At 71.5% G+C, this 56,556-nt stretch carries 50 protein-coding genes (2 of these 50 only partly in view); 34 read left to right on the top strand and 16 right to left on the bottom strand.

The window, feature by feature from the left end; genetic code table 11:
- On the bottom strand, positions 1-556 hold the 5' portion of the coding sequence (locus D9599_RS04285; protein ID WP_198379992.1) for an alpha/beta fold hydrolase. The gene continues 266 nt to the left of window position 1, outside the view; only the first 556 of its 822 coding nucleotides appear in the window; the start codon lies at positions 554-556; its stop codon lies off the left edge, out of view.
- 281 nt (positions 557-837) lie between these two features.
- Between D9599_RS04285 and D9599_RS04280 the strand changes: the two genes are divergently transcribed.
- Positions 838-1,932, top strand: a complete 1,095-nt coding sequence (locus D9599_RS04280; RefSeq protein WP_198379991.1) for an alkene reductase — start codon at positions 838-840, stop codon at positions 1,930-1,932.
- Between the two features lie 218 nt (positions 1,933-2,150).
- Here the strand turns inward: D9599_RS04280 and D9599_RS04275 are convergent, their stop codons facing one another.
- A complete protein-coding gene (locus D9599_RS04275; RefSeq protein WP_198379990.1) occupies positions 2,151-3,335 on the bottom strand; it encodes a Bcr/CflA family efflux MFS transporter in 1,185 nt (394 codons plus the stop codon).
- Between the two features lie 229 nt (positions 3,336-3,564).
- On the opposite strand from D9599_RS04275, the gene D9599_RS04270 reads away from it, so the two are divergent.
- From D9599_RS04270 to D9599_RS04250, 5 genes are all read left to right on the top strand, one after another.
- Positions 3,565-4,128 carry a nucleotide exchange factor GrpE gene (locus D9599_RS04270; protein WP_198379989.1) on the top strand — a complete coding sequence of 188 codons (564 nt, stop codon included), beginning with the start codon at positions 3,565-3,567 and terminating at the stop codon, positions 4,126-4,128.
- 193 nt (positions 4,129-4,321) lie between these two features.
- Positions 4,322-6,283: a molecular chaperone DnaK gene (gene dnaK / locus D9599_RS04265; protein ID WP_198379988.1), complete on the top strand. Its 1,962-nt coding sequence runs from the start codon at positions 4,322-4,324 to the stop codon at positions 6,281-6,283.
- A 122-nt stretch (positions 6,284-6,405) separates the two neighbouring features.
- Positions 6,406-7,551, top strand: a complete 1,146-nt coding sequence (gene dnaJ, locus D9599_RS04260) for a molecular chaperone DnaJ (RefSeq protein WP_198379987.1) — start codon at positions 6,406-6,408, stop codon at positions 7,549-7,551.
- 238 nt (positions 7,552-7,789) lie between these two features.
- Entirely contained in the window at positions 7,790-9,253 is a 1,464-nt protein-coding gene (locus tag D9599_RS04255) for an FAD-binding oxidoreductase (RefSeq protein ID WP_198379986.1), read from the top strand.
- A 36-nt stretch (positions 9,254-9,289) separates the two neighbouring features.
- Complete coding sequence (locus D9599_RS04250; protein WP_198379985.1) at positions 9,290-10,267, top strand: tripartite tricarboxylate transporter substrate binding protein; 978 nt, start codon at positions 9,290-9,292, stop codon at positions 10,265-10,267.
- Positions 10,268-10,310: 43 nt separating this feature from the next.
- On the opposite strand, the gene gshB is transcribed toward D9599_RS04250, so the two are convergent.
- On the bottom strand, positions 10,311-11,258 hold the full coding sequence (gene gshB / locus D9599_RS04245; protein WP_198379984.1) for a glutathione synthase: 948 nt from the start codon (positions 11,256-11,258) through the stop codon (positions 10,311-10,313).
- Positions 11,259-11,367: 109 nt separating this feature from the next.
- Between gshB and D9599_RS04240 the strand changes: the two genes are divergently transcribed.
- The 3 genes from D9599_RS04240 (at position 11,368) to dnaQ (ending at position 13,866) form a co-directional block, all read left to right on the top strand.
- A complete protein-coding gene (locus tag D9599_RS04240; protein ID WP_198379983.1) occupies positions 11,368-12,228 on the top strand; it encodes a shikimate dehydrogenase in 861 nt (286 codons plus the stop codon).
- 10 nt (positions 12,229-12,238) lie between these two features.
- Positions 12,239-12,835 (top strand): dephospho-CoA kinase, encoded by a 597-nt coding sequence (gene coaE, locus D9599_RS04235; protein ID WP_198379982.1) that lies wholly within the window; start codon positions 12,239-12,241, stop codon positions 12,833-12,835.
- A gap of 341 nt (positions 12,836-13,176) precedes the next feature.
- Positions 13,177-13,866, top strand: a complete 690-nt coding sequence (gene dnaQ / locus D9599_RS04230; protein ID WP_198379981.1) for a DNA polymerase III subunit epsilon — start codon at positions 13,177-13,179, stop codon at positions 13,864-13,866.
- 213 nt (positions 13,867-14,079) lie between these two features.
- Here the strand turns inward: dnaQ and D9599_RS04225 are convergent, their stop codons facing one another.
- Both D9599_RS04225 and D9599_RS04220 read right to left on the bottom strand, forming a co-directional pair.
- Entirely contained in the window at positions 14,080-14,697 is a 618-nt protein-coding gene (locus D9599_RS04225) for a Maf family nucleotide pyrophosphatase (protein ID WP_198379980.1), read from the bottom strand.
- Positions 14,694-15,569 carry a pyruvate, water dikinase regulatory protein gene (locus tag D9599_RS04220; RefSeq protein ID WP_198379979.1) on the bottom strand — a complete coding sequence of 292 codons (876 nt, stop codon included), beginning with the start codon at positions 15,567-15,569 and terminating at the stop codon, positions 14,694-14,696. Before D9599_RS04220 ends, D9599_RS04225 begins: the two co-directional genes overlap by 4 nt.
- Positions 15,570-15,903: 334 nt before the next feature.
- On the opposite strand from D9599_RS04220, the gene hemE reads away from it, so the two are divergent.
- From hemE to D9599_RS04190, 6 genes are all read left to right on the top strand, one after another.
- Positions 15,904-16,953: a uroporphyrinogen decarboxylase gene (hemE, locus tag D9599_RS04215; protein WP_198379978.1), complete on the top strand. Its 1,050-nt coding sequence runs from the start codon at positions 15,904-15,906 to the stop codon at positions 16,951-16,953.
- Positions 16,954-17,295: 342 nt separating this feature from the next.
- Positions 17,296-18,084 carry an SDR family oxidoreductase gene (locus D9599_RS04210; protein ID WP_198379977.1) on the top strand — a complete coding sequence of 263 codons (789 nt, stop codon included), beginning with the start codon at positions 17,296-17,298 and terminating at the stop codon, positions 18,082-18,084.
- A 10-nt stretch (positions 18,085-18,094) separates the two neighbouring features.
- On the top strand, positions 18,095-18,892 hold the full coding sequence (locus tag D9599_RS04205; protein WP_198379976.1) for an alpha/beta fold hydrolase: 798 nt from the start codon (positions 18,095-18,097) through the stop codon (positions 18,890-18,892).
- Complete coding sequence (locus tag D9599_RS04200) at positions 18,889-19,299, top strand: GFA family protein (RefSeq protein ID WP_198379975.1); 411 nt, start codon at positions 18,889-18,891, stop codon at positions 19,297-19,299. Before D9599_RS04205 ends, D9599_RS04200 begins: the two co-directional genes overlap by 4 nt.
- Positions 19,300-19,592: 293 nt before the next feature.
- Positions 19,593-20,498 (top strand): oxygenase MpaB family protein, encoded by a 906-nt coding sequence (locus D9599_RS04195; protein WP_198379974.1) that lies wholly within the window; start codon positions 19,593-19,595, stop codon positions 20,496-20,498.
- A 101-nt stretch (positions 20,499-20,599) separates the two neighbouring features.
- The gene (locus D9599_RS04190) at positions 20,600-21,361 is read left to right on the top strand and encodes a serine protease (protein WP_198379973.1); all 762 of its coding nucleotides are present in this window, start codon (positions 20,600-20,602) and stop codon (positions 21,359-21,361) included.
- A gap of 218 nt (positions 21,362-21,579) precedes the next feature.
- On the opposite strand, the gene D9599_RS04185 is transcribed toward D9599_RS04190, so the two are convergent.
- The gene (locus D9599_RS04185) at positions 21,580-23,193 is read right to left on the bottom strand and encodes a hypothetical protein (RefSeq protein ID WP_198379972.1); all 1,614 of its coding nucleotides are present in this window, start codon (positions 23,191-23,193) and stop codon (positions 21,580-21,582) included.
- A 629-nt stretch (positions 23,194-23,822) separates the two neighbouring features.
- Here D9599_RS04185 and D9599_RS32210 point away from each other — a divergent pair.
- From D9599_RS32210 to D9599_RS04170, 3 genes are read left to right on the top strand one after another with little or no spacing between them, the layout of a single operon-like run.
- A complete protein-coding gene (locus D9599_RS32210; RefSeq protein ID WP_198379971.1) occupies positions 23,823-24,947 on the top strand; it encodes a glycosyltransferase in 1,125 nt (374 codons plus the stop codon).
- Positions 24,940-26,091, top strand: a complete 1,152-nt coding sequence (gene glf / locus D9599_RS04175) for a UDP-galactopyranose mutase (protein ID WP_198379970.1) — start codon at positions 24,940-24,942, stop codon at positions 26,089-26,091. Before D9599_RS32210 ends, glf begins: the two co-directional genes overlap by 8 nt.
- A gap of 7 nt (positions 26,092-26,098) precedes the next feature.
- Positions 26,099-27,385: a beta-glucosidase gene (locus D9599_RS04170; protein ID WP_198379969.1), complete on the top strand. Its 1,287-nt coding sequence runs from the start codon at positions 26,099-26,101 to the stop codon at positions 27,383-27,385.
- Between the two features lie 212 nt (positions 27,386-27,597).
- Here the strand turns inward: D9599_RS04170 and D9599_RS04165 are convergent, their stop codons facing one another.
- Positions 27,598-28,569, bottom strand: coding sequence for a tripartite tricarboxylate transporter substrate binding protein (locus D9599_RS04165; RefSeq protein WP_198379968.1), 972 nt, complete (start codon positions 28,567-28,569; stop codon positions 27,598-27,600).
- Positions 28,570-28,756: 187 nt separating this feature from the next.
- Here D9599_RS04165 and D9599_RS04160 point away from each other — a divergent pair, with 187 nt between their 5' ends.
- The 4 genes from D9599_RS04160 (at position 28,757) to hemJ (ending at position 32,339) form a co-directional block, all read left to right on the top strand.
- The gene (locus D9599_RS04160) at positions 28,757-29,779 is read left to right on the top strand and encodes an alpha/beta fold hydrolase (protein ID WP_198379967.1); all 1,023 of its coding nucleotides are present in this window, start codon (positions 28,757-28,759) and stop codon (positions 29,777-29,779) included.
- A gap of 282 nt (positions 29,780-30,061) precedes the next feature.
- Positions 30,062-31,213 (top strand): ferrochelatase, encoded by a 1,152-nt coding sequence (gene hemH / locus D9599_RS04155; RefSeq protein WP_198379966.1) that lies wholly within the window; start codon positions 30,062-30,064, stop codon positions 31,211-31,213.
- Positions 31,210-31,890, top strand: coding sequence for an HAD family phosphatase (locus D9599_RS04150; RefSeq protein ID WP_198379965.1), 681 nt, complete (start codon positions 31,210-31,212; stop codon positions 31,888-31,890). Before hemH ends, D9599_RS04150 begins: the two co-directional genes overlap by 4 nt.
- Entirely contained in the window at positions 31,887-32,339 is a 453-nt protein-coding gene (hemJ, locus tag D9599_RS04145; protein WP_198379964.1) for a protoporphyrinogen oxidase HemJ, read from the top strand. The genes D9599_RS04150 and hemJ overlap by 4 nt, the downstream gene beginning before the upstream one ends.
- A 216-nt stretch (positions 32,340-32,555) precedes the next feature.
- On the opposite strand, the gene D9599_RS04140 is transcribed toward hemJ, so the two are convergent.
- Positions 32,556-34,823: a CDC48 family AAA ATPase gene (locus D9599_RS04140; protein WP_198379963.1), complete on the bottom strand. Its 2,268-nt coding sequence runs from the start codon at positions 34,821-34,823 to the stop codon at positions 32,556-32,558.
- A gap of 270 nt (positions 34,824-35,093) precedes the next feature.
- Between D9599_RS04140 and D9599_RS04135 the strand changes: the two genes are divergently transcribed.
- A complete protein-coding gene (locus D9599_RS04135) occupies positions 35,094-35,348 on the top strand; it encodes a hypothetical protein (RefSeq protein WP_198379962.1) in 255 nt (84 codons plus the stop codon).
- A gap of 237 nt (positions 35,349-35,585) precedes the next feature.
- Here D9599_RS04135 and D9599_RS32405 read toward each other — a convergent pair whose 3' ends face one another.
- Complete coding sequence (locus D9599_RS32405; RefSeq protein ID WP_198379961.1) at positions 35,586-36,329, bottom strand: lytic transglycosylase domain-containing protein; 744 nt, start codon at positions 36,327-36,329, stop codon at positions 35,586-35,588.
- A gap of 160 nt (positions 36,330-36,489) precedes the next feature.
- Here D9599_RS32405 and D9599_RS04125 point away from each other — a divergent pair, with 160 nt between their 5' ends.
- Positions 36,490-37,062, top strand: a complete 573-nt coding sequence (locus D9599_RS04125; protein ID WP_198379960.1) for an NUDIX domain-containing protein — start codon at positions 36,490-36,492, stop codon at positions 37,060-37,062.
- Positions 37,063-37,286: 224 nt separating this feature from the next.
- On the top strand, positions 37,287-38,561 hold the full coding sequence (gene rho, locus D9599_RS04120) for a transcription termination factor Rho (protein ID WP_043832557.1): 1,275 nt from the start codon (positions 37,287-37,289) through the stop codon (positions 38,559-38,561).
- A 326-nt stretch (positions 38,562-38,887) separates the two neighbouring features.
- Here rho and D9599_RS04115 read toward each other — a convergent pair whose 3' ends face one another.
- Positions 38,888-39,154 carry a hypothetical protein gene (locus D9599_RS04115; protein ID WP_198379959.1) on the bottom strand — a complete coding sequence of 89 codons (267 nt, stop codon included), beginning with the start codon at positions 39,152-39,154 and terminating at the stop codon, positions 38,888-38,890.
- Between the two features lie 132 nt (positions 39,155-39,286).
- Between D9599_RS04115 and D9599_RS04110 the strand changes: the two genes are divergently transcribed.
- Complete coding sequence (locus D9599_RS04110; RefSeq protein ID WP_232480124.1) at positions 39,287-40,021, top strand: N-acetyltransferase; 735 nt, start codon at positions 39,287-39,289, stop codon at positions 40,019-40,021.
- Between the two features lie 60 nt (positions 40,022-40,081).
- Here D9599_RS04110 and D9599_RS04105 read toward each other — a convergent pair whose 3' ends face one another.
- On the bottom strand, positions 40,082-41,056 hold the full coding sequence (locus tag D9599_RS04105; RefSeq protein WP_198379957.1) for a quinone oxidoreductase: 975 nt from the start codon (positions 41,054-41,056) through the stop codon (positions 40,082-40,084).
- Between the two features lie 26 nt (positions 41,057-41,082).
- Positions 41,083-41,595 carry a methylated-DNA--[protein]-cysteine S-methyltransferase gene (locus D9599_RS04100; protein WP_198379956.1) on the bottom strand — a complete coding sequence of 171 codons (513 nt, stop codon included), beginning with the start codon at positions 41,593-41,595 and terminating at the stop codon, positions 41,083-41,085.
- Between the two features lie 194 nt (positions 41,596-41,789).
- Here D9599_RS04100 and D9599_RS04095 point away from each other — a divergent pair, with 194 nt between their 5' ends.
- From D9599_RS04095 to D9599_RS04070, 6 genes are read left to right on the top strand one after another with little or no spacing between them, the layout of a single operon-like run.
- Positions 41,790-42,137, top strand: a complete 348-nt coding sequence (locus D9599_RS04095; protein ID WP_198380145.1) for a ferredoxin — start codon at positions 41,790-41,792, stop codon at positions 42,135-42,137.
- 8 nt (positions 42,138-42,145) lie between these two features.
- Entirely contained in the window at positions 42,146-43,444 is a 1,299-nt protein-coding gene (gene mnmE / locus D9599_RS04090; protein WP_309228531.1) for a tRNA uridine-5-carboxymethylaminomethyl(34) synthesis GTPase MnmE, read from the top strand.
- Between the two features lie 45 nt (positions 43,445-43,489).
- Positions 43,490-45,358: a tRNA uridine-5-carboxymethylaminomethyl(34) synthesis enzyme MnmG gene (gene mnmG / locus D9599_RS04085; protein WP_198379955.1), complete on the top strand. Its 1,869-nt coding sequence runs from the start codon at positions 43,490-43,492 to the stop codon at positions 45,356-45,358.
- On the top strand, positions 45,358-45,960 hold the full coding sequence (gene rsmG, locus D9599_RS04080; RefSeq protein ID WP_198379954.1) for a 16S rRNA (guanine(527)-N(7))-methyltransferase RsmG: 603 nt from the start codon (positions 45,358-45,360) through the stop codon (positions 45,958-45,960). The genes mnmG and rsmG overlap by 1 nt, the downstream gene beginning before the upstream one ends.
- A complete protein-coding gene (locus D9599_RS04075) occupies positions 45,947-46,783 on the top strand; it encodes a ParA family protein (RefSeq protein WP_198379953.1) in 837 nt (278 codons plus the stop codon). Before rsmG ends, D9599_RS04075 begins: the two co-directional genes overlap by 14 nt.
- Positions 46,780-47,622: a ParB/RepB/Spo0J family partition protein gene (locus tag D9599_RS04070; RefSeq protein WP_198379952.1), complete on the top strand. Its 843-nt coding sequence runs from the start codon at positions 46,780-46,782 to the stop codon at positions 47,620-47,622. The genes D9599_RS04075 and D9599_RS04070 overlap by 4 nt, the downstream gene beginning before the upstream one ends.
- Positions 47,623-47,817: 195 nt before the next feature.
- On the opposite strand, the gene D9599_RS04065 is transcribed toward D9599_RS04070, so the two are convergent.
- The 4 genes from D9599_RS04065 to D9599_RS04050 form a co-directional block, all read right to left on the bottom strand.
- Positions 47,818-51,468, bottom strand: a complete 3,651-nt coding sequence (locus D9599_RS04065; RefSeq protein WP_198379951.1) for a hydantoinase B/oxoprolinase family protein — start codon at positions 51,466-51,468, stop codon at positions 47,818-47,820.
- A gap of 99 nt (positions 51,469-51,567) precedes the next feature.
- A complete protein-coding gene (gene hydA, locus D9599_RS04060) occupies positions 51,568-52,956 on the bottom strand; it encodes a dihydropyrimidinase (protein ID WP_198379950.1) in 1,389 nt (462 codons plus the stop codon).
- Between the two features lie 80 nt (positions 52,957-53,036).
- Positions 53,037-53,816, bottom strand: a complete 780-nt coding sequence (locus tag D9599_RS04055; RefSeq protein ID WP_198379949.1) for a PEP-CTERM sorting domain-containing protein — start codon at positions 53,814-53,816, stop codon at positions 53,037-53,039.
- Positions 53,817-53,982: 166 nt separating this feature from the next.
- Positions 53,983-54,663, bottom strand: coding sequence for an ATP-binding protein (locus tag D9599_RS04050; protein ID WP_198379948.1), 681 nt, complete (start codon positions 54,661-54,663; stop codon positions 53,983-53,985).
- 136 nt (positions 54,664-54,799) lie between these two features.
- On the opposite strand from D9599_RS04050, the gene D9599_RS04045 reads away from it, so the two are divergent.
- Positions 54,800-55,681 carry a DUF6502 family protein gene (locus D9599_RS04045; protein WP_232480123.1) on the top strand — a complete coding sequence of 294 codons (882 nt, stop codon included), beginning with the start codon at positions 54,800-54,802 and terminating at the stop codon, positions 55,679-55,681.
- A protein-coding gene (locus tag D9599_RS04040; RefSeq protein ID WP_198379947.1) for a DUF5666 domain-containing protein crosses the window boundary here: on the top strand, positions 55,678-56,556 show its 5' portion. The gene runs 327 nt beyond the window's last position; only the first 879 of its 1,206 coding nucleotides appear in the window; its start codon is at positions 55,678-55,680; the stop codon falls past the right edge of the window. The genes D9599_RS04045 and D9599_RS04040 overlap by 4 nt, the downstream gene beginning before the upstream one ends.

Here is a 56,556-nt window from a genome sequence, read left to right as displayed (position 1 = left end):
GCGCGAGGCCGAGCGCCCATTGCTGGATCTCGTTCGTGACGGTGAAGTTCAGCATTCCCGCGCCGAAGAAGGCCTTGCCGAAGGTGGCGAGAAAGTGCGGGCGGTCCGCGAGCAGGCCCGCGACGATGCCGTCGAACACTTCCCGCGGCACGCCCTCCTCGTGGCCGGGGGACTTGAGCAGGTAAGGCGTGACGGCGCTGACGAGCACGGCCTTGGCCACGCGGGTGCTGCCGTGGCGGGCGAGGTAGCGCGCGACCTCGCCGCCGCCCATGGAGAAGCCGACGAGGGTGGCGCCCTGGAGGTCGAGCTCATCCATCAGCGCGGCCAGGTCGTCGGACAGGGTGTCGTAGTCGTAGCCGGAATAGGGCTTGGCGCTCTCGCCGAAGCCGCGGCGGTCATAGGCGATGACGCGGTAGCCCTGCGCCGCGAGGAACATTGCCTGGTATTCCCACATGGCGCCGCTGAGCGGCCAGCCGTGGATGAGGACCACGGGCTTGCCGCTGCCCCAGTCGGTGTAGTGGATCGCGACGTCGTCGCGCGTCTTCACGAAGGGCATCGGCTTCTCCGGAGGGTATGGCCGGAGCGGAACGGTCCCTCTGGCGGGTTGGTTGCTGCCAGGCCTGCCCGCGCTGCCCGACTAGAAACGCGCGCCGGAAGCCATGCCTATGCCTCCGCGTTTGCTGCACTGCACATGGCAGCCATGCGGCCGCCTGCCCCCAATCCCGGCGCCGAGGCACCAGATGCCCCGTCGAGCGCCGCGCTCCGTGGCGAAGCCGACCCGTGGGCCCAAGCGGCCCACACCCTGCAACCAGCTCCCCGACCATTCAAGGAACGAGCATGACCAAGCCCGCCGAGAGCCCCCTTTTCACCCCCACCAGGATCGGCGCCATCGAGCTGGCCAACCGCGTGGCCATGGCGCCGCTGACCCGCAGCCGCGCCGTCGCGGGCGACGTGCCCCGGCCCTCCGCCGCCACCTATTACGCGCAGCGAGCGAGCGCGGGGCTGATCATCTCCGAGGCGACGCAGATCTCCCAGCAGGGCAAGGGCTACGCCTTCACGCCGGGCATCCATTCCGAGGCGCAGCTGGCCGGCTGGCGGCCGGTGACGGAGGCGGTGCACAAGGCGGGCGGCCGGATCGTCGCGCAGCTCTGGCATGTTGGGCGCATCTCCCACCCCGACCTGCAGCCGGGCAACGCCCTGCCCGTCGCGCCCTCCGCGATCACGCCCAAGGGCCAGGCCTTCACCGAGACGGGCTTCAAGCCGCATGTCGAGCCGCGCGCGCTGGAGGCCGGTGAGCTTCCGGGCATCGTCGCCGACTACGTGCGCGCCGCGCGCAACGCGCTGGCCGCCGGCTTCGACGGCGTGGAGATCCACGCGGCCAACGGCTACCTCCTCGACCAATTCCTGCGGAACGGCAGCAACAAGCGCACCGACCGCTACGGCGGCAGCATCGAGAACCGCGCGCGCCTGACGCTGGAAGTGACGCAGGCGGTGGTGGACGCGATCGGCGCGGACCGCACGGGCATCCGCCTCTCCCCCGTGACGCCCGCCAACGACGCGAGCGACAGCGACCCCGCGCCGCTGTTCCGGCACGTCGTGGAGGCGCTGGCGGGCTTCAACCTCGCCTACCTCCACATGATCGAGGGGGCGACGGGCGGGCCGCGCGACGTGGTGCCCGGCTTCGACTTCATGGCGCTGAAGCGCGCCTTCCGCGGGCCCTACATGGCGAATAACGGCTACGACTTCGCCCTCGCCGACGCGGCCATCCGCGAGGGGCGCGCGGACCTCGTCGCCTTCGGGCGGCCCTTCATCGCCAACCCGGATCTCGTGCAGCGCATGAAGACCGGCGCGGCCCTCGCGACGCCGGACAAGGCGACCTTCTATGGCGGGGACGAGCACGGGTACACGGATTACCCGGCGCTGGCGGCTTGAGGGCGGGCCAGCGCTTGTGGCCCCCGGGGGAGAGAAAGAATTCTCTCTCCCGGACCCCCTCTCATCTTTTTCTTTCTGTTGGAAATACTGGGTAGTCGGTGCGCCTCGGGTCGTGGACCCGAGGCGACTGCACGCACAGGAAGGGCGGACAGATGAGGGTCCAGGGGCCTCAGGCCCTTGGCGGGTGAGGTGCCGGAGAGGGCGGAGCCCTCTCTGGCTCACTCCACCGGCCGTCCCCTCGCCGAGAGGGCAACGCGGAAGGCCACCTGCCCGACCAGCGCCGCCCCGGCCATGACGAGGGCTGCCGAGAGGGCGTGTTGCTGCCCAAGGCCGGCGAGGGCGGAGCAGACCGCGCCCACGCTCATCTGCACGAAGCCGTAGAGGCCCGAGGCGGAGCCGACGACGCGCGGGTTCACGCCGATGGCCTGCCCGAGGGCGGAGGGCCCGCCGACGCCCGTGCAGATGGTGAAGGCGAACATGCAGCCCATGGCCCAGCCGACCGTGAGGCCGCCCGAGAGCACCACGGCGAGGAGCAGCAGGGCCGAGGCGAGGCTGGCGGCGCCGGACCAGCGTAGCACGCCGTCGAGCGAGGCGCGGCCGATGACGCGGCTGGCCAGCGCGTTGCCGAGGGAGATGCCGACGACGAGGATGGCGAGGTAGATGCCCACCTCGTGCTCCGGGCGGCCGAGGTCGCGGAAGATGAAGGGCGCGGCGCTGAAGAAGGCGTAGGCCGCGGTGGTCATGCAGCCGCCGAGCAGGGCATAGCCGAGGAAGACGGGCGAGACCGCCAGGCGCGCGTAGTCCCGCATGATGGTGGCGGCCGCGATGCCGGTGGAGCGGCCGGTCTCCGGCAGGAGGCGCCAGGTGAAGGCGAGGTTGGCGAGGCCGAGCGCGCAGAGCAGCAGCAGCACCACGCGCCAGCCGGCGGTGGCCGCGACAGCCGCGCCGACGAGGGGGGCGAGGCCGGGGCCGGCGGTGACCATCAGGTTCAGGAGCGCGAGGCGGCGCGCGGCCTCTTTTGCGGCGGAGGTGTCGCGCACGATGGCGCGTGCCAGGACCACGCCGGAGCAGCCGCCGAGCGCCTGGAAGAGCCGCGCGACGACGAGGGTGCCGGCATCGGGCGCGAGGCCCGCCAGCAACCCCGCCACCGTGTAGAGGCCGAGGCCCGCCATCAGCACGGGGCGGCGGCCGAAGCGGTCCGCCAGCGGGCCGTAGAAGGGCTGGCCGAGCGCGAGGCCGAGCACGTAGAGGCTGACGGTGAGCTGCATGGCGCCGGCGGAGCCGCCCAGCGCCTCGGCCGCCTGGGGAAGGGCGGGGACGAAGATGTACATCCCGACCGTGCCGCTGAAGGTGATGGAGGCGAGGAGCCAGAGGGGCACCCGGACAGGTAAGGCCTCGCTCACGCGGGGTCGCCGTGCCGGGCGGCGATGGAGTGGGGCAGGGCCGGGCGGGGGCCGGATGGGGCGAGGGGTGGCAAGGCGCCGGAAAAGCTACGCCTCGGGTTGGTGCGCCGCAACACGCCTTGGGCCACCGGCTTGTCCCGCAGCCCACCGGCCCCTAGGTGATGCGCCGATACGCGCCGCCCCGAGGGCGCCCCCGCGCAGCCCCCGAGGGGCCAGGAAAGAACAGGTAATGAGCGATACCCCGACCGACGCGAAGCCGAACGAGAACGACGCCACGAGCCCGGTCAACGGTGCCGAAGGGGCCGTGCCGAACGGTGCCTCCCCCGATGCCCCGGACCTCGCGGCCGAGCTGAACGCCATGCGCGACAAGTGGCTGCGCGCCGAGGCCGAGATGCAGAACCTGCGCAACCGCCACAAGCGCGAGCTGGAGGACGCGCGGAATTACGCCGTGACGAAGTTCGCGCGCGACGTGGCGGACGCGGCCGAGAACCTCCGCCGCGGCCTCGACGCCCTGCCGGCGGCGAGCGAGGGCGAGGACGGACCCATCGCCAAGCTGCGCGGCGGCTTCGAAGGGGTGGAGCGCGCCTTCATCGCCATGCTGGAGCGCCACGGGGTGAAGGCCGAGGACCCCAAGGGCAAGCCCTTCGACCCCGAGCTGCACCAGGCGATGGCCGAGCAGCCCGCGCCCGAGGGCGTGGAGCCCGGCACCGTCATCACGGCATGGACGCCGGCCTGGACGATCAACGGGCGGCTTCTGAAGCCGGCCATGGTGGTGGTGGCGGGGAAGGGCTGAGCCTAGAGGGAAGAAGTTCCTTCCCTCGTTCTGATTCACCTAAGGCAGGGTCTTGTCCCGCGCCCCGCCCCTGAATACATCCGGGGCCGAGCGGGACAGCCCCGCCCACCCCATCCGATTTGAGACAATGGGGCCGCGCACGGTGCCTCGAAGCATGGGCCGTGCCCCGGCCGCCGCGAAGGAGAAGTGACGGATGAGCAAGGTCATCGGTATCGACCTCGGCACCACCAATTCCTGCGTCGCCATCATGGAAGGCGGCGAGACGAAGGTTATCGAGAACGCGGAGGGCACGCGCACCACCCCCTCCATGGTCGCCTTCGCGAAGAACGGCGAGCGCCTCGTCGGCCAGTCCGCCAAGCGCCAAGCCGTGACGAACCCGACCGACACGCTCTACGCCGTCAAGCGCCTCATCGGCCGCCGCTTCGACGATCCGATGGTGCAGAAGGACATCTCCCTCGTCCCCTACAAGATCGCGCGCGCCGACAATGGCGATGCCTGGGTCGATGCGGGCGGGCAGAAGCAGGCGCCGCAGCAGATCAGCGCCTATGTCCTCGGCAAGATGAAGGAGACGGCCGAGGCCTATCTCGGCGACAAGGTGACGCAGGCCGTCATCACCGTCCCCGCCTATTTCAACGACGCCCAGCGCCAGGCCACGAAGGAGGCGGGCAAGATCGCCGGCCTCGAGGTGCTGCGCATCATCAACGAGCCGACGGCCGCGGCGCTGGCCTACGGCCTCGACAAGAAGAACCACGGCACGATTGCCGTGTATGACCTTGGCGGCGGCACCTTCGACGTGTCGGTGCTCGAGATCGGTGACGGTGTCTTCGAGGTGAAGTCCACCAACGGCGACACCTTCCTCGGCGGCGAGGACTTCGACCAGCGCGTCATTGACTACCTCGCGGACGAGTTCCGGCGCGAGAACGGCATCGACCTGCGCGGCGACAAGCTGGCCCTCCAGCGCCTGAAGGAGGCGGCGGAGAAGGCGAAGATCGAGCTGTCTTCCTCCAAGCAGACCGAGATCAACCTGCCCTTCATCACCGCCGACGCGAGCGGGCCGAAGCACCTCGTGCTGCAGCTGACGCGCGCGAAGCTGGAGGCGCTGGTCGACGACCTCATCCAGCGCACGCTTGAGCCCTGCCGGAACGCGCTGAAGGATGCCGGCGTGACCGCCGGCGAGATCGACGAGGTGATCCTGGTCGGCGGCATGACGCGCATGCCGAAGGTCATCGAGGCCGTGAAGAACTTCTTCGGCAAGGAGCCGGCCCGCAACGTCAACCCGGACGAGGTCGTCGCCATCGGCGCCGCCATCCAGGGCGCGGTGCTGAAGGGCGAGGTGAAGGACGTCCTGCTGCTCGACGTCACGCCGCTGTCGCTGGGCATCGAGACGCTGGGCGGCGTGTTCACCCGGCTGATCGACCGCAACACCACCATTCCCACGAAGAAGTCCCAGACCTTCTCCACCGCCGACGACAACCAGACGGCGGTGACCATCAAGGTCTTCCAGGGCGAGCGTGAGATGGCGGCGGACAACAAGCTGCTGGGCAACTTCGACCTGCAGGGCATTCCGCCCGCGCCGCGCGGCGTGCCGCAGATCGAGGTGACCTTCGACATCGACGCGAACGGCATCGTCTCCGTCCAGGCGAAGGACAAGGCGACGGGCAAGGAGCAGCAGATCAAGATCCAGGCCCGCTCCGGCCTGTCGGACGCCGATATCGAGCGGATGGTGCGCGACGCCGAGGCGAATGCCGAGGCCGACAAGCAGCGCCGCGCGACCGTCGAGGCGAAGAACAACCTCGAGGCCCTCGTCCATTCCACCGACAAGGCCCTGAAGGACAACGGCGACAAGCTCGCTGATGCCGACAAGGGCGAGGTCGAGGCCGCCCTCTCCGCCGCGCGCTCCGCGCTGGAGGGGACCGACCCGGAGGCGATGAAGACCGCGGGCGAGCGCCTCTCGGCCGCGTCGATGAAGATCGGCGAGGCCGTCTACAAGGCGCAGTCCGAGACCGAGGCGGCCGCCGCCGCCGAGGGGACCAGCGGGCCGAGCAACGCCAACCCGAACGGGCCCGGTGCTTCCGGCCCCGGCGGCCCCAACCCCGGCAAGGTGGTGGACGCCGAGTTCGAGGACGTCGATCCCAGCAAGAAGAAGCAGGGCTGACCGGCCCCGCGGCAACAGAGGGCGCCCGGCATCGCGACACGCGGGCCGGGCGCTTCTTTTTTGTGGCACCCGCCCCAACGCAACCCTACAGGGCCTAGCGAGAGCCCCGCACGGGAACAGAAATGGCCAAGCGTGATTACTACGAGGTGCTGGGCGTCGCCCGGGACGTGAACGAGGACGGTCTGAAGAAGGCCTTCCGCAAGCTCGCCATGCAGCACCACCCCGACCGCAACCCCGGCGACAAGGCAGCCGAGGCGAAGTTCAAGGAAGCCAACGAGGCCTACGACGTCCTCAAGGACGCCGAGAAGCGCGCCGCCTACGACCGCTACGGCCATGCCGCCTTCGAGGGCGGCGGCGGTGGCGGCGGCGGCCCCTTCGGTGGAGGCTTCGCCGGCGGCGGGTTCGAGGACATCTTCGAGCAGATGTTCGGCAACCTGAACGGCCGCGCCGGCCGGGGGCAGCAGAACAGCGGCCGCGGCTCCGACCTCCGCACCGAGGTGACGATCGGGCTGGAGGAGGCCTTCGCGGGCACCAAGACCACCATCCGCGTCCCCTCCTCCGTCACCTGCGACAACTGCGCGGGCACGGGCGCCGAGGGCGGCAAGGCGCAGACCGACACCTGCGGCACCTGCAAGGGCGCGGGCAAGGTGCGGGCGCAATCCGGCTTCTTCCTGGTGGAGCGCAGCTGCCCCACCTGCGGCGGCACGGGCCGCATCATCAAGAATCCCTGCAAGGTCTGCCAGGGCGCCGGGCGGGTGGAGCGCGAGCGCAACCTCAGCGTCACCATCCCCGCGGGCGTCGAGGAGGGCACGCGCATCCGCCTGGCCGGCGAGGGCGAGGCCGGGCTGCGCGGCGCACCGCCGGGCGACCTCTACGTCGATATCGGCATCCGCCCCCACCCGATCTTCCAGCGGGAGGGGAACAACATCTTCATCCGCGTGCCGCTCCGCATGACGCAGGCCGCCCTGGGCGGCGCTGTGGAGGTGCCGAGCATCGATGGCGGGCGCGCGCGCGTCTCCATCCCCTCCGGCACCCAGGCGGGGGACCAGTTCCGCCTGCGCGGGAAGGGCTTCTCGATCCTGCGCAGCGCGGCGCGGGGGGACATGTACGTGCAGGTTTCCGTCGAGACGCCGCAGAACCTGACGGCGAAGCAGCGCGAGCTGCTGGAGCAGTTCGAGGCGGAGGCGACCTCGGACAGCCGGACGAGCCCGGAGAGCGAGGGATTCTTCTCCCGCGTGAAGGAGTTCTGGGACGGGCTGGGGCGGTAGGGCTCCGCGAGCTCGCGCGGGGGGAGAAGAGGTTCTCCTCCCCGCCTTGCCTCGCCCTGGTTTCGGTTCGGCGCCGAAGGTGCTCTCCGGTGCGGACGGCGGCGCGAACGCCCTCGACATTTCCGTGCCGGATGATCATTAACCCGCCCCGAACGCGTCCTTCCCGCTGCGGCCGGAAGGATGCCGTGAGCAGCAGGATGCAGGCTTCCGGGCCCGCAGGATGGAGCCCGCCGACGCCATGAGCCTGACCGCCACGGGAAGTGCCACGCCGGCCGGGGAGGCCGGGCTGGTGGACGAGCTGGCCGCGCTGCTCGGCCGCCAGTACGTGACGGCGGCGGACGAGGACCAGGAACCCTATGTGGTGGACTGGCGCGGCCGCTACCACGGGCGAGCCGCGGCGGTGGTGAAGCCGGCCAGCACGGCCGAGGTCGCCGACGTGGTGCGCCTCTGCGCCCGCCACGGCGTCGCCGTCGTGCCGCAGGGCGGGAACACCGGCATGTGCGGGGCCGCGACGCCCGACGCCTCCGGGCGCAGTGTGGTGCTGCGGCTGGACCGGCTGAACCGGATCCGCGCCCTCTCCGCCCTCGCAAACTCGGTCACGGTGGAGGCCGGCTGCATCCTGCAGACGATCCAGGAGGCGGCCGAGGGCGTGGACCGGCTCTTCCCCCTCTCGCTCGGCGCGGAGGGGAGCTGCCAGATTGGCGGCAATATCGCCACCAACGCCGGCGGCACGGCCGTGCTGCGCTACGGCAACACGCGGGAGCTGGTGCTGGGGCTGGAGGTGGTGCTGCCGGACGGCACGGTGCTGAACCGGCTGCAGGGCCTGCGCAAGAACTCCTCCGGCTACGACCTGAAGCAGCTTTTCATCGGGGCGGAGGGAACGCTCGGCATCATCACGGCTGCCTCGCTCAAGCTGTTCCCCCGCCCGCGCGTCTCGGCGCTGGCCATGGTGGCCCTGCCGGAGATCGAGGCGGCGCTGACCCTGATGGGCCGGCTGCGCGGCACGGTGGGCGACCGGCTTGCGAGCCTGGAAGCCATGTCGCGCGGGCAGATCGCCGTCATCGCCGAGCACGTGCCGGACGTGGCCATTCCCTTCCCGCTCGACGCCCCCTGGTACCTGCTGATCGAGCTGACGGACACGCTGGCCGGCACGGACCTCCGCACCCCGCTGGAGGAGGCGCTGGGCGCCGCTCTTGAGGAGGGGCTGGTGGTGGATGCCGTCCTCGCCGAGAGCAGCGCCCAGGCCGCGGCGCTGTGGAAGATCCGCCATTCCGTCTCCGAGGGGAGCAAGCGCGCGGGCTATGTCGTGAGCCATGACAGCGTGGTGCCGCTGGAGAACCAGGCGCTCTTCGCCCGCAACGTGGAGCGGCGCATCGCCGAGGTCGCGCCGGAGGCGCGCATCGTGATGCACGGCCATATCGGCGACGGCAACATCCACGTCCTCGCCATCCTGGACGCCCGGCAGTTCCCGGATACGACCGCCGCCGCGCCGATGGTGGCGCGGATCAACGCGGTGGTGGATGACGAGACCGCCGCGCTGGGCGGCGTCATCAGCGCCGAGCACGGCATCGGCCTGAGCAACCGCGGCCGGCTGGGGCGCGTGACCGATCCCGGCGAGATCGCGCTCATGCGCGGCGTCAAGGCGCTTCTCGATCCCGGTGGAATCATGAACCCCGGCAAGGTCCTTCCTCCCGAGGCCTGATCTCCGCTCCCTAACGACACCTCCAGAGGAAACGCCGTGAACCGCCGCCTGCTGCTCGGAACCGCCCTCGGCTCCGCCGTCCTGCCCTCCGTCCTCCGTGCGCAGGGAGGCAACTGGCCCCTGCGGCCCGTCCGCATGATCGTGCCCTATCCGCCGGGCGGCGCGACCGACGTGATCGCGCGCATCTACGCTGATCACATGGGGCAGACGCTGGGCCAGCCGGTCGTCATCGAGAACCGCCCGGGTGCCAGCGGGAACATCGGCATCGACGCCGTGGCGAAGGCGGCGCCGGACGGCTACACGATCGGCGCCGGCACGGTGTCCAACTTCTCGATCAACCAGTACCTCTACAAGTCCGTGCCCTACGACATCGAGCGCGACCTGCGGCCGATCGCGCTCGGCTGGGAGTTCCCGAACATCGCGGTGGTGGCGCCGAACAAGGTGCCGTCGACGACGCTGCAGGAGTTCATCGCCTGGGCGAAGTCCCGGCGCGGGGGCATCACCTACGGCTCCACCGGCGTCGGCACCACCACGCACCTGTCCTCCGCGATGCTGTTCTCCCGCCTGGGGATCGAGGCGGTGCACGTGCCCTATCGCGGCGCGTCGCAGATCCAGCCGGCGCTGCTGAGCGGGGACATCGATTTTGCGATCGACGGCGTCGCCTCCTACCAGGCGCTGGTGGAGGCCGGGCAGATCCGCGCCCTGGCCGTCACCAGCGCCGAGCGCTGGCCCACCCTGCCCGCCATCCCCACCATGGCCGAGGCGGGGATCGAGAACTTCGTCGTCACCGTCTGGGGCGGCTTCGTCGCCCCGGCCGCGACGCCCGACAGCGTGGTGGAGCGGCTGAACGCCGCGCTCAAGGCAACGGTGGACGACGCCGCGCAGCGGGAGCGCTTCGCCCGCGTGGGCGCCAAGCCGGTCTGGACCACCGCCGCCGACGCCACCGCCCGCGCCGCGCGCGAGCGGCCAATGTGGCGCGAGACGATCGAGAAGTCCGGCGCCTCCGCCGACTGAGCCGCGCTCCGGCGCCAGGTTCCCCGGGCGCCGGAGAGGCGCGTCAGCGCTTCGCCTCGATGCAGTCCCAGATCGCGCGTTCCAGGTGCACGCCGTCGAAGCGCGCGATTTCCTGCAGGCCGGTCGGTGAGGTGACGTTGATCTCGGTGAGGTAGCCGCCGATCACGTCGATGCCGACGAAGATCATGCCGCGCGCCTTCAGCTCCGGGCCGATGGCGGCGCAGATCTCGCGCTCGCGGTCGGTGAGCGTCGTTTGCACGGCCTTCCCGCCGACATGCATGTTCGAGCGCGCCTCGCCCTCCGCGGGCACGCGGTTGATGGCGCCCATGGCCTCGCCGTCCACGAGGATGATGCGCTTGTCGCCCTGGCGGACGGCGGGCACGTATTTCTGGATGACCAGCGGCTCGCGCGAGCGCTCGGTGAACATCTCGATCAGCGAGTTGAGGTTGGAATCGTCGGGTTTCATGTGAAACACCCCGGCGCCGCCGTTGCCGAAGAGAGGCTTCACGATGATGTCGCCGTGCTTCTCGCGGAAGCGCGCGATGAGGCGGCGGTCGGCCGTCACCAGGGTTTCCGGCATGAGGTCCGGGAAATGGGTGACGAAGAGCTTCTCGGGCGCGTTCCGCACGCTGGCGGGGTCGTTCACCACCAGCACCTTCGGGTGGATGTGCTCGAGGATGTGGGTGGCGGTGATGTAGGCCATGTCGAAGGGCGGGTCCTGGCGCATCAGCACCACGTCGGCGTCGCGGCCGAGGTCGAGCTCCACCTCCGGGCCGAAGGTGAAGTGGTTGCCCTTCTCCCGCCGGACCTCGACCGGGTGCGCCCAGGCGGTCACGCGGCCGCCGGCCAGCGCGAGGTCGCGCACGTGGTAGTGCCAGAGGGCGTGGCCGCGCGCCTGCGCCTCCAGCATGAGGGCGAAGGTGCTGTCGCCCTCGATCCCGATGCTCTCCATCGGGTCCATCTGCACCGCCACCCGCAGGGTCTTGGCCATGGGTCCTGTTCCTCGATCGCTTGGGGCGCCTTGGTCGCATCCCGCGCGCGAGGGCGCCAGAGGGGGGGACCGCCCTGACAGCGCGCGGCGCGCCCGCTATGTCAGGGGGATGGAGCCCCTTCGCACCCTCACCGGCAAGACGCGGCTGGCCGGCATCCTCGGCCATCCCGTGTCGCATTCGCGCTCGCCGCGGCTGCACGGCTTCTGGCTGGCCCGCCACGGGATCGACGGGGCCTATGTGCCCCTGCCGGTGGAGCCCGCCCGCTTCGAGGCGGCGTTGCGCGCCCTGCCGGCGCTCGGCTTCGCCGGCGCCAACGTCACCCTGCCGCACAAGGGCACGGCCATGGCGGTCTGCGACGTGCTGGAGGAGGACGCGCGGCGGATCGGGGCGGTGAACACCCTGGTGTTCCGCGAGGACGGGCGCATCGAGGGCTGGAACACCGACGGCTGGGGCTTCCTGCAGAATCTGCGGGAGGCAGCGCCAGGCTGGCGGGCAGAGGCCGGGCCGGCGGTGATCCTCGGCGCCGGGGGCGGGGCGCGGGCGGTGGCGCATACCCTGCTCTCCGCCAGCTGCCCTCGACTGACATTGGTCAACCGCGGCCGCGCCCGCGCGGAGGCTCTGGCGCGCGAGCTTTCGGAGCACGGCGCGGTGGTCGAGGTGGCGGACCAGCCGCCGCTGGAGGACGCGGCGCTGCTGGTGAACACGACGAGCCAGGGAATGCAGGGCCAGCCGCCGCTGGTGCTGGACCTCTCGCCCCTGCCGGCGGGCGCGGTGGTGGCGGACCTCGTCTACGTGCCGCTGGAAACGCCGCTTCTCGCCGCCGCCCGGGCGCGCGGGCTGGTGGCGGTGGACGGGCTGGGAATGCTGCTGCACCAGGGCCGCCGCGGCTTCGAAGCCTGGTTCGGCACCATGCCCTCGGTAGACGCCGAGTTGCGCGACTTCGTCGCCTCGGACATCCCGCGCACATGAAGACCGGCACATGAAAATCTGGGCGCTGACCGGCGGCATCGGCATGGGCAAGTCCACCGCCACCGCCACGCTGCGGCGCCATCGCATCCCCGTCTTCGACGCGGACGCCGCCGTGCACCGGCTGCAAGGTCCGGGTGGGGCCGCCGTGCGCCCCATCGGCGCCGCCTTTCCCGGCACCACCCGCCCCACGCCGCGCGGCCCGATGGTAGACCGCGAGGCGCTGCGCCGCGTGGTGCTGAGCGACCCCGCGGCGCTGCGGCGGCTGGAGGCGATCGTCCACCCGCTGGTGCGCCGCGAGGAGCATCGCTTCCTCGCCCGCGCGCGTCGCCGCGGGGTGCGCCTGGCCGTGCTCGACGTGCCGCTGCTCTTCGAGACGGGCGGCGAGCGGCGGGCCGATGCCGTGATCGTCGTCACCGCGCCGCCGGCCATCCAGCGCGCCCGCGTGCTCCGCCGCCGCGGCATGACGGAGGAGCGGCTGCGCGCCATCCTCGCCCGTCAGGTGCCGGACAGCCTCCGCCGTCGCCGGGCCGACCACCTCATCCAGACCGGGCTCTCGCGCCACCACGCGCAGCGGAGCATGCGGCGGCTGCTGGCGGATCAAGGCTGAGGAGCAAGCGCCCGGCAGTGGCCAGCCATGCGCCGGCGCCATTGGCCCAGCGGCCCCTCCATCACCATCTCCCTGTCACCCTCTGCTGAGGGAAAACAAGGGATTAAGATAGTGCTTACGACCATGTTCCTCATCGTCCTGGCCGGCCTGACGGCGGCCAATGTCGCGGCGCGGGTGGCCCTGGACCACGCCCCGATCCGCGTTCCCGTGACCGGCCGCGACTGATCCGACCGGCCTCCCGCCTGCCCAGGGTTCCCCAGGGGAGCCCTGACGGGCGGAGCTGCGGCGGCGGCCGGGAGAAGCCCCTTCGGCCGCCGCCCCAACTCCCCTAAACTCCGCCCATGACCCGCGCCCTCATCCTCGACACCGAGACCACCGGCCTCGACCCCGCCACCGGCGACCGCGTGCTGGAAGTGGCGGCGATCGAGGTCGTGAACCTCATGCCCACCGGCCGCTCCTTCCACCGCCTCATCAACCCCGAGCGCGACGTGCCGCCGGAGGCGACGAAGGTGCACAGCTTTACCGCCGCCATGCTGGCCGACAAGCCGCTCTTCGCCGAGATCCTGCCGGAACTCCTCGACTTCCTCGGCGACGATCCCATCATCGCGCACAACGCGCCCTTCGACTTCAACTTCCTCGACCACGAATTCGACCGCTGCAACACGCCGCGCATCGACCGCAGCCGCATGGTCGATACGCTGGTCATGGCGAAGAAGCGCTTTCCCGGCCTGCCCAACTCGCTCGACGCCCTCTGCCGCCGCTTCGGGATCGACCTCTCGGCGCGCACGACCCACAACGCGCTGCTCGACGTGCAGCTCCTCGGCCAGGTCTACCTGGAACTGATGGGCGGCAAGCAGCCAGGCCTGGAACTGGCGACCAGCATCGGCGCCCGCTCCGGCCTCATCGCCACCAGCGGACCCACCATCCGGACCCCGCGGCCCATCACGCCGAGCGCCGAAGAACTGGAACGGCACGCGGCTTTCGTCGCGAAGCTGAAAGAGCCGGTCTGGGCGACGATCGAGGAGGGTTAGCGCTGTTGGCCCCGGAGAGGGCTCCGCCCTCTCCGGACCTCACCCGCCAGGAGCCTGAGGTCCCTGGACCCCCATTTGGCTGTCGCGGAACCTTCCTCAACAGTCAGTCGGCTCGGGTCACTGACCCGAGGCGCACCGGCCGCCCAGTATTTTCAACAGAAAGAAGAAGATGAGTGGGGGTCTGGGGGAGAGAATTCCTTCTCTCCCCCAGGGTCACCCGCGCAGAACCCCGTGCTGCCGCAGGAAGCCCAGCAGGGCCAGGAGCGGCAGCCCGAGGATCGCCGCGTGCTCGCCTTCCACGCGGTCGAAGAGGTGCACGCCCGGTCCTTCCAGGCGGTAAGCGCCCACGCTTTCCGCCACGCGATCGCCCTCCAGCGAGAGGTAGGCGTCCAGGAAGGCATCGGAGAAGGGGCGCATGGTCAGGCGCGGGGTGGCGACGTGGTGCCAGATGCGTTCGCCGCCGCGCCAGCACAGGACGGCGGTGACGAGCTGGTGGGTTCCGCCGCGCAGGGCCTGGAGATGGGCGCGGGCGCCGGCGGGGTTCTCGGGCTTGTCGAACCAGCGGTCGCCGAGGGTGAGGATCTGGTCGCAGCCGATGACAAGAGCATCCGGCCGGCGGGCGGCGATGCGCCGGGCCTTGGCCTCGGCCAGCATCAGGGCGGCGTCGGCGGCGGGGAAGCCCTCGGCCTTCGCGCTCTCCTTGATGGAGGCCTCGTCCACGGCGGCGGCGACCGCCTCGAAGCGGAGGCCGGCGGCGTCCAGCAGGGCGCGGCGGGCGGAGGAGGCGCTGGCGAGGACCAGCGCGGGGCTTTCGGCCTGAAGGGCACTCATCGGGCAGGCGGCCCCTGGTTGGCGCCGTGCGGCGTGCCGGGGGGCGCGGTGCGCGCGTGCCAGGCCTCCATGAGCTGGAGGACGGTCGCGGCGGTTTCCTCGATGCTGCGGCGGGTCACGTCGATCACCGGCCAGCCGCGGGCGGTGCAGAGGCGGCGGGCGGCGAGAATCTCGGCCTTCACCGCCTCGGGGTCCACGTAGTCCGTCGCGTCCTGCCGCACGCCGCCGGTGCCGATGAGCTTCAGCCGGTGGCGGCGGATTTCCAGCAGCGCGTTCACCTCGATCGTCAGGCCGATGACGGGGCAGGGCGGGTTGTTCAGCTCCACCGGCAGGGGGGCGCCGGGCACGATGGGCACGTTGGCCGCCTTGATGCCGCGGTTGGCGAGATAGAAGCAGGTGGGCGTCTTGCTGCTGCGGGAGACGCCGACGAGGCAGGCATCGGCCTCCGCGATGCCGGCGGTGCCCTGGCCGTCGTCATGCGCGAGGACGTAGTGCATGGCGTCGATGCGGCGGAAGTAGTCGGCGTCCAGCACGTGCTGGGCGGCGCGCTTCTCCTTCGCGGCCTCGCCGATCTCGCGCTGCAGGAGGTCCAGCGTCTGGTCGAGCACCGAGAGGCTGGTGACGCCGAGGCGGTTGCAGAACTCCTCCAGGCTGTGGCGCAACGACTTGTCGGCCAGCGTGAAGCAGACCGGCCCCGGCTCCGCCTGGATGCCTTCCAGCACCTGCTCGAGCTGAAAGCGGGAGCGCACGAGGAACCAGCGGTGCTGGATTACATGCGGGTCCTCGAAGCGCGCGAGGGTCGCGCGCGACATCGAGTTGAGGGTTTCCCCCGTGCTGTCGGAGACGAGGTGGAGGTTGATCGTGCGGGGCATGTCGGCGGCAACCTAGCCCAAGCCCGGCCCTGCTGGGGAGGACGCGACTCACGAGGGTGAGTCCTGGGGATGAATTCCCGCCTCCCGGAGCGCGCCATGAGTCACGGGGGCGGTGAGTCACGACTCACGCCACCCGGGATGGAATCGCGCCATAAGGGGCGGAGTCATGCGGAGCGAGTCACCGACTCGCCTCCGATTGCCGAGTCGCCGCGCCTTCCAGCCTGTGGAAAACCCTCGGGATGAAATGCGCTGCCCGCTGCGTCCACAGGACTCACAGGCATCAACCCCTCACCTCATCCTTTCTAAGAATCCTAATTAGAGAGAAAGAGGGGCCATGGACCCGTCGGATAAGCCCTTCCTGAGAGCACTGAGCGGCGAGGCCGTCTGGCCGCCGCCGATCTGGCTGATGCGCCAGGCCGGGCGCTACCTGCCCGAGTACCGCGCGACGAAGGAGAAGGCGGGCGGCTTCCTCGAGCTCTGCCTCAACCCGGAGCTCTCGGCCGAGGTCACCTTCCAGCCGCTGCGCCGTTTCCCGATGGACGCGGCGATCCTCTTCACGGACCTGCCGATGCTGCCCTGGGCCATGGGGCAGGGCCTGCGCTACGGCCAGGGCGGCGATGACGGGGTGGGGCCCATCCTGGAGCCCGTGCGCGACGCCGCCGGACTCGCCGCCCTTCGCCCGCAGGACGCCGCCCGCCGCGCGGCCCCGATCATGGAGACGGTCTCCCGCATCCGCGCGGGGCTGGAGCGGGACCACACGGGCACCGCCCTGATCGGCTTCGCGGGCGCGCCCTGGACGGTCGCCTGCTACATGATCGACGGCCGCGGCGGCCACGGCTTCCCCGTCGCGCGCGGGATGGCGGAGGACGACCCCGCCTTCCTCGAATCACTCTTCGAGATCCTCGTCGAGGCGGCCGAGCACTACCTCGTCGCCCAGGCCGAGGCCGGGGCGGAGGCGCTGATGCTCTTCGACTCCTGGGCCGGCCTCCTCCCGCCCGATGGCTTCGAGCGCTGGGTGCTGGACCCCACCATCGTCCTCACCGCACGCCTTCGCGCCCGGCTGGGGCCCGATTTCCCGCTGATCGGCTTCCCCCGCCTTGCCGGCCCCGGCATCCCCGCCTACGCCGCCCGCGCGGGCGTCAACGCGGTCGGGCTGGACGAGACGGTGGACCTCACCGGCCCGCTGCCGGAGGGCGTCACCCTCCAGGGCAACCTCGACTCCCGCACCCTCGTCGCCGGCGGGGAGGCGCTGCAGGAGGCCACGGCCCATATCCTCGACGCGATGCGCGGGCGGCCCTTCGTGTTCAACCTCGGGCACGGGATCACGCCGGATACGCCGATCGAGCATGTGGCGGCGCTGGTGGAACGGGTGCATCGGGGATAGGGCCGGCGCTGGTGGCCCCAGGAAGAGGAAGAAGGAATTCTTCCTCTCCCCGGACCCCTCACCATCATCTTTTTCTTCGAATTTGAGTGGCTTCGCGGCCGGTGCGCCTCGGGTCGTGGACCCGAGGCGACTGCACGCGCAGGAAAGGCGCCTGGGAGGACCCGGCCTTTGGTCATCGTATCCGCGACAGCCAGATGGGGATCCAAGGGCCTCAGGCCCTTGGCGGGTGAGGTCTGGAGAGGGCAGCGCCCTCTCCGGGAGCCGCCCGCGCCGACAGCCCCCTGATTGACACCCGCGCCCCCGCCGGGAAGCCTCCCGCCCCGTAAGGAAGAGGAAGCGCCCATGGATCTCGCCCTGCGCGGCCGCCGTGCCGTCGTGACCGGCGGTTCCCTCGGCATCGGCCGGGCCATCGCGCGGGAACTGGCGGCGGAGGGCGTGGCCGTCGCCATCGTGGCGCGCGACGCGGTGCGGCTGGAGGCGGCGGCGCGCGAGCTTTCGGCGGAGACGGGGGGAACCGTCATCCCCCTCCCCGCCGACCTCTCGGCCGCGGAAGGCGCGGAGACGGCGATGGAGGCCGCCAGGAACGCCCTCGGCGGCGTCGATATCCTCGTGAACAACGCGGGCGCGACGCCGATGGGGCGCATCGGCGACACGGCGGACGCCACCTGGGCGAAGTCGATCAACCTCAAGCTCATGGGCTATGCCCGCTGCGCGCGGGCGCTCACGCCGGCGATGCGCGAACGGCGCTGGGGGCGGGTGATCAACATTATCGGCCGTTCCGGGCACCAGCCGCGGGCGAACTACATCGTCGGCAGCTCGGTCAACGCCTCGCTGCTCGCCTTCACGCACGCGCTGGCGCAGGAATGCGCACCGGACAACGTGCTGGTGACGGGCGTGAACCCCGGGCCCATCCAGACCCCCCGCTGGGACGCGCTGACGACCCAGGGCGCCGCCGATACCGGCCGCAGCGCGGAGGCGGAGAACCGCGCGGCGGTGGAGAGCACCGCCCTCGGCCGCCTCGGCACGCCGGAGGAGGTGGCGGGGCTGGTCGCCTTCCTCTGCTCGGACCGCGCGGGCTACATCACGGGAACGATGATCGACGTGGATGGCGGCGGCACGCGCTGCATCTGAGGACTCCAGCATGCCCGAATTCGAGAGCGCCCCCGGCGTCACCCTCCACTACACGGTGGACGACTTCACCGATCCCTGGACACCGGCGCCCACTGTCATTCTCCTCCACGGCCTCGCCGAGAGCGGGGAGGCCTTCCGCGCCTTTGTGCCCTATCTCGCCCGCCGGCACCGTGTGGTGCGGCTCGACAACCGCGGCTACGGCCGCTCCCCCGCCCTGCCCGCCGATCATCCCTGGCGCTTCGACAGCCTGGTGGAGGACGTGGTCGCGCTGATCCGCCACCTCGGCATCGAGCGCGCGCATCTCGTCGGTGGGAAGATCGGCGGCACCATCGCGCTGGCCACCGCCGCGCGGCACCCGGAAGTGGTGGGGCGGCTGGCCGTGCTCGGTGGGCCGGCCTCGCTGACCAACATGATCACCCGCACCCCTGCCTGGCGCGCCCAGATCGCGGCCGAGGGCGTGCGCCCCTGGGTGCGCGGCTCGAACGCCGGCCGCATGGGCACGCGCATGAGCCCCGCCCAGCTCGGGTGGTGGGAGGACCTGATGTCCGGCACCGCCGCCTCCACGCTGGAGGGCTTCCTGCAAATGGTCCCAAACGTGGACGTGACGGCGGAGGTCGGGCGCATCCAGGCGCCGGCCCTCGTGGTCACCACCACCGGCAGCGGTCTTGGCTCGGCCGACGAGGTGCGGGCCTGGCAGAGCCGCATCCCGGACTCCCGCCTCGTGGTGCTGGAGAACGACTCCTACCACGTCGCCGCCTCCGACCCCGACGAAACGGCGGCGCTGGTGCGCGACTTCCTGGCGGAATGAGCGGCGCCCTCACGGGCCGCTGCCTCTGCGGCGCCGTGCGCTTTAGCCTCGCCGCGCCGCCCCTCGCCGCCCGCGCCTGCTGGTGCCGTACCTGCCAGTACCTCTCCTCCGGCAACGCCTCCGTCGGCGCCATCTTTCGCCGCACCGACCTCACCCTCACCGGCGAGACGGCCGAGTTCACCAGCGCGGCCGACAGCGGCACGCCCGTTCGCCGCCGCTTCTGCCCCCGCTGCGGCACACCCCTCTTCGCCGAGGCGCCGAACGCGCCGGACCTCCTCCTCGTGCGAGCGGGGGCGCTGGACGATCCGGAACTGGCCCGGCCGGAGAGCACCATCTGGACCGGCTCCGCGCCCGCCTGGGGGCTGATCGACCCGGGGCTGCCGCGCTGCGAGGGGCAGCCTTCCTGATCGGGCGTCGCTGGTGACTCCGGGGAGAGGAAGAAGGAATTCTTCCTCTCCCCGGACCCCTCACCATCATCTTCTTCTTCGAGTTTGGGAGGCTTTGCGGCCGGTGCGCCTCGGGTCGTGGACCCGAGGCGACAGAACGATCAGGAAGGTTCCGCGACAGCCAGGCGGGGGTCCAGGGGCCTCAGGCCCTTGGCGGGTGAGGTTTGGAGAGGGCAGGGCCCTCTCCAAGGCCACCAGCGCATCCGGAAGCCTGCGCCAATACCCCGGTCGCCCCATATCCAGGCGGCCAACCCATGCTCCTGACCCTCCCCCGCCCCTTGCAGCACTGGATCGAGGCGACCGCCGCCGCCCTCCTCCACCCGCCCGGCGCCCCGCCGATCGATTTCGCCGCCCCGCCCGGCGAGCCGGCGCTGGCGGCGGCGGATTCCGTCGCCTGGCGGGTCTTCAAGAACCCGGTCGCGCTCTTCGTCGGTGGCGTCGCGGCGGTCATCCTTGAGCTGGCCGAACCGCGCGTCCGAACCGGCGTCTGGGAGCACACGGGCTTTCGCGAGGACCCGCTCGGCCGCCTCCAGCGCACCGGGCTTGCCGCCATGGTCACCGTCTACGGCCCGCGGGGCGTAGCGGAGCGGATGATCGCCCGCATCGTCCGCGCCCATGAGGCGGTGCGGGGCCACACGCCCTCGGGCGATCCCTACCACGCCAACGACCCGGAACTGCTGCGCTGGGTGCAGGCCACCGCCGCCTTCGGCTTCGGCGAGGCCTATAGCCGCTACGTCCGCCCGCTCTCCGGCGAGGAGTTCGACCAACTGCTGGCCGAAGGGGCCCCGGCGGCGGATCTCTACGGTGCGGAGGGCGTGCCGACCTCGCGCGCCGCTCTGGACGAGTTGTTCGACGCCACGAGGCCGCGCCTCGAGCCCTCCCCCATCCTCGTGGAGTTCCTGCGGATCATGCGCCGCGCCCCGGTCCTGCCGGCGCCGCTGCGGCCGATGCAGGGCCTGCTGGTTCGCGCCGCCGTGGACCTTCTCCCCCAACCCGACCGCCGCCGCCTCTCCCTGCTCGCCGAAGGCCTCCGCCCTTGGGAGAGGCCACTCCTCCGCGCCATGGGGCGTCTCGCGGACCGGCTGGTGCTGCGGAACGGCCCCGGGGCCCGCGCCTGCCTCCGTCTCGGCCTGCCCGTGGATTACCTCTACCGCCGCTGATCCGTTGCCAAGAAGGGACGGCGGCAACATCTCCTGGGGCAGCCCGCCCGCTCCGGGCCCCATGGCGGGGCGCGGCGGCGGCACCGGAACCCAGCCTGCCCATGACGCGACCCTCCGCCTCTCTCGCGCCCGCCCTTCTCCTGGCCGCTGCCCTCTCCGCCTGCGCCGCGCCCCTGCCGGGTATCGGACCCGGCTCGAAGCGGGAGGCCGTGGACGTGACCGCCGCGCCCTGGCGCTCCCTCGGCCTGGTGGAGACGGCGGCGGGCGGGCGCTGCACCGGCGCGCTCGTCAGCCCCAACACCGTCCTCACCGCCGCGCACTGCCTCATCGACCCGCGCACCACCCAGCCTGTCCCGGCCGGTGCGGTGCGCTTCACCCTCGCCGCCTCCCCTACGGGCGGCACCGGACAGGCGCGGGCCCTCCAAGCCGTCATCGGGCCCAACTTCTCCGTCGCGCCCGGACCACGCCCCGACCCGAAGGCGCCGCCCGATTCCGATTGGGCCATCCTGCTGCTGGACCAGCCCATCGCCGCTCCCTCCCTCGCTCTCTCGCTGGAGGCCGGCTACCTTCTGCCGGGCACCGCCCTCGCCTTCGGCGGCTACCAGGCGGACCGCGAGCAGGAGATGGTGGCCGACGCCGCCTGCGCCGTGGCCGGCTACGCCCGCGACCCCGCGGGGCACGTCATGCTCCACCACTCCTGCGCGGGCACGGTCGGCGCCAGTGGCGGCCCCCTCCTCGCGCGGCTGCCCAACGGCGGCTGGGTGGTGGCAGGGATCGGGTCGCTTGCGGAAGGCGGCGTCACCGGGGGATGGGCTGTGCCGACCGCCTCGATCGCGCGGGTGGCGCTGAGCAACCGGCGCTGACGATCCGCGGGAGGAAGAAGGAATTCTCCCGCCCCCGGACCCCCCTCCATCATCTTTTTCTTCAAGTCGGGATGCTGGGCGGCCGGTGCGCCTTGGGTCGTGGACCCAAGGCGACGACACGCACAGGAAGGCTCCGCGACAGCCAGACAGAAAAAGATGAGGGAGGGTCCAGGGAGGGAGAATTCCTTCTCCCTCCCTCGAGTCACGGGGGCCGCCCGCTAAGGACCCCCGCCCGGCCAGCAAGGCGGCGAAACGCCCGGCGCCGGCACGTGGCGAGGGACCGGTTCGCGCATCCAGGCCTGGAGGTTGGGTTCCGGCCAGGGCGCGATGTAGTGGGCCCAGTCCGTCGAGGCCTCGAAGACCGATTGCCGCGCGGCCTCGGGGAAGGAGCAGTGGGTGCTCGCCGCCCAGGGCCGGTGGGTGACGAGAAGGCTGCCCTCCATCGCCGAGCCCGCGGTGCCGAGCACGACGCAGGCCAGTAGCACCCGCCGTGCCCATTGCCGGCGACGGTCCGGCGCGGGCGCCAGCAGGGCGGTGCCGGCCACCACCGCGAGCACCGCCAGCGGCACCATGCCGCCTCGCGCCGTCATCTCGTTGCCCGGCCCGAAGACATAGCCCGGCAGCACGCAGAGGATGGCGGTGGAGAAGCCCAGCAGGCGGCTGCGGAGAAGGAAGGCGGCCGGCACCGCCCAGCACAGCACCTCCACCACGAGGAACAGCGCCCAGACGCCGAGGGCGCGCGCCGGGGGATGGACCGTGAGCAGGAAGCCGTGCGGCACCGCCGACGACCCCGCGATGAGGTAGAGGCAGACCGGCACCGCGAGGGCGAGCGCCACGAGGTTCGGCAGGGCGGGGACGGCCGGGAGCACCGCGCGCCAGCCCTGGCGCAGCGCCATGAAGCCGCCGAGCAGCGCGGCGCCCACGGCCGAGACCGGGCTCCAGAAGGCCGCGCCCACGACCAACGGCCCGAGGCCGCGCAGGAAGGCCGGGTTCGACCCGTGGCGCAGCAGCAGCAGCGCCGGCAGCCAGGCCGGCAGCGCGTGGTTCGGCACCCAGAGCAGCGCGGTGACATGGCCGGAATACTGGAAGAAGCGCGGCCACCACTCGCCGCCCCGGCCCCAGCTGCCGAAGATCCCGGCGCCGAAGGTCCCGTCGAGATACATGTTCGGCAGGATGTCGAGGCCGCCGAAGACGATGAAAAGGCCCGCGAGGAGGGCGAAGGCCCCCCGCCGCCCCGGCGCGACCCGCTGCGCGACCGAGCGCAGCAGCATCAGCAGCAGGCCGAGCCCGAGGCCGGTCCAGGCCCAGAGCGCCGCCTCCGCCGCGCGCAGCCCCGCCAGGCGCCCGAGCAGCCCGGCCGGCATGTAGTAGCCGAGCGGCGCGCGCAGCAGCCAGCTCTCGCCGTTCTCCGCGTGCTGGTGGACCACGGGCCAGGGACTGGTGGAGAGATCGTGCAGCACCGCGTCCCGGATCTGCCAGTCGGCGGCGCTGTAGACGAGGTGGTGCGCCCCGCTCGCCCCCGCCCAGAGAAGGCCGAGCGCGAGCAGCAGCAGCGTCCGCCCCGCGGGCAGGGGCCACCCGCCCCGCCAGCCCGGCAGGCGCGCGATCGCCAGCAGCCCCGCCACAACGGCGGCGGCACCGAGCCACGGCACGGCCCAGCCGCCGAGGAACACGAAGCTCGGCACGAGCATGTAGATCGTGACCGCGAGCGAGAGCCCGTCCGGCGCGGCCTTGCCAAGCAGTGCGTCGAGGTCCGGCCGGGCCGCGCCGCCGCGACCCTGTGCCGGGAACTCTTCGGTGGCGGGCGCCGCGGGCGAGGCCGAAGGGGGCACCCTGCGCGCGCCATCGCCTGTCAGCTGGCCGCCTTCCATACGCGGGATATCGCACGCGCCGCAGCGTGGAACCAGCCGCGGCGGCACCTCACGCGGCGCGTGCCAGAACGGTGAAAGCGGCACCCGCACCGTCTCTCACGCGAACTTGCGCGGGGCACCGCCGAAGGGAAAGCGGATGCCAACGCGGTCGCGTAACATAGGTTAGCCGAAATGCAAGGCGCTGCCGATAAGCACGGCAAATGCTCTGTCACAAACACGCTCAACGCGAAGCGCAAGATCTCTGCGCAACGCGTGAAGGTCTTACGCGCGGTTTCCCGCGCAGCCCTCGCGCACTCTCGTGTTCGTCATCGGCCATGGCGGCGCGTGCCACAGTTTTGCCAAGCGCAACCGCTTTATTCACTGCCATCGAGGCACGAAAGGCCGATAACGCGACGCGTGCTGCATCGCAGCGCCGCGAGGCGCGTTAAGCCGTCACCCCGACGGATAACCGATCGACTGAGCCGGGGCTGCGGGCATGCCGAAAGGCGGGCCCAACCCCGTAAAGAGGAAGGACCCACCCCATTTCCGTCGCTCCCGCCGGCGCGCAAGCGCCTCTGCTTCTCTGCCTCTCGCATCTCCGCTGGGACTTCGTGTTCCAGCGCCCGCAGCACCTCCTCTCGCGCGCGGCGAAGTCGCATCGCGTGGTTTTCTTCGAGGAACCGATCCGCAAGCCGGCCGCGCCCGACCTGCCGCGCCTCGAACGCCACATGACGCCGTCCGGCGTCGAGGTCGCGGTGCCGATCCTGCCCGACAACATGGACGAGGCCGCGAGCGACGACGCGCAGCGCGCGCTGCTGGACGGCCTGCTCGCCGGCGCGCGCCCTGACATCGCCTGGTACTACACGCCGATGTCGCTCGGCTTCACGACGCACCTGAACCCGGTCGTGACCGTCTATGACTGCATGGACGAGCTCTCGGCCTTCCGCGGCGCCTCGCCGCAGCTCACGCTGCGCGAGCGGCGGCTGCTGCGCCAGGCGGATGTCGTCTTCACCGGCGGCCGCTCGCTCTACGAGGCGAAGCTCGGCCTGCACCCGCGCGTGCACCTCTTCGCCTCGGGCGTCGATTCTGCGCATTTTGCGAAGTCGCGCGAGCTGCGCGCCTCCGGCGCGGCCGAGCCTGCTGATCAGGCGAACATCCCGCACCCGCGCATCGGCTGGTTCGGCGTGGTGGACGAGCGCATGGACCTCGGGCTGCTCGACGCCGTCGCGGCGCTGCGCCCCGACTGGTCCTTCGTGATGATCGGCCCCGTGGTGAAGATCGACCCCGCGAGCCGCCCGACGCGCCCCAACATCCACTGGCTGGGCGGGCGCAAGATGGACGAGCTTCCCGCCTATCTCGCGGGCTGGGACTGCGGCTTCATGAACTTCGCGCTCAACGAGAGCACGCGCTTCATCTCGCCGACCAAGACGCCCGAATACCTCGCCGCCGGCGTGCCGGTGGTCTCCACGCCCATCAAGGACGTGGTGCGCTCCTGGGGTGCGGAAGGCCTCGTCGAGATCGCATCCAACGCCGAAGAGGCGGTTGCCGCGATCGAGACGGCCATGTCGCGCCCGCGCGAATCCTGGCTGCCCAAGGCCGACCAACTCCTCGCCCAGGGTTCCTGGGACTCCATCTGGTCCAGCATGCACGAACTTCTCCGCCAGGCCGCGGCGACGAAGGTTGCCGGCGACGGATCTCTCAATTCCCGCGCGGTCGCGAGCCCGAACCATGTTTGATTGGCTGATCGTCGGTGCCGGCTTCGCCGGCGCCACCCTTGCTGAGCGCATCGCCACCGTGCGCGGCGAGCGCGTGCTCGTCGTCGACCGTCGCGACCACATCGCGGGCAACGCCTATGACGAGCAGGACGCCGCCGGCATCCTGATGCACCGCTACGGCCCGCACATCTTCCACACGAACTCGGACGCGGTGTTCTCGCACCTGTCGCGCTTCACCAAGTGGCGCGCCTACGAGCACCGCGTTCTCGCGAAGCTGGCCGACGGCAAGCTCGTTCCCATGCCGATCAACCGCACGACGGTGAACCGCATGAACGACCTCTCCCTCACGACGGAGGACGAGGTCGAGGCCTTCTTCAACGAGCGCGCCGAGGCCGTGCCGGAGATCCGCTCCTCGGAGGACGTGGTCGTCTCCCGCGTGGGGCGCGAGCTCTACGAGACCTTCTTCCGCGGCTACACCCGCAAGCAGTGGGGCCTCGACCCGTCGGAGCTCGACAAGTCCGTCACCTCCCGCGTGCCGACGCGCGCGAACACGGACGACCGCTACTTCACCGACACGCACCAGTTCATGCCGCTCGATGGCTACACCGCCATGTTCAAGCGCATGCTGGACCATCCGAACATCACCGTCCTCACCGGCACCGACTATCGCGACATCAAGGGCAAGGTGCCCTTCCGGCGCATGGTCTGGACCGGCCCGGTGGACGAGTATTTCGACTTCCGCTTCGGCAAGCTCCCCTACCGCAGCCTCACCTTCAAGCACGAGACGCTGGACCAGGAGTGGTACCAGCCGGTCGGCACGGTGAACTACCCGGGCGAGGAGGTGCCCTACACGCGCATCTCCGAGTACAAGCACCTCACCGGCCAGGTGAACGGCAAGACCACCATCACCACCGAGTTCCCCTCGGCCGAGGGCGACCCCTACTACCCCGTGCCGCGGCCGGAGAACGCCGAACTCTACAAGCGCTACGAGGCGCTGGCGGACGCGACCGAGGACGTGTGGTTCGTCGGGCGCCTCGCGACCTACCGCTACTACAACATGGACCAGGTCGTGGCGCAGGCGCTGGCCACCTTCCGCCGCATCGAGACGAGCGTGCCGCAGCGTTCGGCCAATGACGCGACGGGCCTCGTCGCGACGGGGGCCTGAGCAGGGAATGGCGGATTCTCGATCGCCCAACTCCCGCGTCTCGCCGAGCTTCTCGCCCAGCTTCTTCATGGGCGGATTCGAGTGCTCGACGCACCGGCGGGACGACGGCAAGCGCCTCGACCTCATCGCCTCCACCCGCCATGACCTCCTGGCGGAAGTGGACTACGAGGCGCTGGCCGCGCACGGCATCCGCGGCGCGCGGGACGGCGCCCGCTGGCACCTGATCGAGCGCATCCCCGGCCATTACGACTGGTCGCCGGTGCTGCCGCTCATCCGGGCCGCGAAGAAGGCCGGCGTGCGCGTGGCCTGGGATGTCTGCCACTACGGGCATCCCGACCATGTCAGCCCGATGGAGAACGGCTTCGCCGAGGCGCTCGCGCGCTTCGCCGCGGCCTTCGCCCGCCTGCTGCTGGAGGAGGAGGGCGAGCCCCCGATCCTCTGCCCCGTGAACGAGATCTCCTTCTGGGCCTGGGCCGCCGGGGATGTCGGCTACTTCAATCCCGGCCGCCGCAACTGGGGCGGCGAGATGAAGGCTCGCCTCGTCGCCGCCTCCATCGCCGCCGGCCGGGCGGCGCGTGAGGCCGTTCCCGGCACGCGCCTGATTGCCGTGGACCCGATCATCAACGTCCTCGCCGAGGAGAACGACCCCGACAGCGACGCCGCGGATCACCACGAATCCCAGTGGCACGCCTGGGAGGGCCTGCTCGGCCGGGCCATGCCGGAACTCGGCGGCACGCCGGACGGCTTCGACTTCATGGGCGTGAACTACTACTGGAACAACCAGTTCGTGCGCGAGGGCGACCGCGGCTACACCGTCAAGATCGACGACCCGCGCCACCGTCCGCTGCGCGACCTGCTGGTGGATGCCTATGCCCGCGTGAAGCGGCCGATGATCATGGCGGAGACGAGCATCGAGGGCAGCCCGCGCGCCCCCTGGCTCCGCTACGTCTGCGACGAGGTGCGCGCCGCCATGCGCGCGGGCGTGCCGATCGGCGGCATCTGCCTCTACCCCGTCGTCTCGCATCTCGGCTGGGACAACGACCGCTACTGCCCCAACGGCCTGTTCGAGATGCATCCCGTCCGCGGCCGCCGCCCGGTGGACGCGCCGCTCGCCAAGGAACTCGCGCGCCAGACGGCCCTCTTCGAGGCCTTCCTGCGCGGCGAGGACGTGCCCGAGGAACCCGACGCCGCCGCTGCCTTCTCCGCGGCCTGGGAACACTCCGAAACCGTCCGCCTCTCGGCGGGCGCGGAAGAGGAGCGCGTGTCGCATGAGGTGGGCGCGGGCGAGCACTGATCGGGGCGCTGGAGAGGGCTCTTCCCTCTCCAGACCTCATCCGCCAGGAGCCTGAGGCCCCTGGACCCGCATCTGACGCCCTTCCTGAACGTGCAGTCGCCTCGGGTCATCGACCCGAGGCGCACCGGCTGTCCAATATTCCAAGCAGATAGAAAAATGAGTGGGGGTCCGGGGGAGAGAATTCTCTCCCCCCCGGGGTCCACAAGCGCGCCCTATCCCGCCTGAGCCCCCGAAGCCTGGATTACTCGCGTCCAGGTCGCGCGCTCCTGCGCCATAAATCTCCCGAAAGCGTCCCCAGCCAGCGCGCCCGGCTCCGCCCCCGTGGCCGCCAGCTTCGCGCGCAGCCCAGCGTCGGAAAGCGCCTCCGTCACCAGCCCTTCCACCCGCGCGCGGAGGGCGGCCGGCATGGCCGCCGGTCCGGCCAGCCCGAACCAAGCCTCCGCCGCGAAGCCGGCCAACCCGGCTTCGGCGAGTGTCGGCACCTCCGGCAGGGCGGCGGCCCGGCGCGCACCCGCGACAGCCAGCGCCTTCACCCGCCCGTCGCGCACCTGCGGCAGCACGGCCGGCAGGTTGTCGAACATCATGCCGATCTGCCCACCAACGAGGTCCGTCATGGCCGGCGCCGCGCCGCGATAGGGCACGTGGACGATGTCGATCCCGGCCATGCTGCGGAACAACTCCCCCGCCAAGTGGTTCGTGCTGCCGTTGCCCGAGGAGCCGAAGGCAATCCGCCCCGGCTGCGCCTTGGCCAGCGCGATCAGCCCGGCCACGTCCCGCACGGGCGTTTCCGGCCCCACCATCAGCACGATTGGCACCGTTGCGACCAGGGCCAGCGGCGCGAAGTCGCGCTCCGCGACATAGGGCATGGAGGGAAAGAGGGCGTTGTTGATCGTCAGCGGCCCCGGCGCGGTCAGCAGCAGGGTGGTTCCGTCCGGCGCCGCCTTGGCCACGCTATCGGCGCCCACGTTGCCGCCCGCGCCCGAGCGGTTCTCGACCACCCAGGGCTGGCCCGTGCGCTCGCGCAGCACCTCGCAGAGCAGCCGCGCCACGATGTCGTTCGAGCCGCCGGGCGGGAAGGGCACCACCACCCGCACCGGCCGGTCCGGCCAGCCGGGCTGCGCCGCCGCCCCCTTCGCGGCGCCCGCCGCCAGGGCCATCGCCAGAACACCGCGCCGTCCGCTCATGCACGCCTCCCCATGATTCTTTGCGGCGAGACTGCCGCCACGCCCGCCGGGGAGGCAAGCGCGCGGCGGCCGCGTGCGGGACAGCGCGCAAGCTTGCTGCCGGGCAGCGCGCAAGCTTGCTGCCGAGCGAACGACGTTGCGTAACAGGCATGGACGGCATCCCCTGCCGCGCCCACATCCTCCGCCAATGCCTACCGGTCCCCTCCTGCGCGGCCGCGTCTCGCGCCGGGCGCTCCTCGCCCTGCCGCTTGCCGCCTGCACGCCCCAGGTCATCCCCGCCGGCCCGCCCCTGGCCGAGCCCGCGCTGGCCGAGGACGCGCTGACCATGGAGGACGGTGCGCGCCTGCCGCTGCGCGCCTGGCTGCCCGCCGCCCCGCCGCGCGCCGTCCTGCTCTGCCTGCACGGCTTCAACGACAGCCGGAACTTCATGAGCGAGCCCGCCGCCGCGCTGAACGCCGCCGGCCTCGCCGTCTACGCCTATGACCAGCGTGGCTTCGGGGGGGCGCCGCACCGCGGCGTCTGGCCCGGCGCGGACACGCTCGCCGCCGATGCCGCCACCGCCGCCCGCCTCCTCAAGGCCCGCCATCCCGGCATCCCGCTCATCCTCCTCGGCGAGAGCATGGGCGGGGCCGTCCTCCTCCTCGCGGCCACCAGGCCCAGCCCGCCGCCGGCCGCGGGCTACGTCCTCCTCGCCCCCGCCGTCTGGGGGCGCGTGACCATGCCGGGGATCATCACGGGCCTGCTGGACGTCCTGACCCACCTCGTGCCCCGCGTCGCGGTCGCCTCGGGCGTGCCGGGCATCGTCCCCACCGACAACATGACCGCCCTCCGCCGCATGGCGCGCGACCCGCTGACCATTCGCGAGACCCGCGTGGACACCACCTCCGGCCTCATCGACCTCATGGACGACGCCCTGGCCGCCGCCCCCCGCCTCGGCCCCGCCATGCCGCCCGTCCTGCTCGTCTACGGCGGCCGGGACCAGCTCGTGCCCCCCGTCGCCACCCGCGCGCTGCTGGACCGCATCCCCGCCGACGCCCCCGCCCGCGTGGCCTACTACGCGGCCATCCACCACATGCCACTCCGCGACCTCGGCGCCGGCGCGGTCATCGGCGACATCCTTGCCTGGATCGACAACCCCGCGGCGCCGCTTCCCTCGGGGGCGGACCGGACAGGGCTTGCCTGGAGGACCGCGCCTCTTCCGGCCTGGTAGGGCCAGAGAGGGCACTGCCCTCTCCGGACCTCACCCGCCAGGAGCCTGAGGCCCCTGGACCCCCGTCTGGCTGTCGCGACACCTTCCTGAACATGTCGTGGCCTCGGGTCCAAGACCCGAGGCGCACCGACGACCGAGTGTCTCCAGCAAATAGAAAAAAGATGAGTAGGGGTCCGGGGGAGAGAATTCTTTCTCTTCCCCGGAGGCCGCAAGCGCCAGCCCACCCCGCAAAAGCGCCCCCGCCCCTTGACCCCGCCCCCCGCGGTGGCATGTGGCGGCATCATGAGCATCACCGCCCCTGTCGCGCCCGCCCCGACCGTTCCTCCACCGGCGGCCGGCCGGCGAAAGGTCGCCGTGGTGCTGTTCAACCTCGGTGGGCCAGACAGCCCGGAGGCGGTGCGCCCCTTCCTGACGAACCTCTTCACCGATCCCGCGATCCTGCGCTTTCCCGCGATCTTCCGGATCCCGCTCGGCCGCCTGATCGCTGCCCGCCGCACGAAGGCCGCGAGCGAGAACTACGCGATCCTCGGCGGCAAGTCCCCGCTGCGGGAGTTGACAGAAGAGCAGGCCGCAGCACTCGAGGCCTCGCTGCGCGGCGCGGGGATGGAGGCGCGCTGCTTCGTCGCGATGCGCTACTGGCATCCCTTCACCGAGGCCGCGCTGCGCGACGTCATGGCCTGGTCGCCGGACGAGGTGGTGCTGGTGCCGCTCTATCCGCAGTTCAGCACGACAACGACGGGCAGCAGCCTGAGCGTCTGGCATAGCGCGGCCAAGCGCGCTGGCTTCATCACGCCCACCACCACCCTATGCTGCTGGCACTCCGACGAGGGCTTCGCCGAGGCCACCGCCGCCATTATCCGCCGTTCCTGGGACGAGGCCCGCGCGGCGGTGCCGGAGGGCACGCGGCTCCGCCTTCTCTTCAGCGCCCATGGCCTCCCGGAGACAATCGTGAAGCAGGGCGACCCCTACCAGTGGCAGGTGGAGCGCTCGGTTGCCGCCGTCATGGCCGCGCTGGACGATCCCTCCATCGAGCACGGCCTCTGCTACCAGTCCCGCGTCACCCCGCAGAAGTGGCTCGGCCCAAGCGCGGAGACCGCGATCGAGGAGGCCGGCAAGGAAGGCGTGGCCCTTCTCGTCTGCCCCATCGCCTTCGTCTCGGAGCATTCGGAAACCCTCGTGGAACTCGACGTGGAATATCGCGAACTCGCGCACAAGGTCGGCGTGCCCGCCTATTTCCGCGTGCCCGCGCAGAACAGCGACGCCGGCTTCATCGCCTCCCTCGCGGCCCTCGTCCGCCGCACGCGCGACGAAAGCCGCGGCTCGCGCGACGCCGCGGGCGGCAAGCTCTGCTCCTTCGCCGGCGGGCGGCAATGCCCGAAGCAGCACAAGGGCTGTCCCCACACCGCCGCCCAGCCGCTGCGGGTGGAGGCATGAGCGCCGCCCTCCGCCCCGCCGCGGTCCTCTTCGACTGCGACGGCGTGCTCGCCGACAGCGAGGCCGTGGCCAACGGCGCCATCGCCGACGACCTGACCGAGCGCGGCTGGCCCATGACCATGGAGGAGGCCAAGGCCCTCTTCATGGGAACCGCCCTGCCCGACATCCGCACCCGCATCGAAGGCCACTTCAACGCCCCCCTGGCGCCGGACTGGGAGGAGAGCGTGGTGGGCCGCATCGTCGCCCGCTACGCCACCGGCGACCTCTCGCCCATCCGCGGCGCCCAGGCCGCCGTGGAGGCGGTGGCGGCCGCCGGCATCCGCATGGCCGTCGCCTCCAATTCCGGCCGGGCCGAACTCCGCAGCAAGGCCGCCATCCTTCCCTTCTTCCACCACTTCGAGGGCCGCCTCCTCTGCTTCGAGGACGTGGCGCGCCCCAAGCCCTGGCCCGACCTCTACCTCGCCGCCGCCAAGCTCGTCGGCGCCGACCCGCGGGACTGCGTGGTGGTGGAGGACAGCATCGCCGGCGCCCGCGCGGGCCTGGCCGCCGGCTGCCGCGTGCTCGGCTTCGCGCAGGAAACCCCGGAAGCCGGCCTCCGCGCCGCGGGCGTGACCGAAGTCTTCCACGACCACGCCGAACTCCCGGCGCTGCTGGGCATCGGCAGGGTGGCCGCGTGACCATCCCCTGGCTCGCGGGCCTCTATCCCTGGACTAAGGCGCTGCACCTCATCGCCGTCTTCGCCTGGATGGCCGGGATGTTCTACCTGCCCCGCCTCTACGTCTATCACTCCACCGTCCCCGTTGGCGGAGAGGCCTCGGAGATGCTGAAGGTGATGGAACGCCGCCTGCTGCGCGCCATCATCAACCCCGCCATGGCGGCCGCCTGGCTGCTCGGCATCACCCTCGTTCTCACGCCCGGCATCGTCGATTGGCACGCCGGCTGGTGGCACGGAAAGATGGCCGGCTTCCTCGGCATGAGCGCCTTCCACGGCACCCTGGCCGCCGCTCGCAAGGGCTTTGCCCGCGACGAACGACCGAAGACGGAACGCTACTGGCGCATCGCCAACGAGGTGCCGACGCTGCTGCTGATCCTCATCGTGATCATGGTGATCGTGAAGCCCTTCTAGGGCCGGTTCTTTGGAGAGGGCGCCGACCTCTCCAGACCTCTCCCGCCAGGAGCCTGAGGCCCCTGGACCCCCATCTGTAAGCCCTTCCTGAACGTGCCGTCGCCTCGGGTCCACGACCCGAGGCGCACCGACCGCCCAGCACTCCCAACTCGAAGAAAAAGATGAGTGGGGGCCTGGGGGAGAGAATTCATTCTCTCCCCCAAAGTCATCTGCGCCTCACTCAGACCCGAGCGCAAACCCGATCCGCCGCCGCTCCGTCGGCCCTTGCTGCTTCAGCCCCTTCCGGAGTTCCTCGTACTCGCGTTCCATCTCCGGCGTGACGGAAGCGCGCCCCTCGCCGAGCGCCTTCTCGAACTCCGCCTGCCCGATCACCTGCGTCTCGAGGTTCTGCCGGAGGGCCAGCAGCCCCGCACGGCGCACGATGTCGCCGAGGTCCGCGCCGGTGTGGCCCTGAGTGCGGCGGGCGACTTCCTCGAGGTTCACGTCGTCCCCCAGCGGCATCTCTTTCGTCTGGATGCGCAGGATATTCAGCCGCCCCGCCTCGTCCGGCACCGGCACGTAGACCAGCTCGTCGAAGCGTCCGGGGCGGAGCAGCGCAGGGTCGAGGAGGTTCGGGCGGTTCGTCGCGCCGATGACGACGACGCTCTGCAGCTCCTCCAGCCCGTCCATCTCGGCGAGGATGGTGTTCACCACGCGCTCCGTCACCGCGGGTTCGCCAAGGCCGCCGCCGCGCGCGGGCACGAGGCTGTCGATCTCGTCGATGAAGATGACGGTCGGCGCCACCTGCCGCGCGCGGGCGAACAGGCGGCTCACCTGCTGCTCGGATTCGCCGTACCACTTCGAGAGAAGGTCGGAGGACTTCGTCGCGATGAAGTTCGCGTTCGCCTCCCGCGCCACCGCCTTCGCCATCAGGGTCTTGCCCGTGCCGGGCGGGCCGAACAGAAGAAAGCCCTTGGCGGGGCGGATGCCCAGGCGCCGGAAGGCCTCGGGATGCTTCAGCGGCAGCTCGATGCCCTCGCGAAGCTGCTCGCGCGCCGCCTGCACGCCGCCGATATCCTCCCAGGTGACGTTGGGCACCTGGATCATGATCTCGCGCAGCGCGGAGGGCTGGATGCGCTTCATCGCGTTGTCGAAGTCATTGCGGCAGACCTGCATCGCGTCCAGCACCTCCGCCGGAATGCCCTCGCGCAGGTTGATCTTCGGCAGCACGCGGCGGACGGAATCCATCGCCGCCTCCCGCGCCAGCGCGGAGAGGTCGGCGCCGACGAAGCCGTAGGTCGTGCGCGCCAGCGCGTCGAGGTCCACGTCATCGGCCAGCGGCATGCCGCGCGTGTGGATCGCCAGCACCTGGCGACGCCCGTCCTGGTCGGGCACGCCGATGATGATCTCGCGGTCGAAGCGCCCGGGGCGGCGCAGCGCCTCGTCGATCGCCTCCACGCGGTTGGTGGCGGCGATGACGACGACGTTCTGCCGCGGCTCCAGCCCGTCGAGCAGCGTCAGCAGCTGCGCCACCACGCGCCGCTCCACCTCGCCGCGCGCGTCCTCGCGCTTGGGCGCGATGCTGTCGATCTCGTCGATGAAGATGATCGAGGGCGCGCGCTTGCCGGCCTCCTGGAAGATCTCGCGCAGGCGCTGCTCGCTCTCGCCGTAATGGCTGCCCATGATCTCGGGCCCGGCGATGCTGAAGAACGAGGCCTCGGATTCGTTCGCGACGGCCTTCGCCAGCAGCGTCTTGCCCGTGCCCGGCGGGCCATGGAGGATCACGCCCTTCGGCGGGTCGATGCCAAGGCGCTGGAACAGCTCGGGGTGGCGCAGCGGCAGCTCCACCATCTCGCGCACCTGGTCCACCGCGTCGCCCATGCCGCCGATGTCGTCATAGGTGACGTCGGCGCGGCGCGTCTCCTTCGGCTCCACGTATTCGGGCAGCAGTTCCACCTCGGTCTCGGGCCCGACGCGCACGATGCCCTTTGGCGTGGTGCCGACGACGAGAAGCCGGATCTCCTGCAGCGCATAGGCCTGCTGCTGCATGAAGCCGCGCAGCGGCTCCTCCCGCCCGCCGCCCGGCCGCTGGTAGACGGAGGTGGAAACCACATCCCCCGCCATCAGCGCCCGCCCCATGAAGGTGCGCCGCAGCGCCTCGCCCGAGCCGGAGAGGCGAAGGTTCTTCTGCGCGGGCGCCAGCGTCACGCGCGTCGCGGTGCGCGCCCCCGCCGCGCGGATCTCGATCCGCTCGCCCGCCGTCACGCCCGCGTTCGCGCGCTGCAACCCGTCGAGGCGGATGATCTCGAGGTCCTCGTCCTCCGGATAGGGCGGCAGGGCGAGCGCCGCCGTGTGGCGCTGCCCGATGATCTCCAGCGCGTCGCCCTGCTGCACGCCGAGCGCCTGCATCACCTTGCGGCTCACCCGCGCGACGCCCTTGCCGACATCCTCCGGCCGCGCATTCGCGACCTGCACCTGCGTGCCCTTGCTGTCCGCCTCGCTCATCCCGCCCTCGCTTCACAGGTCGTGACCATGATGCCCCCCGTGAAGGCGAGCGCGTTCTGAACGCACGCCAGAAGCCTTCGGAGGCATGGCGGAATCGGCGGTCAGCCCCGAACTTCCGTGATCCCATCATAGGTTATCGGAAATGCCCGGCCCCCGTTCCGATCCGCCTCATGGTGGCCGAAACCGGGCGAACACCGTCATGCGCCTGCCGGAATGGGGGTCATGATGAGGGATGAAAGGCCGGGATGGTCCCGGTTCAGAGGTCCCGCGATGAAGCGCACAATCCTCGGCCTGATGGTCGCCCTCGGCACCCTCTCCTCCATCCCGGGAGCGATGGCGCAGGGATACGGCTACGGCTACGGCGGCTACGCCGAGGCCCGGCCGGACTGGGGCTGGCAGCGCCATGAGGAATGGCGCCAGCGCCGTGAGTTCTGGCGCCACCGGCGCGAGATGGACGAGCGCCGCGCCTACGAGGCCGGCCGGCGCGATGCCTGGGCGCAGCAGCGGGGCTGGGGATATCGCTAGTCCCGCCAGAGAGGGCGCTGCCCTCTCCGGCACCTCCCGGGTGAACGCGTAGCGTTCATCCCGCCCCGCCAAGGGCCTGAGGCCCTTGGATCCCCGTCTGACGCCCTTCCTGACCGTTCAGTCGCCTCGGCTCATCGACCCGAGGCGCACCGGCTACTCGGCATTCCCAACGGAAAGAAAAAGATGAGAGGGGGGCCGGGGGAGAGAATTCCTTCTCTCCCCCGGGGCCGCCAGCGCCTACCGGAACACCCCCGTCGGCGCCCCCGGCATCACCAGTCCCCCGCCGTCATAGGCACGCAGCGAGGGGTCGTCCGCTACCCCCGAGGTATAGAGCGCGGCCGTGCTGAAGGGCCCGCTCGCGGCCACCTCCGTCCCCAGCGCCGGCGCGACGCTCGCGACGTAGTTGATGGTCTCGTCCGGCAGGATCTTCGCGCCCGCCAGGTAGGCTTGCACCCGATCCGGCCCCGCGTTGTAGGCGGCCGCGAAGCCGGGGGCGCCGAAGCGGTCGTACATCTCCCGGATATAGGCCGCGCCCGCCAGGATGTTGTCGCGCGGCTCATAGGGATCGGGCCCGAGGGCGTAGCGGGCGCGCAGGATGTCGTAGGTCCGCGGCATCACCTGCATCAGCCCCATGGCGCCCACGGGCGAGGTGATGGGCATCCCGTTGCCGTCATAGGGCCGCCCGCCGCTCTCCTGGCGCATGATGGCGCGCAGCCAGCGCTCCGGCACGCCGAAACGGGCGGAGGCCTCGCTCAGATGCGGTCCCCAGGGGTCCTCCGGCGGCCCCGGCACGGCGTAGCGCGTGGCCGCCACCGCCCGGTAGGCCACGGCCTCCGCGCGGGAGGCGTTGAGGTCGTAGCCATAGTCCCCGTTGCCGTCATAGCCGCGCCGCCCGTCCCAGGCGGTGGGCCCCGGCCCGGCGCAAGCGGCCAGCGCGGCGGCGAGAGGGAGGAAGAGAAGGGCAGGGGCGCGTCGTGGCATGGGCGGGGACCGGCAGAGCTCCCATCCTGCCAGAACGGCGCCCGCCGGGCAGCGCGATTCCGCACGCCGCCTCCGGAAGGAGCCGCGCCGTGGCCCAACGCCAACAGCCCCGCCGCGTTCCCCTCCGCATCGCCCCAGGGTGGGCGTGGAGAAGATGACCATGGCCAAGGAAGAAGCGCAGGGGATCCGCATCCTGGCGCGCGAGACTCTTTCGGAGGGTCACTACCGGCTGGAGAAGGTCACCTACACCCAGGGCGGCGAGCGGCAGGAGCGGGAGGTCTACCACAACGGCACCGGCGCCGCCGTGCTGCCGCTCGACCCCACCCGCGGCACGGTCCTGCTCGTCCGCCAGCTTCGCATCCCCGCCCTCGTGAACGGCGACGGCCCCATGCTGGTCGAGGTCTGCGCCGGCATGGTCGAGGAGGGCGACGACCCCGCCGCGACCGCCGAGCGCGAGGCCAAAGAGGAGCTGGGCTGCCGCCTCCGGTCGCTGCGCCGCGTCTTCACCCTCTATCCCAGCCCCGGCTCCTGCGCCGAGCGCCTGCACCTCTTCACCGCCGAGTACCGGCCGGAGGACCGCACCGGCCGCGGCGGCGGTCTGGCGGAGGAGGGCGAGCGGATCGAGGTGCTGGAACTTCCCCTCGCCGAGGCCTGGGCCATGGTGGAGGCCGGTGGGATCATGGACGGCAAAACCATCCTGCTCCTGCAACAGGCACGGCTGGGCGCCGCTTGAATTCACGACCAGATTTTCCCATCTACGCCTTGACGCGCGGCTGCGCAGCCCCTTAGGGTTCCGGCCGGTGCAAGCGCCAGGGGCCCGTGGGCTCCGCCGGCCGCGCTACCGCCCCGTGCATCGCCATCGGAATCCCGCCGCCCGGCGGAGGGCCCGGTCCACCCGGCCCCTATCCAGGTTCCGCGCACCCTCTCCCCCTCGGCCCCGCCGATCGAGACCACTGAATGCACCTTTCCGAACTGAAGGCCAAAAGCCCTGGCGACCTGCTCGCCTTCGCGGAGGAGGTCGGCGTCGAGAACGCCTCCTCGCTCCGCAAACAGGACATGATGTTCGCCATCCTGAAAACGTTGGCGGAGAACGACCAGGCGATCCACGGGGACGGCACGCTCGAGATCCTGTCGGACGGCTTCGGATACCTCCGGAACCCGCAGTCGAACTTCCTGCCGGGCCCGGACGACATCTACGTCTCCCCTGCCCAGGTCCGCCGCTTCGCGCTGCGCACCGGCGACACGGTGGAGGGCCAGATCCGCGCGCCGAAGGACGGCGAGCGCTACTTCGCCCTCCTCAAGGTCAACACGGTGAACTTCGAGCCGCCCGAGGCGGTCCGCCACCGCGTAAACTTCGACAATCTCACGCCGCTGTATCCCACCCGCCGCCTGCGGATGGAGAACGCGGAGGTGGAGAGCGTCGGCAAGGGCCCGACGAAGGACAACACCCACCGGGTGATCGACCTCATCGCGCCGATCGGCATGGGCCAGCGCGCCCTGATCGTGGCGCCGCCGCGCACCGGCAAGACGGTGATGCTGCAGAACATTGCCAAGTCCATCTCGGCGAACCATCCCGACGTCTTCCTCATCGTGCTGCTCATCGACGAGCGCCCTGAGGAGGTCACGGACATGGCCCGCACCGTCCGCGGCGAGGTCGTGGCCTCCACCTTCGACGAGCCCGCCACGCGCCACGTCCAGGTGACGGAAATGGTGCTCGAGAAGGCCAAGCGCCTGGTGGAGCACAAGCGCGACGTCGTCGTGCTGCTCGACTCCATCACCCGCCTCGGCCGCGCCTACAACTCGGTCGTGCCCTCCTCGGGCAAGGTGCTGACGGGCGGCGTGGACGCCAACGCCCTGCAGCGCCCGAAGCGCTTCTTCGGCGCCGCCCGCAACATCGAGGAAGGCGGCAGCCTCACCATCATCGCGACCGCCCTGATCGACACCGGCAGCCGCATGGACGAGGTGATCTTCGAGGAGTTCAAGGGCACCGGTAACTCCGAGATCATTCTCGACCGCAAGCTCTCGGACAAGCGCGTCTTCCCGGCAATCGACATCACCAAGTCCGGCACCCGCAAGGAGGAGGTCCTGGTGGACCGCGCCGAACTGTCGAAGATGTGGGTGCTGCGCCGCATCCTGAACCCGATGGGCACCCAGGACGCGATGGAGTTCCTGCTGGACAAGCTGAAGTACAGCAAGACCAACCAGGACTTCTTCGACGCGATGAACACCTGAGCCTGCTGGAGAGGGCTCTGCCCTCTCCGGACATCCGGGGGAAACGCGCAGCGTTCGTCCCGCACCCGCCAAGGGTCTGAAGCCTCTGGCCCCCCATCCCGCTGTCGCGGAACCCTCCGGAACATGCCGTCTCCTCGGGTCACCGACCCGAGGCGCACCGACCACGCTGTATCTCCAACCGACAGAAAAAGATGAGTGGGGGCCCGGGGGAGAGAATTCCTTCTCTCCCCTGGAGTCACCAGCGCCAGCCCAACAGCAAAGGGGCCTGTCCCGGTCATCCCGGAACAGGCCCCTTCTTCATATCAACCCTCCGCGGAGGGGGCCGATCAGCCGCCCGAACCGCCCTGCTGGGAGGGAGCCTGGATGCCCTGCGTGCCCGTCTGCGGGCTCGGGGGGGCACCGGCCGGTCCCGGCGCCATCGGCGAGGCGGCCGCGCCCGGCACGCCAGCGCCCTGGTCCACGGTCACGCCGCCGGGCGCGCGGGACGTCGGGGCGGTGGAGACGGAGGGCTGCGGTGCCGGCGACTGCGCGAAGGCGGCGGGCGCGGCGATCAGGCCGGCGGCGAGAGCGAGGGCCAGGCTGGTCTTCTTCATCTTTCTCTCCAGATCGGTTGCGGTCTGCGAGGGAGCAACGCGGCCTTCCGACACCAGTTTCCCGCCACGCCTCCATCGGTCAGGATTGTTCCTGGCGGTTGATCGCGCGGCACAGGGGGCGGAATGGCGGGAATGGCAGCGGATATCGCGGCGCTGGAGCGGGCGGCGCTGAACGCGGTGCCGGCCCCGCGCGTGGCGTGGGAGGGTGCCTTCGTCCTCCGCGCCTTCCTTGGCGGCACCGGACGCGCGAACGCCGCCTGCTCGGTCGACCCGCGGGAGGATCCGGGCCTGGAGGCGCGGGTCACGCGGATCGAGGCGCACTACGCGCGCCTTGGCCTGCCCTGTCGCTTCCGCTCCACCCCGCTGGACCCGCCCGGCCTCGCGCCCCTGCTGCTGGACCGCGGCTACGAGGAGGCAGAAGGCGCAGTGGTCATGCAAGCCGCGCTCCCCCCGGTGGAGGATCCCGCCGCGCACTGGCTCGCCGGCCCGGAGCCCGAATGGTTGTCTGTCCTCGCGACCGTCGAGTACCAGGGCGCCGCCCGGCGGGCGGAGAAGGAGGGCGGCGTGCCCCTGCTCGCCCGCCCTGCCACCTGGCTCGTCCTACGGGAGGATGGGTCGGCCGCCGCCTGCGGTCACGCGGTGGCGGATGGCGAGTTCTGCGGCCTTTTCGACCTCGCGGTGCGGCCGGAATGCCGGCGGCAGGGTTGGGGCCGCCGCTTGCTCGGCGCCCTCGCCGGCTGGGGCGCCGGGCAGGGGGCCAGCACCTGCTGGCTTCAGGTCGCGCCCGGCAACACCGCCGCGCGCCGCACCTACGCCGCGGCCGGCTTCGAGGAGGCCTACCGCTACCGCTACTTCGTCAGGGCGTAAGCGGCGCGCCAAAACAGGAAGTTTTCCGGTCTTCGCCCAAATTCCATTATACCGGAAAAATTACGGCAAAAGAATGGTACTGCCAGTGGTTTTGCGCGCCTCAAGTGCGATATGTGCCTCGGCGGCATCGCGCAACGCGTATTTCTGCCGCACCTCGATCTTCACCTTCCCGCTGCCGACGACGTCGAACAGGTCCGCCGCCATGGCGAGCAGATCCGCCCGCTTGGCCGTGTGCGTCGCCAGCGTCGGTCGCGTGACGAAGAGGCTGCCCTTCGCCGCGAGGATGCCGAGATCCACCCCCGTCACCGGCCCGGAGGCATTGCCGTAGGAGACGAGCAGCCCAAAGGGCGCGAGGCAGTCGAGCGAGGCCTCGAAGGTGTCGCGCCCGACGCTGTCATAGACCACCGGCAGCCGCGCCCCGCGCGTGATCTCGCTCACCCGCGCCGGCAGGTCCTCGCCTTGGAGGATCACGTGGTCGCAGCCATAGGCCCGCGCCAGCTCCGCCTTCGCCTCCGTGCCGACGGTGCCGATCACCGTCGCCCCGAGCGCCTTCGCCCATTGCACGAGGATCAGCCCCACGCCACCCGCCGCCGCGTGCACGAGGATCGTCTCCCCCGCCTGCAGCTTGTAGGTCCGCCGCAGCAGGTACTGCGCCGTCAGCCCCTGCAGCATCATCGCCCCGGCCGTCTCGAAGGGGATGCTGTCGGGCAGCTTCACCAGCACGTCCGCGCGGATCGTGCGCGCCTCCGCATAGGCGCCGATCGGCCCCATGGCATAGGCCACCCGGTCGCCCGGCTTCAGATCCTCCACACCCTCGCCCACGGTCTCCACCGTGCCGGCCGCCTCCATCCCGATCACCGCGGGCATGGAGGGCACCTTGTAGAGCCCTGTGCGGAAGTACACGTCGATAAAGTTCAGCCCCACCGCGGCATGGCGGATCAGCACCTCGCCCGGCTTGGGTGCGGGGAGGGGCACCTCCTCCCAGACGAGCTTCTCCGGCCCACCGGGCTCGTGCAGGCGGATCGCGTGGTTCATCGGCGGGGTTCCTGGGGCACTCGGTCTCAGCGCTCTTCTTGCGGGATGGAGAGGGCGTCGTCCAGCAGGTCCGCGCCCGCCGGCCGGGGGGCGCGCGTGCGGCGCTCGAGCGCGAGCAGCCAGCGCTTCGTCGCCAGCCCGTCCCCGCCCGAATAGCCGCCGATGGACCCGCCCGCGCCGATCACGCGGTGGCAGGGAATAATGATAGGCAGCGGGTTGGCCCCGTTCGCCCCGCCCACCGCACGGGAGGCCGTGCCCAGCTCCCGCGCGAGCTCGGCATAGGATCGCGTCTCCCCGTGCGGAATCGTGAGGAGCGCCGCCCAGACCCGCTTCCGGAAGGGGCTGCCCATAGGGTTCAGCGGCAGGTCGAAGCCCGTCCGCAGCCCGTCCATGTAGTCCTGCAACTGGTCGGCCGCACGCCGCAGCAGTGGCGTCTCCTGCTGGTCCCGTCCTCTTCCCCAATCGAGGGCGACGAGCGCACCATCCTCCTCCGAGAGGGTGAGAGGGCCGAGGGGGGTGTGAAGGGAGATCTGGGGCATGGCGGGCCTGGCCCCATTCCTCGGTCCGGACGCGCCACCCGTCAAGCGTCCTGCACCAACTGGCGGAAAGCGTGACACGACACCTCGCGCCCGGCACGCGCGCCCTCTACATCGAGGGTAAAGCGACCCTCCCCTTCCGCACGGGAAATTCTGCCTTGCCCGACGACCTGCCCGGCCCTGTTTCACGTGAAACGGTGCAGGATCCCCCGCCCTGGTTCCGCGTCCACCTTTTCGCCTGCACCAACCGTCGGCCGGAGGGCCACCGCCGCGGCTCCTGCGCTGCCCGCGGCAGCGAAGGCCTGCGCGACTACATGAAGGCCCGCGCGAAAGAGATGGGCCTTCCTGGCATCCGCGTGAACAGCGCCGGCTGTCTGGACCGCTGCGAGTTCGGCCCTGTCATCGTCATCTATCCCGAGGGCGTCTGGTACCGCGCGGAGACGCGGGACGACATCGACGAGATCCTCACCACACACCTGCGCGACGGCGGCCGCGTCCCTCGCCTGATGCTCACCGAAAAGGACGTGCCGCCCCCGAAGGGCTGACCCACCCCGTGGACACCGTTTTCGCCCTCGCCACCGCGCCCGGGCGCGCGGCCATCGCCGTGCTGCGCCTCTCCGGCCCCGCAACCTCGGCCATCCTCGCCGCCCTCTGCCGCCACCCGCCCGCCGCCCGCCGCGTCTCCCTCCGCCGCCTCCGCGACGCGGACGGCACGGTGCTGGACGAGGCCCTCGTTCTCCACTTCCCCGGACCCGCCTCCTACACCGGCGAGGATTCAGCCGAACTCCACCTCCACGGCTCCCCCGCCGTGGTGGAGGCGGTCGGTGCCGCCCTCGTAAGCCTGGGCGCCCGCCCCGCTGGGCCCGGGGAGTTCACCCGACGTGCCGTCCTCAACGGCCGCATGGACCTCACCGCCGCCGAGGGCGTCATCGACCTCATTGAGGCCGAAACCGCCGCTCAGGCCATCCAGGCTCTCCGGCTTGCCGGCGGCGGCCTGCACGCCCTCGCGCAGGACTGGGCGGCCCGGCTCGCCACCCTCCTCGCCCGGCAGGAAGCCCTGATCGAGTTCGAGGACGAGGATCTCCCGACCTATCTCGCCGCCGCCCTCCCGCCCGACCTTGCCCGCCTCGCCGCCGAACTCGCCACCCGCCTGGCCGAGGACACCGGCGCCGAGCGCGTCCGCACCGGCCTCGATGTCGCTATTCTCGGCGCCCCCAACGCCGGCAAGTCGTCCCTCCTGAACGCCCTTGCCGGGCGTGAGGCCGCCATTGTCTCCGCTTACGCCGGTACCACCCGCGACATCGTGGAGGCTCGCCTTGTTCTCGCCGGCCTCCCCGCCACCCTCGCCGATACCGCTGGCCTGCGGGAGGCCGGCGACGAGATCGAGGCAGAGGGCGTCCGCCGCGCCCTTCACCGCGGGGAAGAGGCCGATATCGTCCTCGCCGTCCTCCCCTGCGGCATCCCGCCCGACGAACCTACCCTGGCTCTGATCGCCCGCCGCCCCTGCATCCTCGTCGCGACCAAGGCCGACCTCGCCCCTCCACCCCATCCTGAAGCGATCTCCGTTTCCGTTCGCAGTGGCACTGGGCTCGACGCTCTCCGCGCCCGCCTGGAGACGGAGGCGGTCGCCCTCGCCCCCCGTTCCGCGGCCGCCCTCCTCACCCGGCCGCGCCACCGCGCGATTCTCGCCGACACCCTTCGCTGGCTCCGCGAGGCCGAGGACGCGACCTTTCCGGAACTCCGCGCCGACGCTCTTCGCGAAGCCCTCCGCGCCCTCGGCCGCCTTACGGGCAAGGTCGGTGCCGAAGACATTCTCGACCGTCTTTTCGCCGAGTTCTGCATCGGCAAGTAGCTGCGCCGACTACCCGCGCGCGTCCCGCGGCGGTATAGGCGCCCCATGGTTCCCCTCTTCGATGTCGTGGTGGTGGGCGGCGGCCATGCCGGCGCGGAGGCTGCCGCCGCCGCTGCCCGCTGCGGCGCCCGCACCCTGCTCATCACCCACCGCCTGGACGCGCTGGGCGAGATGTCCTGCAACCCCGCCATCGGCGGCGTCGGTAAGGGCCACCTGGTGCGCGAGGTGGACGCGCTGGACGGCCTCATGGCCCGCGCCGCCGATGCCGCCGGCATCCACTTCAAGCTCCTCAACCGCAGCAAGGGCCCCGCCGTCCGCGGGCCCCGTGCCCAGGCCGACCGCCGCCTCTACCGCGCGGCCATCCGGGCCCTGCTGGAAGCCACCCCCAACCTCACCCTCCGCGAGGACGCGGTCGAAGCCCTGGAGCGCGCCCCCGACGGCGCCATCGCCGCCGTCCTCACCGCCGACGGCACCCGCATCCGCTGCGGCGCGCTCGTCGTCACCGCCGGCACCTTCCTCCGCGGCGAGATCCATCTCGGCCCCGAGCGCCACCCCGCCGGCCGCCACGGCGACCCCGCCTCCATCGGCCTCGCCCAATCCCTCTCCGCCCTGGGCCTCCCCGTTCGCCGCCTGAAGACCGGTACGCCCCCGCGCCTCGATGGCCGCACGATCGACTGGGCCGCCCTCGAGCCCCAGCCCGGCGACGACCCTGCCGAACCCCTCTCTTGGATGACGGAGCGCATCACCGGTCCGCAGCTCGCCTGCGCCATCACCGCCACCACGCCGGCCACCCACGCCATCATCCGCGCCAACCTCGACCGCGCTCCCATCCACAGCGGCCAGATCCAGGGCCCTGGCCCTCGCTACTGCCCCTCCATCGAAGACAAGGTCGTCCGTTTCGCCGAGCGCGAGCGACACCAGATCTTCCTTGAACCCGAGGGCCTGGACGACCCGACCGTCTACCCCAATGGCATCTCCACCAGCCTCCCCCGCGACGTGCAGGAGGCGGTGATCGCCAGCATCCCTGGGCTTGAGCGCGCCCGCATCCTCCGCCACGGCTACGCCATCGAGTACGACCACCTCGACCCCCGTGCCCTTCGTCCGAGCCTGGAAGTCCGCAGCGTCCCTCGCCTCTTCCTCGCCGGCCAGGTGAACGGCACCACCGGCTACGAGGAGGCCGCCGCCCAAGGCCTGCTGGCCGGCATCAACGCCGCTCACCGCGCCGCCGGGGGTACGGAGCCCCGCATCCTCCTCCGGACCCAGGCTTATGCCGGCGTGCTCGTGGACGACCTCACCACCCAGGGCGTCACCGAGCCCTACCGAATGCTTACCGCTCGCGCCGAGCACCGCCTGCGCCTCCGCGCCGACAACGCCACCCTACGTCTCACCGACGCAGGCATCGCCTGGGGCTGCGTCGGCTCGGAGCGTGCCGCGCGCCACCGCGCCTTCGCCGCTGCCGTTGTCGAAGCCCTCGCGCGCGCCCGTTCCGAGATCACCACCCCCGCCGCCCTTGCCGCCGCCGGCCTTGCCGTGAATCAGGACGGGATTCCCCGATCTCTGCTCGAGGTGATGTCGCTGCCGGCCGCCACCGGTCCGGCATTGGAAGCCGCCTTCCCCTGGCTCCGCGCCCTCACCCCCGGCGTCCGCGCCCAATTGGAAGCAGAAGCCCTCTACGCCCCCTACCTCTCCCGGCAGGCCGCCGAGTTCGCCGCCCTTGAGCGAGAGGAACGGCTCCCCATCCCCGAGGCCATCGACTTCGCCGCCATCGCCGGCCTCTCCACCGAGATGCGCCAGCGCCTCGATGCCGCCCGCCCCGCAACCCTCGGCTCAGCCGGCCGCGTTCCCGGCATCACCCCCGCCGCCCTTGTCGCCCTTGCCGGCCACCTCCGCCGTGCCGGAGCGCCGGCTCGGTGATGACCCCACCCATCGCTGTTTCACGTGAAACGGGAGAGCGGCTCGACGCCTTCCTGGCCCTATTCCTCCGCTGGAATGCCCGCATCAACCTCGTCGCCGAGCGCGATCCCGACACCCTGCGCCAGCGCCACATCGCGGACTCGCTCCAACTCCTTCCCCTCCTGCCCGAAGGCAGCGGCCCCGCCGCCGACCTCGGCACCGGCGGCGGCTTCCCCGGCCTGATCCTCGCCATCGCCGACACCGCCCGGCCCTGGCACCTCGTCGAGTCCGACAAGCGCAAGGCCGCCTTCCTTCTCGCCGCCTCGGCCGAACTCGGCCTCAGCCACCTCACCGTCCATAACCACCGGATCGAGAACACGACACTCCCACCCCTCGCCCTCCTCACCGCCCGTGCCCTCGCCCCGCTCACCCTCCTCCTGGCCCATGCCGCCCGCCTCCTCTCCCCGGACGGCGTTGCCCTCTTTCCCAAGGGTCGCAATGCCGAGGCCGAGTTGACCGCCGCCCAGGCGGATTGGACAATGCAGGTCGCGCGCTTCGGAAGCCGCACCGAGCCGGGTGCCACCATCCTTCGCATCACAGGAATTCACCGTGCCGGGCCCTGACCGCCCCCTCGCGCCGCGCGCCAAAACCGCTGGTCCGCGCCGCATCGCCCTCGCCAACCAGAAGGGCGGCGTCGGCAAGACCACCACGGCCATCAACATGGCCACCGCCCTCTCCACCACGAAGCGCGTGCTGCTGCTCGACCTCGACCCGCAGGGCAACGCCTCCACCGGCCTCGGCGTGCCCCGCAATGAGCGCGGGGAGGGCTCCTACGCCCTCCTCGTCGGCGACCGCTCGCTCGGTGACCTTATCCGCCCGAGCAAGATCCCCGGCCTCGACCTCCTTCCGGCCGACAACGACCTTGCCGGCGCCGAGATCGAGATGGTCGCCATGGAGGACCGCGAGCGCCGCCTCGCCCAGGCCCTCGACCGCGATCCGGCCACCCTCTCCCGCTATGACTACGTGCTGATGGACTGCCCGCCCTCGCTCGGCCTGCTCACGCTGAATGCCCTGGTCGCCGCCCAGTCCGTGCTCGTCCCACTGCAAACCGAGTTCTTCGCGCTCGAAGGCATCTCGCAGATGACCCGCACGGTGGACCGGGTGAAGCGGCTCAACCCTGGCCTCAGCCTCGACGGCATCGTGCTGACCATGTTCGATCGCCGCAACAACCTCTCCGAGCTCGTCGCCCGCGACGTGCGCAGTTTCTTCAAGGACCGGGTTTACGACACCGTGATCCCCCGCAACATCCGCGTCTCCGAGGCGCCCTCGCACGGCCTGCCCGTGCTGCTCTACGACGTGCGCTCCGCCGGGGCCCAGGCCTACATTCAGCTTGCCGCCGAACTCCTCCGCCGCGACCGCGCCCGCGCGAAGGAGCGCGCCGCATGAGCCGCAAGCCCGCCCGCCTCGGCATGGGTCTCTCCGCCCTCCTCGGAGACGACCCCGCCCCTAGCACCGCCGCCGCCCCGCAAACTCTGCCGATCGAGGCCCTCGAACCCGGCCCCTTCCAGCCCCGCGGCCCCATGGACCCCGAGGCCCTGGCCGAGCTCACCGCCTCCATTCAGGAGCACGGCGTGCTCCAGCCCATCCTCGTCCGGCCGAAGCCGAACGCCCCCGGCACCTACCAGATCATCGGCGGCGAGCGCCGCTGGCGCGCCGCCCAGGGCGCCCGCCTGCACGAGGTCCCCGTCGTCGTCCGCGACATGGACGACCGCGCCGCTATGGCCGCCGGCCTCGTCGAGAACCTCCAGCGCGAGGATCTTAACGCCCTTGAGGAAGCCGAGGGCTATCGCCGCCTCACCGAGGAATTCGGCCTCAAGGCCGAGGCCCTCGGCAACGCTGTCGGCAAGAGCCGCAGCCACGTCGCCAACACCATGCGCCTCCTGGCCCTTCCGAACGGCGTCCGCTCGATGCTCGGCCGCGGCAGCCTGACCGCCGGCCACGCCCGTGCCCTCCTCACGGCGCCTGACCCCCTCCGCCTGGCCGAACTCGTCGTCACCCGCGGCCTGAACGTCCGACAGACCGAAGCCCTCGCCGCCGCCGCCGACCGCCCCCGCAGCGCCGCCCGCCACCAAGACCCCGAAACCCGCGCCCTGGAACGCGAACTCACCGAACACCTCGGCCTGCGCGTCTCCATCGAGCACCGCGGCAAAGCCGGGCGCGTGACCGTCGCCTATCGCGACCTCGACCAGCTCGACGGGCTGGTTCGGCTACTGCACGGCCGGTAGCTGGAGAGGGCTCTGCCCTCTCCAGACCTCATCCGCCAAGGGCCTGAGGCCCCTGGACCCCCATCTGACGCCCTTCCTGAGCGTGAAGTCGCCTCGGGTCAGTGACCCGAGGCGCACCGCCCGCAAAGCCATCCAAACAGATAGAAAGAGATGAGAGAGGGTCCGGGGGAGAGAATTCTTTCTCTCCCCCCGGAGTCACCCGCGCGACCCACGATCGCCCACAGCCCCAAACCCACCCCCGGTAGGTGTCACGATCGTCACCGCCTCCCCCGCCCGCAGCGCCGACCGCGCGCAGCCCGGAAGCACCTCGTCCGACCCATTCAGCCGCCGTACCAGGTTCCGCCCTAGCTCCCCCGGCTCGCCCCCGAACAGCCCCGGCGGCGGCACCTCGCGATGCCCCGAGAGGATGGCCACCTCCATATCTTCCAGGAACCGGATCGTCCGCCGCGTCCCATCCCCCGCGTTCCACTGCCCACGCCCGCCCGAACCCGAGCGGAGGGAAAACTCCTCCAACACCACCGGGAAGCGTGTCTCCAGGATCTCGGGATCGGTCAGGCGAGAGTTGGTCATGTGCGTCTGCACGCCCGGCACCCCGTCGAAGCCCTCGCCGGCGGGCGCGCCGGAGCAGATGGTCTCGTAGTACTGGTAGGTATCGTTCCCGAAGGTGAGATTGTTCATCGTGCTTTGCGCCGGCGCCAGCGAGCCCACGGCCGCCAGCAACGCGCTCGTCACCGCCTGCGACACCTCCACGTTGCCCGCCACGACAGCTGCCGGCCACTGCGGTGAGAGCATCGACCCCTCCGGCACCACGATCCGGATCGGCCGTAGGCAGCCCGCATTCATCGGAATGTCGGAATCCACCAGCAGGCGGAAGCAGTAGAGCACCGCCGCCCGCGTCACCGGCCGCGGCGCGTTGAAGTTGTCGGGCTGTTGTGGCGAAGTCCCGGTGAAGTCCACCACCGCCTCCCGCGCCGCCCGGTCCACCGCGATCCGCACCCGCACGCGCCGGCCGCTATCCATCGCATAGTCGAAGGAGGCGCTCTCCGGCAGCCGGTCCAGCACGCGGCGCACGCTCTCGGCCGCGTTGTCCTGCACGTGCCCCATATAGGCGTGCACCACATCCGCCCCGAAATTCGCGACGGCACGCAGCAGTTCCGCCGCGCCCCGCGCATTCGCCGCCACCTGCGCCTTCAGGTCCGCGATGTTCTGCGGCGGATTGCGCGCGGGATACTTGGCTCCTGTCAGCAGCGCGAGCGCCGCCTTCTCCCGGAACCGTCCGCCCTCCACCAGCAGCAGGTTGTCGATATAGACCCCCTCCTGCTCGATCGTCGTCGCGTCCGGCGACATGGAACCCGGCGCCGTGCCTCCGACATCCGCGTGGTGCCCGCGCGAGGCTACCCAGAAGATCAGCCGCCCGCCATCGTCGAAAACCGGCGTGCAGACCGTGATGTCCGGCAGATGCGTCCCGCCGTTATAGGGCGCGTTGATCGCCCAGACATCGCCCGGCCGCGGGCTCGGATTGGCCCGGATCACGCTTTCCACGCTCCCGTCCATCGAGCCGAGATGCACGGGAATATGCGGCGCATTCGACACCAGCCCCCCACTCGCGTCGAAGACCGCGCAGGAGAAATCCAGCCGCTCCTTGATGTTCACGGAACTCGCGGTGTTCTGCAGCGCCACCCCCATCTGCTCGGCGATGGAGCGGAAAAGGTTGTTGAAGATCTCCAGCATCACCGGGTCCGCCGCCGTTCCCAGCGCGGCCGCGCGCGGCAGCGGCTCAACCCGGTCCAGCACCAGGTGATCCCCGGCCGTCAGCACCGCCGACCAGCCGGGCTCCACCACCACAGTCTGATTCGCCTCGATGATCAGCGCCGGCCCCGCCACCGCGACGCCCGGCCGCAGCGCCTCCCGCCGATAGGCCGCCGCCTCGTGCCAGTCCCCGCCGGAGAAGAGCCGCGTCCGCCGCAGCGGCTCCACCGCTCCATCACCCGCGACAGCCGCCCGCTCCGGCGCTGCCGCACCCCCGCCGGCCGCTTCCGCCACCGCCGCCTCGATCACCACCGCCCGAGAGGGATCGATGAAGCCGAAGCGCGCCAGATGCGCCGCCTCGAACGCCTCGCGCAGCACCGCGGCTCGCAGCCCGCCCGCGCTCACCGCCGCCTCGCCCGCGAGCTCCAGCGCCGGCACCTCCAACGGCGTATCCGTCCCCGCATAGCGCAGCAGCAGCGCGATCCGGGTCGAGAGCGCCCCCGCCGCGACGCCTTGCCCGAGCACCTCCGCCCGCGCCTCGCCCGCCAGCGTCGCCAGTGCCCCTTCCGCCCCCAGCAGCGCCGCGTCGGAAAGCGGCAGATCCAAGGTCCGCTGCCGGAGCGATCGGATATCCGCCAGCCCCATCCCATAGGCCGAGAGCAACCCGGAGAAGGGATGGATCAGCACCCGCGTCATCGCCAGCGCGTCCGCCACCAAGCAGGCGTGCTGCCCCGAGGCCCCGCCGAAGGCGTTCAGTACATAGCGCGTGATGTCGTAGCCCCGCTGCACGGAGATCGTCTTGATCGCCTCCGCCATCCCGGCCACGGCGATCCGCAGCGCCCCGTCCGCCACCGCCTCCGGGCTGCGGCCGCCCCCCATCTCCGCCGCCAGTGCTTCGAACCCCGTCCGCACCGCCGCCACGTCCAGCGGCTGGTCCTGCCCCGGCCCGAAGATCGCAGGGAAGAGGTCCGGCACCAGCTTGCCCGTCATGACGTTGCAATCGGTCACCGTCAGCGGCCCGCCACGCCGGTAGCAGGCCGGCCCGGGATCCGCCCCCGCGCTCTCCGGCCCTACGCGCAGCCGCCCGTCGGCGTAGCGCACGATGCTCCCGCCGCCCGCGGCCACGGTATGCACGAGCATCATCGGCGCACGCATCCGAACGCCCGCCACCTCCGTCTCCTGCGCCCGCTCGAACTGCCCGGCGTAATGCGCCACATCCGTGGAGGTGCCGCCCATGTCGAAGCCGATCACCCGCTCGAAGCCGGCCTCCGCCCCCGTCCGCGCCAGCGCCACCACACCGCCCGCCGGTCCCGAGAGGATCGCGTCCCGCCCCTGGAACAGCGAGGCCGCCGTCAGCCCCCCGGCGGAGGTCATGAACATCACCCGCGCCCCCGTCCGTGGGACGTCCAGCTCCTCCTCCACCTGCGCCACGTAGCGCCGCAGCACCGGCGAGAGATAGGCGTCCACCACCGTCGTATCGCCGCGCCCGACGAGCTTGATCAGCGGCCCCACCTCGTGGCTGGCCGAAACCTGCTCGAACCCCATTCCCCGCGCCATCGCGGCGGCGGCCGCCTCATGCGCTGGGTGCTTCCAGGAATGCAGGAACACGATTGCCAGCGACCGGAACCCCTCTGCCCGCAGCCCCTCCAGCACCGCGCGCAGCTCCCCCTCGTCGAGCGCCGCCTCCACCGTGCCGTCCGCCCGCACCCGCTCGCCGATCTCCTCCACCCGCGCGTAGAGAAGGGAGGGCTTCACCACCCGCCGCGCGAAGATATCGCCCCGCGCCTGGTGCCCGATCGCCAGCGCGTCCCGGAAACCGCGCGTGGTCACCAGCGCCGTCCGCTCGCCCTTCCGTTCCAGCAGCGCGTTGGTGGCCACCGTCGTGCCCATCCGCACCTCGCCCACCGCCCCTGCGGGGATCGGCGCCCCCGCGGCCAGCCCGAGATGCAGCCGGATGCCGTGCACCGCCGCGTCCCGGTAGGCCCCCGGATTTTCGGAAAGCACCTTCCGTGCGTGCAGCCGCCCCGCCGGATCACGCCCGATCACATCGGTGAAGGTGCCGCCGCGATCGACCCAGAAGTCCCAGGAAGGCTGCATGGAAAACCGCCTCTACAGAGCATGAACAGGGGAAAGGAAACCGGGCGCCGCCAGGGCGCTCCGGTTGGAAGGCCAAGAGAAAGGGGCCCGAACGCCGCCTCAGACAGGCCGGGCAGGGCGCGGCAGCCACTGCCCGGAACCGGGTGCAGCACTCACCACCCCGTCCCGCATCACCACCTCGCCCCGCCGGATCGTCACCAGCGGCCAGCCCGTCACCGCCATCCCCTCATAGGGGGTGTAGTCGATGGCGTGCTGCATCAGCTCGTTGGTGAGCGTCACCTCACGCGTCGGGTCCCAGAGCACGAGGTCGGCGTCGCTCCCCACCGCGATCACCCCCTTGCGCGGGTAGAGGTTGGCGATCCGCGCCGGGTTCTCCGCCACCAGCTGCGCGAAGGCTGGAAGATCGATCCGCCCCTTCGACACCCCCTCGGAGAAGACCAGCGGCAGCCGCGCCGCCAGCCCCGGGATCCCGTTCGGGATCGCGTCGAAGGAGGCATCGCGCCCGTTCTTCGCCTTCCCCCGGTCCCCCTCGTAGGAGAACCCGCAATGGTCCGAGGTGACGACATCCAGCACGCCCCGCCGCAGCATCCCCCAGATCCCCTCGTGGTCCGCCGCCGTCCGCGGCGCCGGGCTGCACATGAACTTCGCGCCCTCGAAGCCCGGCCGGTCCATGTCGTCGGCGGTCAGGGTGAAGTACTGCGGGCAGGTCTCGCCCTTCACCGGCAGCCCCCGCGCCTGGGCCCGCGCGATCTCCTCCGCCACCTCGGCGCAGGAGACGTGGAAGATGTGCAGCGGCTGCCCCACCAGCTCCGCCAGCGCGATCGCCCGCGCCGTCGCCTCCCGCTCCACCACGGGCGGGCGGGACACCGCATGGTATTTCGGCGCCGTGCAGCCCGCCGCCAGCAGCGTGCGGGTCGCGAGATTGATGGCGTCGTAGTTCTCGCAGTGCACATGCACCATCAGCCCGTTCTGCCGCGCCACCTGCAGCACCCGCAGGAAGCCTGCATCGTCGAGATGCAGCGCGTCGTAGGTGAGGAAGGCCTTCAGGCTCCCCACCCCATCCGCCACCAGCGCCGGCACCTCCGCCATCGCGGCCTCGGAGGGATCGGCGACGATCTGGTGGAAGCCGTAGTCGATCATCGCCCGCCCGGCCCGCTCCCGCGCCGCCCGGTGCTGCTCCATCAGCCCGCCGCCCTTGAACTGCGGCGTATGCGCGACGACCGAGGTGGTGCCGCCGGCAAAGGCCGAGCGCGAGGCGCTCTCCCAGCTCTCCTCCTGGAACCCGCCCTCCGGGAAGGGCTCCTCGATGTGGCAGTGCGTATCGACCCCGCCCGGCAGCACCAGCAGCCCGTCCGCCCGCACCACCTCGGCCGCGTCCTCGATCCGCTCCGCGATGGCGGCGATCCGCCCGCCCGAGACACCGATATCGCAGCGGACCACCGCCCCGCCGAGAACGACCGTGCCGCCCCGGACCGCCAGATCATGCATGCAGGCAAACCCCTGTAACCCTGGGGCACAGGTTAGGTCGGCGGGCCGCCGCCGTCAGCCCTACCGCCGGGCCGGGTCGGTCAGCCCCGTCGGGAGGACAGCCGGCGCCGGACCAGCACCAGCCCGGCAAGGGCGAGGCCGAAAAGCCCGAGCGAGGCCGGCTCGGGGATCGCCACCACCTGCACCATCGCCAGTGGAGGACCAGAGGTGGCATTGAAGATCAGCGATGCCGTCTGTGGAAAAGGGCCAGGATAGACACTCGCCCGCGCATTGATGCCCGCCCCCGCGCCGCCGACCGTTGCCGTGATCGCCAGCGTCTCGGAGAAGAGCGAGCCCGGTAGGGAGGGATAACCCGCGATGGCCCCCGAACTGCCGAGGGCACCGTTTGCCCCGCTCCGGGAGGCGACGAGTTCGCCCTTCCCGAAGGCGGCATTGCTCCCGTCGGCGTAGCTGCTCATCGTCACGTCGCGGATCAGCCCCGATCCCGCCAGGGCCTCGGAGGTGAACACGCTGCCGACGCCCGCGAAGGCCGTGCCGGGATAGGCGTTGACGAGGTTAGTGACGGTGATCTCCAGCCTGAGGCTATGCTCGACGGCGAAGCTGCCGATGCTGTTGATCGTCAGTTCCCGCAGGTCGATGTAGCCCGTTGTGGCCGTGGGAGGGATCGACCACACCGAACCCAACACGCTGAAATTGGCGCTGCCGCCGCTGATGACGAGCGCGCTCCCCGCTGCCGTGGTCGCGACATTCGGCACGAAGACGCCGTCCTGGAAGATCCGCACGGAAAGCTCCGGCGCCGCTTCGGCCCGGGAGCCCGTCATCGCGGCGAACAGCGCCGCCACCAGCAAGAGCATCCGCATGCATCGGCCCGTCGGAAAGGGGTGAGATCGCAGGACAGCGATCTCTTCCACTGCCACAGGGGCGATGAACCGGTGAATCGCTCCGGCCCGGCTTAGCATCGTTCCGGCTTCGTTAAGCGGCCATTGTGAATACTATCGAAATAGTGACGATCTCCCTCGGCGCCCGTCACCCCTCCGGGTGCGGCAGCTCCATTTCCGCCCGCGTCCCGTCCTGGATGCGATAGAGCGCCATCTTTCCCTCGTGCAGCCCCGCCAGCGAGCGCAGCAGCCCCAGCCCCTCGCCCCCGTCGCGCGCTCCGGCATAGCCCCAGCCGTCATCCTCCACGAGGAGCCGCGTCGCCCCGGCCGCGCTCGAGAGCCGCACCCGCACATGCCCCAGCAGCCGCGCGTGCAGCCCGTGCTTTACCGCGTTCCCTACCATCTCGTGCGCCGCCCGCAGCAGCGTTCTGCGCAGCGCCGGCGGGCACTCGCCCTCCACGGTCATGTCCAGCCGCAGCACCTGGTCGGGATCGGCCATCAGCTCGATCGTCGTCTCGCAGACGCTCCGCAGCCGGTCCTCCATCCCGCCCGGCTCGCGCGTCATCCCGAACAGCGCGTCCGAGAGCGAGACGCTCAGCATCACCCGCCGCTCCAACTCCTCCATCACGCGCTGCCCACCGCGCGCCTCCTGCAGCCCCCGCACCTTGGAGACCTCGGCAAGCACCCGCTGCAGCGCGTTCTTCGTGTGGTGCCGCAGTAACCGCACGGAGATCGCCTCCGCCTCCGGCGAGGCCTCGCGCGGCACGGAAGACCAGGGCGCATCCTGGGCAGCGGCCTGAGGAGGGGGGCGGTGGGCGAGATGCGTCATGGCAGGAAATCCCCGAACTAAGCCTTTCGGCCCGGTGGGAATGCTATGTGGGAATATTTCCCACGTCAACGCTGTGTGGGACTTTTTCCCACATCCCACCCGTGGTAGAGCGCTCCCACCTCCTTCTCCGGTTCCGATGCCCGCCCCCATCCCCGCCGAGCCTCTCCCCACGGCCAAGCCGCCTATCCCGGCCCCCCCGCCGGCCGACGCCCTTCTCCGCCCGCTGCGCCGTCTCCTGCGCCCGCTGGTGCGCCTGCTGATCCGCGCCGGTCTCACCTTCCCCGTCGTCGCCGACCTCCTCCGCGGCCTCTATGTCGAGGTGGCCGCCGGCCTTGCCGAGGACGCCCGCGCCCGCACCGACAGCCGCCTCAGCCTTCTCACCGGCGTCCACCGCAAGGAACTCCGCCGCCTGCGCGAGGCCCCCATCCCGCCGGAGGAGGTACCCTCCGTCGTCACCGTGGGCAGCCAGATCGCCGGCCGCTGGCTCGGCCTGCCCGCCTATACGGACGAGGCCGGCCACCCCCTGCCCCTTACCCGCGCCGCCTTCGACGCGCTGGTCGCCTCCGTCACCACCGACCTCCGGCCGCGCACCGTGCTCGACAACTGGGTTGAGGCCGGCCTCGTCACCGTGGGGGAGGACGAGCGCGTGCGCCTGCACCGCTCCGCCTTCCTTCCCAACCGCCACGTCGAGGGGCAGCTCTTCTATTTCGCCCGGAACCTCCACGATCACCTGGCCGCGGCCGCGGCGAACGTCTCCGCAGCCGGAGACCCGCCCTTCCTCGACCGCAGCCTCCACTACGACCGCCTCCGCCCCGAGGCCGCCGCCCGCCTGGAAGCCGCCGGGCGGGAGGGCGCCTCGCGCCTCCTCCTCGACCTCAACCGCATGGCCCTCTCCCTGCTCGAGGAGGGCGAGGCGGAGCCCGGAACACCCACCCGCCGCGTGAATCTCGGCATCTACCTCTACCTCGAGGACGAGCCCCTCCGCCCCGCCGCCACCCCGGGCGAGGCCACCCCATGAGCCGCGCGCAGCACCGCCCGCTTCCCGCCCTCGCGGCCCTGGCCTTGCTGGCCGCCTGCGCCGCCCCGCGCCCCACCGTCCCGCCCGTCTCCGCGGCCTGCCACGCCGGCCCCGACGGCGGCCCGCCTCCCACCACCCTTGCCGACGGCGACCGCGGCATCGGCGGCACCGGAGTCAACGGCACGGGGACCGAGGCCGCACCCCCCGCCATCCTCGCCTCCGCCGAGGGCGATCGCGGCATCGGCGGCACTGGAATCAGCCGCACGGAGATCAACAGCACAGGCATCGGCAACACGCGCACCGGCATCGTCGGCGTCGTGACCGGCTTCGGCAGCATCTGCGTCAACGGCCTTCACGTGGACTACGACCCGGCCCAGCCTATCGCCTTCATGGACGGCCCGGCCCCGCCCGCAGCGCTGCGCGTCGGCCAAGTTGTTATCGTCGAGGCCGAGGGCCAGGACACCGCCCTCCGCGCCCGCCGCATCGCCGTCCGCCACGAGCTCGCCGGCTCGGTCGAAGCGGTGGAGGACGGCGCCCTCCGCATCGCCGGCCAGCGCGTCGCCACCGCCGGCGCCCTCCCCGCCAACCGCCGCTGGCGGGTGGGCGAGGCGGTGCTCGTCAGCGGCCTCCGCTCCCCCGACGGCACCCTCATCGCCACCCGCATCGACCCCCGCGCCCCCGACGCCCCCAGCCTCGTCCTCGGCCGCCTCTCGCGCCCGGACACCCCCGCCGGCAGGACCCGGATCGGCAACCTGCCCCTCCTCGTCCGTCCCGGCCTTGTCCTGCCGCCGGATGGCCCCGTCATCGCCCGCGGCCGCATCGAGAACGGCCTCCTCCTCGCCGACGAGGTCGAGGCGGACCGCCTGATGCGCGAC

It is taken from the genome of Roseomonas sp. KE2513 (assembly GCF_016107305.1).
In the GTDB taxonomy this organism is placed as follows: domain Bacteria; phylum Pseudomonadota; class Alphaproteobacteria; order Acetobacterales; family Acetobacteraceae; genus Roseomonas.
This window is presented reverse-complemented; position numbering and strand designations above follow the sequence as displayed.

Bases quoted from the DNA above. Each gene is read 5' to 3' on its own strand.
- D9599_RS04280 (WP_198379991.1), top strand. From the start codon at position 838: ATGACCAAGCCCGCCGAGAGCCCCCTTTTCACCCCCACCAGGATCGGC.
- D9599_RS04270 (WP_198379989.1), top strand. From the start codon at position 3,565: ATGAGCGATACCCCGACCGACGCGAAGCCGAACGAGAACGACGCCACG.
- dnaK (WP_198379988.1), top strand. From the start codon at position 4,322: ATGAGCAAGGTCATCGGTATCGACCTCGGCACCACCAATTCCTGCGTC.
- dnaJ (WP_198379987.1), top strand. From the start codon at position 6,406: ATGGCCAAGCGTGATTACTACGAGGTGCTGGGCGTCGCCCGGGACGTG.
- D9599_RS04255 (WP_198379986.1), top strand. From the start codon at position 7,790: ATGAGCCTGACCGCCACGGGAAGTGCCACGCCGGCCGGGGAGGCCGGG.
- gshB (WP_198379984.1), bottom strand. From the start codon at position 11,258: ATGGCCAAGACCCTGCGGGTGGCGGTGCAGATGGACCCGATGGAGAGC.
- D9599_RS04240 (WP_198379983.1), top strand. From the start codon at position 11,368: ATGGAGCCCCTTCGCACCCTCACCGGCAAGACGCGGCTGGCCGGCATC.
- coaE (WP_198379982.1), top strand. From the start codon at position 12,239: ATGAAAATCTGGGCGCTGACCGGCGGCATCGGCATGGGCAAGTCCACC.
- dnaQ (WP_198379981.1), top strand. From the start codon at position 13,177: ATGACCCGCGCCCTCATCCTCGACACCGAGACCACCGGCCTCGACCCC.
- D9599_RS04225 (WP_198379980.1), bottom strand. From the start codon at position 14,697: ATGAGTGCCCTTCAGGCCGAAAGCCCCGCGCTGGTCCTCGCCAGCGCC.
- D9599_RS04220 (WP_198379979.1), bottom strand. From the start codon at position 15,569: ATGCCCCGCACGATCAACCTCCACCTCGTCTCCGACAGCACGGGGGAA.
- hemE (WP_198379978.1), top strand. From the start codon at position 15,904: ATGGACCCGTCGGATAAGCCCTTCCTGAGAGCACTGAGCGGCGAGGCC.
- D9599_RS04210 (WP_198379977.1), top strand. From the start codon at position 17,296: ATGGATCTCGCCCTGCGCGGCCGCCGTGCCGTCGTGACCGGCGGTTCC.
- D9599_RS04205 (WP_198379976.1), top strand. From the start codon at position 18,095: ATGCCCGAATTCGAGAGCGCCCCCGGCGTCACCCTCCACTACACGGTG.
- D9599_RS04200 (WP_198379975.1), top strand. From the start codon at position 18,889: ATGAGCGGCGCCCTCACGGGCCGCTGCCTCTGCGGCGCCGTGCGCTTT.
- D9599_RS04195 (WP_198379974.1), top strand. From the start codon at position 19,593: ATGCTCCTGACCCTCCCCCGCCCCTTGCAGCACTGGATCGAGGCGACC.
- D9599_RS04190 (WP_198379973.1), top strand. From the start codon at position 20,600: ATGACGCGACCCTCCGCCTCTCTCGCGCCCGCCCTTCTCCTGGCCGCT.
- glf (WP_198379970.1), top strand. From the start codon at position 24,940: ATGTTTGATTGGCTGATCGTCGGTGCCGGCTTCGCCGGCGCCACCCTT.
- D9599_RS04170 (WP_198379969.1), top strand. From the start codon at position 26,099: ATGGCGGATTCTCGATCGCCCAACTCCCGCGTCTCGCCGAGCTTCTCG.
- D9599_RS04165 (WP_198379968.1), bottom strand. From the start codon at position 28,569: ATGAGCGGACGGCGCGGTGTTCTGGCGATGGCCCTGGCGGCGGGCGCC.
- D9599_RS04160 (WP_198379967.1), top strand. From the start codon at position 28,757: ATGCCTACCGGTCCCCTCCTGCGCGGCCGCGTCTCGCGCCGGGCGCTC.
- hemH (WP_198379966.1), top strand. From the start codon at position 30,062: ATGAGCATCACCGCCCCTGTCGCGCCCGCCCCGACCGTTCCTCCACCG.
- D9599_RS04150 (WP_198379965.1), top strand. From the start codon at position 31,210: ATGAGCGCCGCCCTCCGCCCCGCCGCGGTCCTCTTCGACTGCGACGGC.
- D9599_RS04140 (WP_198379963.1), bottom strand. From the start codon at position 34,823: ATGAGCGAGGCGGACAGCAAGGGCACGCAGGTGCAGGTCGCGAATGCG.
- D9599_RS04135 (WP_198379962.1), top strand. From the start codon at position 35,094: ATGAAGCGCACAATCCTCGGCCTGATGGTCGCCCTCGGCACCCTCTCC.
- D9599_RS32405 (WP_198379961.1), bottom strand. From the start codon at position 36,329: ATGCCACGACGCGCCCCTGCCCTTCTCTTCCTCCCTCTCGCCGCCGCG.
- D9599_RS04125 (WP_198379960.1), top strand. From the start codon at position 36,490: ATGGCCAAGGAAGAAGCGCAGGGGATCCGCATCCTGGCGCGCGAGACT.
- rho (WP_043832557.1), top strand. From the start codon at position 37,287: ATGCACCTTTCCGAACTGAAGGCCAAAAGCCCTGGCGACCTGCTCGCC.
- D9599_RS04115 (WP_198379959.1), bottom strand. From the start codon at position 39,154: ATGAAGAAGACCAGCCTGGCCCTCGCTCTCGCCGCCGGCCTGATCGCC.
- D9599_RS04110 (WP_232480124.1), top strand. From the start codon at position 39,287: ATGGCAGCGGATATCGCGGCGCTGGAGCGGGCGGCGCTGAACGCGGTG.
- D9599_RS04105 (WP_198379957.1), bottom strand. From the start codon at position 41,056: ATGAACCACGCGATCCGCCTGCACGAGCCCGGTGGGCCGGAGAAGCTC.
- D9599_RS04100 (WP_198379956.1), bottom strand. From the start codon at position 41,595: ATGCCCCAGATCTCCCTTCACACCCCCCTCGGCCCTCTCACCCTCTCG.
- mnmG (WP_198379955.1), top strand. From the start codon at position 43,490: ATGGTTCCCCTCTTCGATGTCGTGGTGGTGGGCGGCGGCCATGCCGGC.
- rsmG (WP_198379954.1), top strand. From the start codon at position 45,358: ATGACCCCACCCATCGCTGTTTCACGTGAAACGGGAGAGCGGCTCGAC.
- D9599_RS04070 (WP_198379952.1), top strand. From the start codon at position 46,780: ATGAGCCGCAAGCCCGCCCGCCTCGGCATGGGTCTCTCCGCCCTCCTC.
- D9599_RS04065 (WP_198379951.1), bottom strand. From the start codon at position 51,468: ATGCAGCCTTCCTGGGACTTCTGGGTCGATCGCGGCGGCACCTTCACC.
- hydA (WP_198379950.1), bottom strand. From the start codon at position 52,956: ATGCATGATCTGGCGGTCCGGGGCGGCACGGTCGTTCTCGGCGGGGCG.
- D9599_RS04055 (WP_198379949.1), bottom strand. From the start codon at position 53,816: ATGCGGATGCTCTTGCTGGTGGCGGCGCTGTTCGCCGCGATGACGGGC.
- D9599_RS04050 (WP_198379948.1), bottom strand. From the start codon at position 54,663: ATGACGCATCTCGCCCACCGCCCCCCTCCTCAGGCCGCTGCCCAGGAT.
- D9599_RS04045 (WP_232480123.1), top strand. From the start codon at position 54,800: ATGCCCGCCCCCATCCCCGCCGAGCCTCTCCCCACGGCCAAGCCGCCT.